This window comes from Acinetobacter pecorum, assembly GCF_014837015.1.
In the GTDB taxonomy this organism is placed as follows: Bacteria; Pseudomonadota; Gammaproteobacteria; order Pseudomonadales; family Moraxellaceae; genus Acinetobacter; species Acinetobacter pecorum.
Genome location: NZ_JACSPT010000008.1, coordinates 1 through 57671, shown reverse-complemented (window position 1 = coordinate 57671; position 57671 = coordinate 1). Strand labels below are relative to the sequence as shown.

The 57671-nt window shown below is 42.9% G+C and carries 50 protein-coding genes and 1 rRNA gene (1 of these 51 running past the window's edge); 20 read left to right on the top strand and 31 right to left on the bottom strand.

Annotated features, from left to right (window positions below):
* From H9629_RS07735 to rfbB, 11 genes are all read right to left on the bottom strand, one after another.
* Positions 1-502, bottom strand: the 5' portion of a protein-coding gene (locus tag H9629_RS07735; protein ID WP_225215746.1) for a GNAT family N-acetyltransferase. Its footprint begins 455 nt before the window's first position; 502 of the gene's 957 nt are visible here — the first part of the coding sequence; its start codon is at positions 500-502; the stop codon falls past the left edge of the window.
* Between the two features lie 93 nt (positions 503-595).
* Positions 596-1744 (bottom strand): glycosyltransferase family 4 protein, encoded by a 1149-nt coding sequence (locus H9629_RS07730; RefSeq protein ID WP_191730842.1) that lies wholly within the window; start codon positions 1742-1744, stop codon positions 596-598.
* Positions 1744-2610, bottom strand: coding sequence for a glycosyltransferase family 2 protein (locus H9629_RS07725; protein ID WP_064096892.1), 867 nt, complete (start codon positions 2608-2610; stop codon positions 1744-1746). Before H9629_RS07725 ends, H9629_RS07730 begins: the two co-directional genes overlap by 1 nt.
* 2 nt (positions 2611-2612) lie before the next feature.
* On the bottom strand, positions 2613-3755 hold the full coding sequence (locus H9629_RS07720; RefSeq protein ID WP_064096891.1) for an O-antigen ligase family protein: 1143 nt from the start codon (positions 3753-3755) through the stop codon (positions 2613-2615).
* Between the two features lie 150 nt (positions 3756-3905).
* Positions 3906-4793 (bottom strand): glycosyltransferase family 2 protein, encoded by an 888-nt coding sequence (locus H9629_RS07715; RefSeq protein WP_191730841.1) that lies wholly within the window; start codon positions 4791-4793, stop codon positions 3906-3908.
* A 13-nt stretch (positions 4794-4806) separates the two neighbouring features.
* Entirely contained in the window at positions 4807-6051 is a 1245-nt protein-coding gene (locus H9629_RS07710; protein WP_191730840.1) for an O-antigen translocase, read from the bottom strand.
* Positions 6052-7167: a DegT/DnrJ/EryC1/StrS family aminotransferase gene (locus tag H9629_RS07705; protein WP_191730839.1), complete on the bottom strand. Its 1116-nt coding sequence runs from the start codon at positions 7165-7167 to the stop codon at positions 6052-6054.
* A 62-nt stretch (positions 7168-7229) separates the two neighbouring features.
* On the bottom strand, positions 7230-8321 hold the full coding sequence (locus tag H9629_RS07700) for an acyltransferase family protein (protein ID WP_144723892.1): 1092 nt from the start codon (positions 8319-8321) through the stop codon (positions 7230-7232).
* Positions 8322-8390: 69 nt separating this feature from the next.
* Positions 8391-8804, bottom strand: a complete 414-nt coding sequence (locus H9629_RS07695) for a sugar 3,4-ketoisomerase (protein WP_064101665.1) — start codon at positions 8802-8804, stop codon at positions 8391-8393.
* A 5-nt stretch (positions 8805-8809) separates the two neighbouring features.
* On the bottom strand, positions 8810-9685 hold the full coding sequence (rfbA, locus tag H9629_RS07690) for a glucose-1-phosphate thymidylyltransferase RfbA (RefSeq protein ID WP_064096885.1): 876 nt from the start codon (positions 9683-9685) through the stop codon (positions 8810-8812).
* Complete coding sequence (gene rfbB / locus H9629_RS07685) at positions 9685-10743, bottom strand: dTDP-glucose 4,6-dehydratase (RefSeq protein WP_191730838.1); 1059 nt, start codon at positions 10741-10743, stop codon at positions 9685-9687. The genes rfbA and rfbB overlap by 1 nt, the downstream gene beginning before the upstream one ends.
* 742 nt (positions 10744-11485) lie before the next feature.
* On the opposite strand from rfbB, the gene H9629_RS07680 reads away from it, so the two are divergent.
* The 11 genes from H9629_RS07680 to ahr all read left to right on the top strand — a co-directional run bounded on the left by H9629_RS07680 (position 11486) and on the right by ahr (position 21663).
* Complete coding sequence (locus H9629_RS07680) at positions 11486-12562, top strand: polysaccharide biosynthesis/export family protein (protein ID WP_064096884.1); 1077 nt, start codon at positions 11486-11488, stop codon at positions 12560-12562.
* 253 nt (positions 12563-12815) lie between these two features.
* Positions 12816-14999 (top strand): polysaccharide biosynthesis tyrosine autokinase, encoded by a 2184-nt coding sequence (locus tag H9629_RS07675; protein WP_191730837.1) that lies wholly within the window; start codon positions 12816-12818, stop codon positions 14997-14999.
* A gap of 166 nt (positions 15000-15165) precedes the next feature.
* Positions 15166-15870, top strand: a complete 705-nt coding sequence (locus H9629_RS07670) for an FKBP-type peptidyl-prolyl cis-trans isomerase (protein ID WP_064096882.1) — start codon at positions 15166-15168, stop codon at positions 15868-15870.
* A 49-nt stretch (positions 15871-15919) separates the two neighbouring features.
* A complete protein-coding gene (locus H9629_RS07665; RefSeq protein WP_064096881.1) occupies positions 15920-16609 on the top strand; it encodes an FKBP-type peptidyl-prolyl cis-trans isomerase in 690 nt (229 codons plus the stop codon).
* Positions 16610-16773: 164 nt separating this feature from the next.
* Positions 16774-17508, top strand: a complete 735-nt coding sequence (locus tag H9629_RS07660; RefSeq protein ID WP_064096880.1) for a dienelactone hydrolase family protein — start codon at positions 16774-16776, stop codon at positions 17506-17508.
* A gap of 94 nt (positions 17509-17602) precedes the next feature.
* Positions 17603-17962, top strand: a complete 360-nt coding sequence (locus H9629_RS07655; RefSeq protein ID WP_064096966.1) for an HIT family protein — start codon at positions 17603-17605, stop codon at positions 17960-17962.
* 160 nt (positions 17963-18122) lie between these two features.
* The gene (gene mutY / locus H9629_RS07650; protein WP_064096879.1) at positions 18123-19151 is read left to right on the top strand and encodes an A/G-specific adenine glycosylase; all 1029 of its coding nucleotides are present in this window, start codon (positions 18123-18125) and stop codon (positions 19149-19151) included.
* 69 nt (positions 19152-19220) lie between these two features.
* A complete protein-coding gene (locus H9629_RS07645) occupies positions 19221-19763 on the top strand; it encodes a M23 family metallopeptidase (RefSeq protein ID WP_191730836.1) in 543 nt (180 codons plus the stop codon).
* Positions 19764-19778: 15 nt separating this feature from the next.
* Positions 19779-20024, top strand: a complete 246-nt coding sequence (locus H9629_RS07640; RefSeq protein WP_064096877.1) for a hypothetical protein — start codon at positions 19779-19781, stop codon at positions 20022-20024.
* A 24-nt stretch (positions 20025-20048) separates the two neighbouring features.
* Positions 20049-20645, top strand: coding sequence for a DNA-3-methyladenine glycosylase I (locus H9629_RS07635; protein WP_191730835.1), 597 nt, complete (start codon positions 20049-20051; stop codon positions 20643-20645).
* Positions 20635-21663 carry an NADPH-dependent aldehyde reductase Ahr gene (gene ahr / locus H9629_RS07630; RefSeq protein WP_191730834.1) on the top strand — a complete coding sequence of 343 codons (1029 nt, stop codon included), beginning with the start codon at positions 20635-20637 and terminating at the stop codon, positions 21661-21663. The genes H9629_RS07635 and ahr overlap by 11 nt, the downstream gene beginning before the upstream one ends.
* A 48-nt stretch (positions 21664-21711) precedes the next feature.
* Here the strand turns inward: ahr and H9629_RS07625 are convergent, their stop codons facing one another.
* Together H9629_RS07625 and dapB are read right to left on the bottom strand one after the other, a co-directional pair.
* Complete coding sequence (locus H9629_RS07625) at positions 21712-22356, bottom strand: START domain-containing protein (RefSeq protein WP_191730833.1); 645 nt, start codon at positions 22354-22356, stop codon at positions 21712-21714.
* Positions 22357-22412: 56 nt separating this feature from the next.
* A complete protein-coding gene (gene dapB / locus H9629_RS07620; RefSeq protein ID WP_191730832.1) occupies positions 22413-23234 on the bottom strand; it encodes a 4-hydroxy-tetrahydrodipicolinate reductase in 822 nt (273 codons plus the stop codon).
* A 514-nt stretch (positions 23235-23748) separates the two neighbouring features.
* Between dapB and H9629_RS07615 the strand changes: the two genes are divergently transcribed.
* Positions 23749-24972 carry a glycosyltransferase family 32 protein gene (locus H9629_RS07615; RefSeq protein WP_191730831.1) on the top strand — a complete coding sequence of 408 codons (1224 nt, stop codon included), beginning with the start codon at positions 23749-23751 and terminating at the stop codon, positions 24970-24972.
* Positions 24973-25105: 133 nt separating this feature from the next.
* Here H9629_RS07615 and dnaJ read toward each other — a convergent pair whose 3' ends face one another.
* The 4 genes from dnaJ to H9629_RS07595 all read right to left on the bottom strand — a co-directional run bounded on the left by dnaJ (position 25106) and on the right by H9629_RS07595 (position 31077).
* Entirely contained in the window at positions 25106-26218 is a 1113-nt protein-coding gene (gene dnaJ / locus H9629_RS07610; RefSeq protein WP_064096871.1) for a molecular chaperone DnaJ, read from the bottom strand.
* 106 nt (positions 26219-26324) lie between these two features.
* Positions 26325-26702 carry a sodium/proton-translocating pyrophosphatase gene (locus H9629_RS07605; RefSeq protein ID WP_144723900.1) on the bottom strand — a complete coding sequence of 126 codons (378 nt, stop codon included), beginning with the start codon at positions 26700-26702 and terminating at the stop codon, positions 26325-26327.
* A gap of 131 nt (positions 26703-26833) precedes the next feature.
* Positions 26834-29971 (bottom strand): efflux RND transporter permease subunit, encoded by a 3138-nt coding sequence (locus H9629_RS07600; protein WP_191730830.1) that lies wholly within the window; start codon positions 29969-29971, stop codon positions 26834-26836.
* A 2-nt stretch (positions 29972-29973) separates the two neighbouring features.
* Positions 29974-31077, bottom strand: a complete 1104-nt coding sequence (locus H9629_RS07595) for an efflux RND transporter periplasmic adaptor subunit (RefSeq protein ID WP_064101658.1) — start codon at positions 31075-31077, stop codon at positions 29974-29976.
* Positions 31078-31225: 148 nt separating this feature from the next.
* Here H9629_RS07595 and H9629_RS07590 point away from each other — a divergent pair, with 148 nt between their 5' ends.
* From H9629_RS07590 to H9629_RS07575, 4 genes are all read left to right on the top strand, one after another.
* Complete coding sequence (locus tag H9629_RS07590; RefSeq protein ID WP_064101733.1) at positions 31226-31849, top strand: TetR/AcrR family transcriptional regulator; 624 nt, start codon at positions 31226-31228, stop codon at positions 31847-31849.
* A gap of 149 nt (positions 31850-31998) precedes the next feature.
* Positions 31999-34683: a phosphoenolpyruvate carboxylase gene (gene ppc, locus H9629_RS07585; protein WP_191730829.1), complete on the top strand. Its 2685-nt coding sequence runs from the start codon at positions 31999-32001 to the stop codon at positions 34681-34683.
* A gap of 297 nt (positions 34684-34980) precedes the next feature.
* Complete coding sequence (locus H9629_RS07580) at positions 34981-36276, top strand: solute carrier family 23 protein (RefSeq protein ID WP_064096865.1); 1296 nt, start codon at positions 34981-34983, stop codon at positions 36274-36276.
* Between the two features lie 98 nt (positions 36277-36374).
* Entirely contained in the window at positions 36375-37280 is a 906-nt protein-coding gene (locus H9629_RS07575) for a LysR family transcriptional regulator (RefSeq protein ID WP_191730894.1), read from the top strand.
* On the opposite strand, the gene H9629_RS07570 is transcribed toward H9629_RS07575, so the two are convergent.
* From H9629_RS07570 to ilvD (H9629_RS07550), 5 genes are all read right to left on the bottom strand, one after another.
* Positions 37277-38014 carry a sulfite exporter TauE/SafE family protein gene (locus H9629_RS07570; protein WP_191730828.1) on the bottom strand — a complete coding sequence of 246 codons (738 nt, stop codon included), beginning with the start codon at positions 38012-38014 and terminating at the stop codon, positions 37277-37279. The genes H9629_RS07575 and H9629_RS07570 overlap by 4 nt on opposite strands.
* 156 nt (positions 38015-38170) lie before the next feature.
* The gene (locus H9629_RS07565; protein ID WP_064096862.1) at positions 38171-38458 is read right to left on the bottom strand and encodes a chorismate mutase; all 288 of its coding nucleotides are present in this window, start codon (positions 38456-38458) and stop codon (positions 38171-38173) included.
* Positions 38439-39761: a hypothetical protein gene (locus tag H9629_RS07560; RefSeq protein ID WP_064101654.1), complete on the bottom strand. Its 1323-nt coding sequence runs from the start codon at positions 39759-39761 to the stop codon at positions 38439-38441. Before H9629_RS07560 ends, H9629_RS07565 begins: the two co-directional genes overlap by 20 nt.
* 150 nt (positions 39762-39911) lie before the next feature.
* Entirely contained in the window at positions 39912-41597 is a 1686-nt protein-coding gene (gene ilvD / locus H9629_RS07555; RefSeq protein WP_191730827.1) for a dihydroxy-acid dehydratase, read from the bottom strand.
* A 305-nt stretch (positions 41598-41902) separates the two neighbouring features.
* Positions 41903-43732: a dihydroxy-acid dehydratase gene (gene ilvD, locus H9629_RS07550; RefSeq protein ID WP_191730826.1), complete on the bottom strand. Its 1830-nt coding sequence runs from the start codon at positions 43730-43732 to the stop codon at positions 41903-41905.
* 408 nt (positions 43733-44140) lie between these two features.
* Between ilvD (H9629_RS07550) and fmt the strand changes: the two genes are divergently transcribed.
* Entirely contained in the window at positions 44141-45103 is a 963-nt protein-coding gene (gene fmt / locus H9629_RS07545) for a methionyl-tRNA formyltransferase (RefSeq protein ID WP_191730825.1), read from the top strand.
* Positions 45100-46407, top strand: coding sequence for a 16S rRNA (cytosine(967)-C(5))-methyltransferase RsmB (gene rsmB / locus H9629_RS07540; RefSeq protein ID WP_191730824.1), 1308 nt, complete (start codon positions 45100-45102; stop codon positions 46405-46407). The genes fmt and rsmB overlap by 4 nt, the downstream gene beginning before the upstream one ends.
* A 69-nt stretch (positions 46408-46476) precedes the next feature.
* Here the strand turns inward: rsmB and zupT are convergent, their stop codons facing one another.
* From zupT to H9629_RS07520, 4 genes are all read right to left on the bottom strand, one after another.
* Complete coding sequence (gene zupT, locus H9629_RS07535) at positions 46477-47286, bottom strand: zinc transporter ZupT (RefSeq protein ID WP_064096856.1); 810 nt, start codon at positions 47284-47286, stop codon at positions 46477-46479.
* 88 nt (positions 47287-47374) lie between these two features.
* Positions 47375-47485: a methionine/alanine import family NSS transporter small subunit gene (locus H9629_RS07530; RefSeq protein WP_081406379.1), complete on the bottom strand. Its 111-nt coding sequence runs from the start codon at positions 47483-47485 to the stop codon at positions 47375-47377.
* 10 nt (positions 47486-47495) lie between these two features.
* On the bottom strand, positions 47496-48971 hold the full coding sequence (locus H9629_RS07525; RefSeq protein WP_064096855.1) for a sodium-dependent transporter: 1476 nt from the start codon (positions 48969-48971) through the stop codon (positions 47496-47498).
* 591 nt (positions 48972-49562) lie between these two features.
* The gene (locus tag H9629_RS07520; RefSeq protein ID WP_191730823.1) at positions 49563-51011 is read right to left on the bottom strand and encodes an aldehyde dehydrogenase family protein; all 1449 of its coding nucleotides are present in this window, start codon (positions 51009-51011) and stop codon (positions 49563-49565) included.
* 134 nt (positions 51012-51145) lie between these two features.
* On the opposite strand from H9629_RS07520, the gene H9629_RS07515 reads away from it, so the two are divergent.
* Positions 51146-51835, top strand: coding sequence for a TIGR04219 family outer membrane beta-barrel protein (locus H9629_RS07515; protein ID WP_064101649.1), 690 nt, complete (start codon positions 51146-51148; stop codon positions 51833-51835).
* Positions 51836-52218: 383 nt separating this feature from the next.
* Positions 52219-52770 carry a type 1 glutamine amidotransferase domain-containing protein gene (locus H9629_RS07510; protein WP_064096852.1) on the top strand — a complete coding sequence of 184 codons (552 nt, stop codon included), beginning with the start codon at positions 52219-52221 and terminating at the stop codon, positions 52768-52770.
* 48 nt (positions 52771-52818) lie between these two features.
* Here H9629_RS07510 and H9629_RS07505 read toward each other — a convergent pair whose 3' ends face one another.
* The 5 genes from H9629_RS07505 to rrf form a co-directional block, all read right to left on the bottom strand.
* Positions 52819-53142 (bottom strand): ankyrin repeat domain-containing protein, encoded by a 324-nt coding sequence (locus tag H9629_RS07505; protein ID WP_064096851.1) that lies wholly within the window; start codon positions 53140-53142, stop codon positions 52819-52821.
* Between the two features lie 489 nt (positions 53143-53631).
* Complete coding sequence (locus tag H9629_RS07500; protein WP_064096850.1) at positions 53632-53832, bottom strand: hypothetical protein; 201 nt, start codon at positions 53830-53832, stop codon at positions 53632-53634.
* Between the two features lie 94 nt (positions 53833-53926).
* Positions 53927-55276: an aromatic acid/H+ symport family MFS transporter gene (locus H9629_RS07495; RefSeq protein WP_064096849.1), complete on the bottom strand. Its 1350-nt coding sequence runs from the start codon at positions 55274-55276 to the stop codon at positions 53927-53929.
* A gap of 353 nt (positions 55277-55629) precedes the next feature.
* On the bottom strand, positions 55630-56994 hold the full coding sequence (locus tag H9629_RS07490; protein WP_064096848.1) for an MFS transporter: 1365 nt from the start codon (positions 56992-56994) through the stop codon (positions 55630-55632).
* Positions 56995-57323: 329 nt separating this feature from the next.
* A 5S ribosomal RNA gene (rrf, locus tag H9629_RS07485) occupies positions 57324-57438 on the bottom strand.
* Between the last annotated feature and the right edge of the window lie 233 nt (positions 57439-57671).

Below are 57671 nucleotides of genomic sequence, written 5' to 3'. Positions count from 1 at the left end.
TTGATCTTCTTTTGCTTGCGGAATATGAATATTCTTCCTCTAAATAAATAGAAGTACTAATATCTCTACGATAAAGATGTGCATGATTTATAAATAAAGCATATAAGTCTTCTTGTGCCGGATAATTATGATAAATTACCGGGATACATTTATATATAATTTTTTTAATATTTCTGTCTTTTAAAAAAATCTTTAATTGATTGAATAACTCAATCATATCAACAGCATGTATTCCTCTATTAATTAAAAACCCACCAAAGGTTAGACCTTGATGACTATAAAAAATATTATCTTTAATATTGCCAGGCAACAATGCCATGATTTTACCTTTATCATTTTTAAATATTAAAGAGAAATCTTCAAAGCGATCAGAATGATATTCCATAAAATCCCGATTAAATATAAAATGATAATTTTTACATGTTAATAAAAATTCATTCCATCCGTTCTTATCAGAATCTTCATATTTTTTTATTTGAAAGCTTATATCTTCGATCACCATAATCTCCTATATCATATTATAAATCTTTATTATTTTTAAAATTATGTATAGCTAAAATTTAATTTTTATAATTAAAAAAATATTTTTTAAGAGCTAAATCATTTCTAATATTTGTAACAACCGATGATTAATATGATCAGCATTAAAATTCTTTTTGGCATACAAAAATCCTTGATATCCCATTTTATTTACCTGTTCCGGATGCTCTATAAAATAAATCATTTTGTTTACTAATGCCCTTATATCCCATTTTGGAATTAGAAAACCCGTAACTTCATTTACTACAGTCTGATTGCAGCCTGGTACATCAGTAGTAATTACAGGCCTTCCTATTGCCATTGCTTCTTGAGTACTGCGAGGTACGCCTTCTCGATAATAGGAAGGTAATACAAAAACTGCACTCTGACGTATTTGTTGATCTACATCCTGTACAAAGCCAGCGTATTCTATAATTCCTGTTTCTATCAATTGATCTAATTGTGCCTGTTTCAGACCCGTGGGGTTTTCAGGATCTAGCCCCCCTATAATTTTAAATGTTATATCGGGATATTTTTGCTTCACTATTTTAGCAGCTTCTAAATATTCAAATATACCCTTCTCAGCAATGAGCCTGGCAATAAAGATAAAAGATAATTTTTTTTGATCATCCCATTTCGTATAAGCATAATCATGCAAATTAAGACCAATTGGTCCCAGGACTTGAATTGCATTTCTTTTATGGGGAAGGTTATAACGATGGACTAGATCTTTGGGGTCTTCGCGATTAAGAAAAATAATTTTGTCTAGATATGGAAATGCCAGCCGATATAGAGAAATTTGTACAAAGCGTATGAATTGGGCTTTCAGACTGAGCCCATGTTTATGAATGGTAAAAGGCGAACCCAATCCTTCAATCATGCCATAGATATAAGGAACCTTGGTTCTGTAAGCAGCCAAAGTTGCATAAATAACCGGTTTAGTTGAATATGAAAATACAATATCAGGTTGAATTTCTTTTATTTTTTTAATCAGCTGATAGGTTGAACCCAGATCAGCCAATGGGTTTAATCCACCACGACTAAGTTTATAGGTAACCAGCGTAACTCCTAAACTTTGTATTTTTTCCAACCATTCACTGGTGTATTCAGACACAAAAGCATAAACATGATAATTCTGTGCTAAACAGGACAAAATGAAATCTTTGCGGAAGCCATAAAGATTAGAAGCTGTTGTTCCAATGATAATAATTTTTTTAGAGACCATTATTTTATACGCTCTATGAGTTCTAATTGTGATATATAAAAGTTTTTATCCTCATCAGAAACAGCGGTTATCCTACGACTATGTAAAATCTTCATTAACTTCAAAAAATCTAATGTTTTTACAATAATTTTTTTTATCTCAAATTTTAAAAGAATCCTATTTTTCTCGCGATCAGCGATTATATTATTATAATATTTTTTGATTACTTCAATCTGGGTATTATAACCACGGATCATTTTCTCTTTTTTTACATTTTCTACTTCTCGATAAAAATACAAGGGTTCTTGCATCACCACATAATTAAAATCATTTTTTATAGCTGCTGAGAGCCATAATTCATAATCTTCAGCTAGGCAGTTATTTTCCTGATAAGGATTTCTTTGACACCAAGCCTTACGTGCAAGAAGTGAAGGATGTAATAAATTTGTCAAGCCTTGCAAAATTTCTTTTGGCTGCATCTGGTGGGTAGAAAAAATTCTTTTTCCTAGAATTTCATTTTTATTTCCAATGGAATATAAGCTGGTAACAACCAAATCAATCTCTGGATTTTCATTTAGGACTTTAATCTGTTTTTCAAGCCGGTCTACAGCCATTAAATCATCAGCATCCATACGCGCAATAATGTCATATTTTGCTTCACTAATAATCTGATTTAAGCGATAGGGTAATCTTCTATTATAACCATCAGAAATGATACGGATTCGAGGATCGAGAAATGATCGGGCTATTTCTAAAGATCGGTCTGTCGAACCATCATCTACCAGTATGAGTTCCCAGTCTTGAAAAGTTTGGGCAAGGACAGATTTAATCGCATCTTCCAAGAATTTTTCAGCATTAAAAAATGGAATTCCGATAGAAATATACATATTTATTCATCCTTATTATTATTTGAAAATAATAAAAAAGCCGCCAATAAAAACCAAAAAATAATTGTTCTTGCGCTATAAGTGGTGAACCCATATAACATTGGCCCTAATAATATCATCTTGTTGGAAAGCGATAGTTTCTTGAATATTTGATATAAAAATATTAAAAATAAGGATATTCCTATAATCCCATAATAAAATAAGATACCTAACCAAGTTGAGTGAATTTCATTTCCTGTAGGGTTATATAACCAGTGGGCGCCTTGCCCAGCACCAAAAATCAAATATTGAGGATAATCTAAAAAACTAAAAAGACCACGTCCTTCTACCTGACTGTCTCGTTGATCTAACCCTTCCATAAAGCGTAGTGCAATACTATCAAAGACCCCCAAGTTATATAAAAAGTAGCTTAAGCTTCCAAAAAGTACTAATGTTCCAATGAATACAAATATTCTTTTATTCAGGTCCCCTTTTTGACTAAATATAAGTCCCAGAGTTAACATTAAAAAACCAATTGAAGCAGATCGTGACATGGTCAATAAAATCAAGAATAAGGCTAAAAAATAGACAGTTATTTTTTTAAAGCCGTTTCCTGAAATATATAGGTAAATTGCACAGCTACTCAGCACCCAAAATGCCATCTGGTTAGGATCATTAAAAAGACCATTGTATCGAGGTTCAAAATCATAACGACCTAAGTTGCTTGCCCAGATAATAATTTCAACAATATAGGAAAAAGGGATCAGGAATAATAATTTTTCATAGAAAAAATTAATCTGAACTTGATTTAAATTCATCATTAATAGAAAAAACAATAAATTAAATATCCAGTAAACAGTCGACATCATATAACTTGAATCGAGAACAATTAAATACCAAGCAAAATTCACACAAATTGCATAAGCAACAAATAATAAAATTATATTTGAATATTCAATATTTATTTTAGAGCTTTTGCTAAATAGTAATAAAATAGCACCCATAATAAAAATATGGCTGAATTGGGGAACTCCACTTGACCAAAAATAAAACTGAGATAAAAAAAATGAAAATAGTATAAGATATATAATTGATTTATCTCTTATATTAGTATCACTTAAAAAAATAATGTTATTTTTTGAATTAGTTTCATTTAAAATAATCATTATCTATTCCTTTTTTATTGTCCTTTACTTAGCAGAAAAGCAAAAGAACCGATTAATATTTATATTATTAATTTAATTATTTTCTTATTTAAGATATTTTAAAATTATGTTTTCTAACAAAATTAATAATATTTATCAAACTTATTTATATTAAAAATCTTTTTTAATCAATAACCAGTAAAAAAACCTGAAAAAATCATATGTTAAAATTTCAGATGGATATTCTCTCAAAATACTGAGCATTTTTTCTAATGATTGCTTTTTGGAAAACAACCCCAATTCAAATGCATTTATCCATAAAGCTCTTTTTTTTGCTTTATTAAATAGAATATGATTTTGGTAGTCATTTAAAATCATCATTCTCGAATCATGCATAAGTGACGTCTGTTTATGCATATTATTATCATGTAGCCTGTATTTAGCAAAAATAACAGGAAGATAACATAACTCCCCTTCCTGTGCTAAAAGCAGCCACATATACCAATCTTCGATTTTTACCTTAGCATCATAACCGCCAATTTTTTTCAAAGCTTTAGATCGGATCAGTTGGGTCGTAGCTGGCAAATCATGTTCTAATAATAAAATTTTTTCAAAATTATAACTTTGTCTTTTTTTTACCCTGTTTTTAACAAGCTTAGAATCATTATCAATAACTGCCACTCCTCCAAATACTGCGATACAATTTTTGTTCTGGTTTAAAAATTCGGATTGTATTTTTATTTTATCTTTTAAGATTATATCATCTGAAGCCAGAGAAGAAAAATATTCTCCCTGTGTCCATTCTAATGCTTCATTCAAGGTTGCACTCAAGCCCTGATTGGGTCGATATCTAAACTCAAATCGGGTAAATCGTTTTTCACAGAGCGGAATCAGTTCTTGGATTTTTTCTACGGAAGAATCTGTAGATCCATCATCAATGACAATTAACTCAATATTCTGATACGACTGGTCAATGACACTCCGGATACTGTCACACACAAATCTCTCATGATTATAACTTGGTATAATGATAGAAATTAAAGGGTATTCAATTTTCATATTATATCTCTTTTTATTTTAATGGCTTAAATATAAATAAACTGATAACTATCCAATACATCCCGTAATTTACCAGGTAAGCAATCGAAACACCTTCAAATCCAAAAACCTGGGTACATACATAAGTCAAAACCAGAAGGGACACAGTAAATATAATTTCTGTAGAAATATACAGTTTGGTCATGGCTTTGCTTAACATTAAATAAGCAAGTATCCAGCTCCCTATTTTTAATGCATCGCCCATCATTTGCCAAAAGAACAGGCTTTGCATGGGTGCGAAAGATGGACTGAACAATACGTTGATAATCCAATCGCGTAGCACAAAAACGATGATTCCACCTGCCACAGCCAGTGGAAACAGGAACTTGTAGCCTAAATAGATTTCTTTCTTAATTTCATCAAGCATCTTGAGTTCTGATAAACGCGGTAAGTAATAGACTCCTAATATTGTTGTAACCAGCATCAAGTATACGGTACTTAGACGGATCATCGCTTCCCAGTATCCTGCATATGCCAGACCAAACTCCCGGCTTAAATAGGCGCGAATCAGCATTTGTGATAAAGGCACACAGATGGCACTCACCAATGCCATCCAGACAAAAGAACTAAATTTTTTAGTAATTTCGAGGTCTATTTTTCCAAACAGAGATGAAAATTTAAACCACTTCGCTCGATAACACAGAAATAAAGTCACTATAAATGCAATAGACTGATAAATAGATAATGCAATCAAGGCACCATATAGATGTAATTTTATAGCCAAAATACTGGTAATAATAAGCGCGAATAAACTGCCTGCAATATTGGCAATGACCAGTTTTAATATTTCTTTTTTGCCATTTAGTATTGCTAAAAACAATGTATTAAAATTAAAAAACACTAAAAACACTGCGAACCATACGAAAACATTTTGATATTCAAGAGTATGAAATATATATAGTGACAGCTGACTTTGGAAAATTAAAATTAATATTGCAAAAATCAGGCTGAATAGGAAAACAAGACTGCCTGCCGTTTTCCAGATTGCACGTTGTCTGTTTTGGTCTTCATGATACTCGGCCGTATATTTAATGACGGCAGTATTAATTGCGCTACCCGCAAAAGTGGTCACCATTTGAATAAAATTTTGAAATTGTCCTAAAGCGGCATATCCAGTCGGTCCCAGATATACAGCCAGAATTTTATTCAGTACAAACAGGGTTAGGGTCTTAATCAACACCGCCACACCATTGAGTACGCTGGTCGTAAGTAAATTCATCTATATTTGAAAACCATTACATAACTGAACAATCTGCTTTGCTTCATCTACAGATAAAGTAGGCCCGATCGGCAAGCTCAAGACCTCGGCATGAATTTGTTCTGAAATTGGTAAACTTAAGTCATTCCACTCTTTATAAGCTTGTTGTTTATGCGGTGGAATCGGATAATGAATCAGTGTCTGTACCCCATGGTCTGCCAGATATTTTTGTAATTCTTCCCGATGTCTGGTTCGAATGACAAACAAATGCCAAACATGCTGGGTATAAGTTTCCGTGTCTATAATTATGAGTGGAAGCTCAATGGCCGGATTTTGAATTCCTTTTAAATAGAGATCTGCAATCTGGCGGCGATGCTGGTTCTCCCGGTCCAAAAATTTCAGTTTTATATTTAGAATTGCAGCCTGGATTTCATCAAGGCGACTATTTACTCCAGGTACCAGATTTTTATATTTTTCATGTGAACCATAATTACGTATAGCCTTTAGCATATCGGCTAACTCGGCATCGTTGGTGGTAATCGCGCCTCCGTCTCCTAATGCACCCAAGTTTTTACCCGGATAAAAACTAAAGCCTGAGGCATCTCCCCAATTTCCTGCTTTTTTACCCCCTATTTCAGCACCGTGAGCTTGGGCTGAATCCTCTAAAACCAGTAAATGGTATTTCTTGGCAATACTCATAATTTCTGGCATTGCAGCAAGCTGTCCATATAAATGAACTGGTAAAATTGCCTTGGTTCGGTCTGTAATGGCTGCTTCAATTTTTTTAGTATCAATATTAAAAGTATGAATATCCGGTTCGACCAGCACCGGTTTTAAATTATTTTGTGAAATCGCGAGAATACTTGCGATATAGGTATTTGAAGGCACAATGACTTCATCTGCCTCATGAAGTTTTCCCAATTCCTTCCATGCACGTAGGGTCAGAATAAGTGCATCCAGTCCATTTGCCACTCCGACGGCATACTGTGTACCACAATAGTTTGCAAAATTTCGTTCAAATTCTTCTAATTCTTTGCCACATATATACCAGCCTGAATCAATGACCTGCGTACAAGCAGTGATAAGTTTTTCACGGTATTGCGCGTTTATTGCTTTTAGATCAAGAAAAGGAATCATTCTTATCAATCTCACATCATTTTTTATTTATTTTTTAATTTCAATTCTATTAAAATTAAAGTTTATTTATTTAGTTCATAACTCTTAGATTTAAAACCTGGTTCTAATAAAAATTGTTTCATTTTCCTATTGAGAGGTTTTTCGATATATTTATACATTAAAAAACTAGCGATCAAGGTGATTATAAAAATAATTCCTGAAAACAGCATTAAATCTATATCGAATGACAGTAGCTTTTTTATATAATTTAAAACTTGAATTTCTAAAACATGAAGCAGATAAAAAGAAAAACTAATTTCACCCGCTAGTACCATATATTTACTTGATAAAAATCTAGTAATAATGCTCTTTTCCTTTGCAACATGAGATAATGCAAAAACAAGGATAATAGCTGCCATCGGTAGCCAGTAGTAAATAGAATACCTGTAACTTATATTGATATCATCATGAAATACAAAGAATAGAACAAAAAGCAAAATTGCTGCAATTTCAATAACGAAAACAGATCGGTTTATTTTAGAGTAACTTAATTTTATTTTTTCAAAAATATCAAACAGGACCATGCCCAGTAAAAAATCAGAAAAACGCACAAATGGTGAGATATATAGCCAATAGTGATTCTGATTTTTATCCAGCTGAAAATTTAATAGTAAAATACCTATAAAATACAAAATAAAAATATAGCCTCTTAATTTTTCAGACATTAAAAGTGCAAAGGGAAAAAGTAAGTAAAAGAACATTTCATCAGAAATACTCCAGGAAGGAGAATTTAATGAAAAATGAATATTTTCTTCCAGAAAAAAGCTTTGCATCAGAAAAATATGCTGAAACAGGTATTCCCACCCTTGTCCATACTGGATAAAGGTTAATAGAAGCACAATCACCGTAGTTGCAATATGTACCGGATATACCCGTGCTAAGCGAGAAATATAAAACTCTTTTTTTGAAATACTTCCAGTGAGAAATTTTTCTCTATAGTTATAGGCTAAAATAAATCCGCTTAATATAAAGAAGAAACTGACACCTAAAAATCCTTCATTAAAAATATTATTAAAAACATCTGCATAATATGTGTCATTTTTAAGAAAAGCCAAATGACTCAGAAAAACAAATAGTGCAAAAAACATACGCAACGATGTAAGCGGCTTAATCATCTCATACATCTCCTTAATATTTATTATTATTTAAAACCCTGTTTTTTATTATGCTATTATTTTAATTCACTATTGCGTACAGGTCTTATGCAGTTCTTTTAAAAACTGGTCATAATTGCGGATATAATCGCTTTCATCATAATAATCGCTTGCCAATACCAGCAATATGCAATCTTTGGAAAAATCATGCATCTCATGCCAAACCATTGGCGGGATAAATAATCCTTTATTAGACTGACCTATTAAGACCTCTAGCTTTTCTTTGCCATTATCCATCAGCATTTTGCAACTGCCTTGAATGCAAAAAGCAATTTGTTGAAGGTCTTTATGTGCATGAAATCCACGAGGAACATCAGGCTGAGCACCGAAAATATAATAGAGCCTCTGTATACTAAAAGGAACATTCCGATTAGCTTCGGCGACCACCAAGCTGCCACGATGATCTCCCAGATTAGGTAATTCTATCCATTCGATAAGATTCATCGTTATTACCCCACTAAAGAAATCAGATATTGTCCATAGCCATTTTTATTCATTGTTTGACCAATCGCTAAAACTTCCTCTCTGCTCAGCCAGCCATTATTCAATGCAATTTCTTCCAGGCAGGCCACTTTATAACCCTGACGTTTTTCAATAGTTTCTACAAATTGAGCTGCCTCAAGCAGACTGCCCTGTGTTCCTGTATCCAACCAGGCAAACCCACGCCCCAACAATTCAACATTTAAATCACCTCGTTCCAGATATGCCTGATTAATCGAGGTAATTTCCAGCTCACCCCGTTCGGAGGGTTGTACCTGTTTGGCAATTTGAATCACATCATTGTCATAAAAATACAGGCCAGTTACGGCGAAGTTAGATTTAGGATGTTTCGGTTTTTCTTCAATTGAAATCACACGGTGCTGTTCATCAAATTCCACCACGCCAAAGCGCTCAGGATCTTTCACCTGATAACCAAATACCGTTGCTCCTTTTTGCCGTGCTGCAGCTTGACGTAGCATAGGGGTAAAACCTTGCCCGTAGAAAATATTATCGCCCAGCACCAGACATACATTGCTTTGGCCAATAAATTTTTCGCCCAGGATAAAGGCTTGTGCCAAACCATCAGGGCGAGGCTGAATTGCATAACTCAGCTCCATGCCAAACTGTGAACCATCTCCTAATAAACGCTTAAACCCCTCAATATCCTCTGGCGTACTAATAACCAGAACGTCACTGATACCGGCTAACATCAGGACAGATAATGGATAATAAACCATCGGTTTGTCATAAATCGGAAGTAGCTGTTTCGAGATGCCTTTGGTAATAGGATGCAAACGTGTGCCCGAACCACCGGCTAAAATAATCCCCTTGGTTGTGCTAGCCATTAGACTGCCTCCCCTAAACGTTCACGCTGATAAGAACCATCCTGAACGCGATGACACCATGTCAGATTATCCAGATACCACTTCACAGTTTTACGGATACCGGTCTCGAATGATTCCTGTGGCTTCCACCCCAGTTCCCGTTCAATTTTTGATGCATCAATGGCATAGCGCAGATCATGTCCAGGCCGATCATTAACAAAAGTGATGAGGCTTTCATAACGTTCCCCATTCAGTTGAGGTTTTAATTCATCTAAAATCTGACAGATGGTTTTTACCACGTCTATATTTTGTTTTTCATTCCATCCACCAATATTATAGGTCTCACCTACAATGCCTTGAGTCGCAACCTGATATAAAGCGCGGGCATGGTCTTCTACGAAAAGCCAGTCTCGAACCTGCTGACCATTACCATACACTGGTAAGGACTTCCCTTCCAAAGCATTGAGGATCATCAAAGGAATCAGTTTTTCAGGAAAATGATAAGGTCCATAGTTATTGGAACAGTTTGTGATCACGACTGGCAAACCATAAGTTCTATGCCAGGCACGCACCAGATGATCCGAGCTGGCCTTACTGGCCGAATAAGGTGAACTTGGCAAATAAGGTGTGGTTTCTGCAAACAGATCGGTTGTGCCTTCCAAATCTCCATAGACCTCATCTGTTGAAATATGGTGGAATTTGAATCTGGATTTTTTAATTTCAGGCAGCTTTTGCCAATACTTTCGTGCAGCTTCTAATAAGGTATAGGTACCGACAATATTTGTTTTAATAAATTCGGCTGGGCCATCGATGGATCGGTCCACATGAGACTCTGCCGCTAGATGCATGACCACATCGGGTTCAAAGCTTGCAAATAGTCGTGTTAAAGCTGCATGATCACAAATATCAGTTTGAGAGAAATGGTAACGTGGGTGATCCGATATAGAAATTAAAGATTCTAGATTACCCGCATAAGTTAACTTATCAACATTTAAGACTTGATGTTCAGTCTCCTTGACCAGATGCCGGATGACAGCAGATCCAATAAAACCGGCTCCACCAGTCACTAATATTTTCATCACCATTTTAAATACCCTTTAATATTTTTATTCTACTTTTCACTAATTATTTTTAATATATTGATGCCTTTTAAGCGTCTCTTTTTTTATTGATTTGTTCATAAGATATATTAATTCTATTACACAAACCACTTACAAAAAAAGCCGATACTTAAATGTAGTTACATTTTATGAATCTATTTTCGTTTTTAAAAATATTTTTACCCTATATTGATCTTAATCCTGCACCCACTTTCCAGCCAATATTGTTCTAATATTCATCATTTTTTTTATTCCAATACTTTAATTAACAATGTTTTATTTTAATTCCATAAGGCATAATTATTCTATAAATTATTAAACTAATGCTTAAATTAAATAAAAATCAACAATCTAAGAAACCTTTAGATCAGATAAAAATTATATAAAAATACTTTCCTCGATTAATTTCTATCGTTATTGCTTCTTTCATTGGATTCAACTCATCTATTAAAAAATAACAATTAGAAACAATTAATCTTCTTTATAATCTTAAAAAATTTTCTATATCTCTACCGCTTGTTCAATCAAGCTTTCACGTCCATTTTCGTCCATCTTTTTGCAAAATCTTAGCCTGGCGTTATTTAATTGGGTCAAAAATAGCTATAGACAAGGTATGTGATATATTATATTTTTTAGACGTTAATCACATAAATCGAATTAAAAAAATTAATAATTATTAATAAATACCAATTCTGAACATATAAAAATAAAGGGGTTTCAAGTGAACCATAGACACCTTTTAGGTATTTTTACCTTAAGCCTATCTTTAGTTGGATGTGCAGCAATATCCGGCTTTCAAACCTATAATTTACCGAAAGAAGGCATCTATCAAACTGAGCTAGGAACACCTGTCAATCTGGTGCAATTAAATCAGCAAACCCTGCCTGTCGTACAGTCGGCCCAAACAAATAATCTCAGTCATTATGCTGCTTTATTTCAGACCGAGGTGCAGGATTACCGCTTGAATCCGGGTGATATCTTATCTTTTCAATTATGGGCTTATCCTGAAATCAGTGCCGCCCCTACGGCCAGCGATAATAACAACGGCTATCAAATTGACCGGAATGGTTATATTCACTTTCCATTCATTGGACGCTATAAAGCAGCAGGAAAAACTCTTCCGCAAGTGAATCAGGAAGTACGACGCCTATTAACACCTTATTTAAACCGCCCGGATGTAGTGGTACGCGTGATTTCATATCAAGGACAACGCTATTCTGTGGTTGGCAATGTGAAATCGGCAGGACAGTTTTACCTGTCTGACCAACCGATTAGTGTTTATACAGCATTAGGTCTGGCTGGCGGTATCAATGAGCAGGGTGACTCGACTTCAATTCAACTGGTACGTCAGGGGGTGACCTATGACCTGAATACTATTGCACTGGAAAAGGCTGGATATTCTTTACATAAACTCTTGATTCAACCAAATGACACTCTTTATATCAGCCCTCGTGAAAACCAGAAAATCTATGTGATGGGGGAAGCAGGTGCCAATAAACCGTTGCCAATACGTGATCAGGGAATGACGCTTGCGGATGTGCTGGGTGAAAGTGAAGGCATCAACCCCTATTCAGCGAGTGCTAGCCGGATTTATGTCTTACGTGGCAATTCCGATAACAAGATGACCGACATATATCACTTAAGTTTAAACAACCTTGGAGATTTTGGCCTGGCCAAACAGTTCAAGATGCGTAGTAACGATATTGTCTATGTAGATGCCACAGGTCTGACTCGTTGGGAACGCGTTGTGAGCCAGATTCTTCCATTTTCATATGTCGCTGACTCGGCTATACGATAGGTAATTTAGCTATATATAGTACCAGGTGCTTAATACTGAATAGGAAACAGACATAATAAGAACTGTCTTCTTCTGATCATTATTAAAATATCTGGCCTTATGCGGGTTAGATATTTCAGGAAAGGACCATATAACCAGAATTTTAGAGTCCTTTTTCGCAAAGGCAGCAAGTCTTTGATTATTTTATATAATTTTATTAAAAAATAACTCACTGACTGGAAAAATCACTTTTAAACTTTTAGATAGTAAAATTATGAACAAAAATAACAATACCGAAAATATGATTGACCTAAAAGGGGTGTTCTTTTCCCTGCTCGCGCAATGGAAACTCATCCTGTTATGTGGCTTGCTCAGCCTGATTGTCGTGCTGCTGTATATACGTACCGCAGCCCCTAGCTATAAGGTAGATGCAATTGTCCAGGTCGAGGAAAGTAGAGGGGCATCAGCTGCTTTATTAGGCAGCCTGTCAAGTATTATTAGTCAGATGTCTTCGTCGAATGCTGAGATTGAGGTGTTAAAATCACGCACTATTCTTGAGTCCGTGATTGATCGTTTAAATCTGGATCTGCATATCGCCAGTACTGAAGAATCTTTTATCAACCGTCTTATTCAGGGAAGAAACTCGCAAACCGAATATCAGCCTGAAACAGTACGCTTTAAAGAAGGTCTTAAAAGCTTTGATATCCGTCAGTTTGAAGTTCCTGCAGCGTATCTGGATAAAAGTCTCCTGCTAAAATTTCAACCACAGAGCTTTAGCCTGATCAATCCAGCTACAGAAGAAATTGTCTTTCAAGGGCCACTTAACCAGGCCGTTCAAGGCAAAGCTGCACAGGGAGACTGGAAAGTTGCCATCTTCACTCAGGATAAGCTAGATAACAGCTATCGAGTTCAAAAACTCTCGCTGCCTACAGCGATTGATTCCATTCTCGCCAATTACTCCGTTACAGAAAAAGGCGAACTGAGTGGTGTTCTGCAGCTTCGTTATCAGGGGCAAGATAAACAGCACATCACCAAAGTACTGAACACGATTTTAGCCCTTTATAGCCAGCATAATATTACACGCCGTTCCACAGAAACAGCCCAGACACTGGCATTTCTGGATGAACAATTACCGGATTTAAGAAAACAGCTGGATAATGCAGAATTTGCCTTTAATAAATTCCGCCAACAGCATAATACTGTTGATATTGCTAAAGAATCTGAATTGTACTTAAACCAGAGCGTCACCCTCGAAACACAAAAAGTCTTACTCGAACAGAGACAGGCTGAAATAGGTGCCAAATATGCAGCACTACATCCGGCCATGCGGGAAATTACCGCTCAACTTCGGGTCATCAATGGCAAGATTGGCGAGCTGAATACCGCACTTAAAAATGTTCCAGAGATCCAACGCCAGTTCTTGCAACTGTCACGTGATGTAGAAGTCAAACAGCAACTGTATACCAACCTGGTAAATTCCTATCAGCAACTGCGTATTGCCAAAGCGGGTGAAATTGGCAATGTCCATATCATTGATACCGCACTTGAACCGATTGACCAGATGCAACAGAAAACACCCCTGATTCTGTTCCTCGCCTTCTGGTTCGGTATTTTCCTGGGAATCCTGGTGGCATTATTCCGCAATATGCTGCGTTCCGGGGTGAAAGAGAGCAGTCAGATAGAATATCAACTGGGGCTTCCGGTCTATGCGAATATCGCACACTCCCCGAGTCAGAAACCTGGGCTAAAACTCCTGAAAAAGAAAAATATTCCTTTTGTATTGGCCCTTAAACATAGCGATGATATTGCGATCGAAAGTTTGCGCAGCATCCGCACTGCGAGCCATTTTGCCCTTGGCCAGGCCAAGAACAACATCATTATGATTTCAGGTCCCGCACCCAAAGTTGGAAAATCATTTGTTTGTAGCAACCTGGCGGTCATCATGGCAGAAAAAAACAAACGCGTACTGGTGATTGATGCAGACTTGCGTCGTGGTCATATCCACAAATATTTTGATCTGGATCATCAAAATGGATTAACTGAATACCTGAATGAGCAAATTACATTAGAACAGACGATACAAAACACCAATCTTCCGAACTTAAATGTCATCACCTGCGGTAAAAGCTCAACCCATCCATCTGAGCTTCTTAATTCGGTATGCTTTCAGGAGCTACTGCAATCTGTGATTCCACACTATGACCATATCATTATTGACACACCACCTGTATTGGCGGTCACGGATGCGACTATCGTAGCCCGATATGTCGGACTCAATTTGGTCGTGGCACGCTATGCAAAAACTCAAATGAAGGAGCTTGAGCTGACATTGAACCGTTTTAAACAAGCCGGTTGTATCGTAAATGGCTTTATCCTGAATGATATTCAGCCTTCGGCCGCAGGAAGCTATAGTTACGATTACATTTACAGTTATAAGTCTAGAGTACAAAATAGCTGACCCCATTCATAAAAAAAACCAGCAATTGCTGGTTTTTTTTATGTCTTCCAGCTTCAACAGAATTGCGGTATTCGCTTGCTAAAAAACCACCCATTCTGCAAGATTTCTCAAAATTTTCTGCTAAGATGGAATGAACCTCCACGATAACATTAGATTGGAATAATACATGAGTAAGGCCTTACCGATTGCTGTCGCTGTTCTTTTAGGCGGTGCCGCGCTAGTACCTGTTTACTATGCAACTCAAAACCCAGCTGCTCAAACAACAAAAGCATCTAAAAATGCCTCAGCTGTTTCTAAAATCAGCTATGCACTTGGTTATGAAGTTGCTCACCAAACTCCACCTGAGCTGGATATTGACAGCTTTGTGACAGGTGTTCGTGAAGGTCATGCCCGTACTGCACCTGCTTATACTGAAGAAGAATTACAGGCCGCTTATGAGCAGTTCCAGAAAGAAATGCAGCAAAAGCAAGTCGACAGTGCCAAGCAGGCTCAAGCATCCAGCGATACTTTCCTAACTGAGAATGCCAAAAAAGCAGGGGTAAAAACCACAGCATCTGGTTTGCAATATCTAGTCACTAAAGAAGGCACCGGCAAACAGCCTGCGGCATCGTCAATCGTGAAAGTCCATTACACCGGAAAACTGGTTGATGGTACCGTATTTGACAGCTCGGTCGAACGTGGTGAGCCGATTGAGTTCCCACTCAACCAGGTGATTCCAGGCTGGACCGAAGGGTTGCAACTGATGAAAGAAGGCGGCAAAGCCACGCTATATATTCCGGCAAAACTGGCTTATGGCGAACAGGGCGTACCAGGAACTATTCCTCCTAACAGCACTTTGATTTTTGATGTGGAACTGATCGAAGTCAAATAATCCACGAATAAGGAGAGCACTGTGCTCTCCTTTATTTTGAGAAATGATAATGAAAATACAAATAAGCTTGCTGGTTTTACTGCTAAGTTCTGGCAGTCTTTTTGCCAAAGACATCACCACTAAAAGTTCTGAAGCAGAACAGGTGGGTTACAGCTTTGGTTATCTGATGGGAAAAAGTAATGCAGACTCTTTACAAGGTATTGATCTGGATGCCTTCAGTGCCGGTTTAAAAGCTGCTGCTGCCGGAAAACAGGCGACTTTAAGTGAAGAAGAGATGGCGCGGGTATTGACCCAGTTCAAGCGTCAGGCTGAAGCCAAAGAGCTGATTACCCTGAAAAAACAGGCTGATGAAAATGCCAGAATTGGTCAGGCGTTTCTGGCAGAGAATGCCAAAAAACCTGGGATTAAAACCACCAAATCAGGCCTGCAATATCAGATTCTTCAGGAAGGCAAAGGCAAATCGCCGAATGCAAACAGTAATGTCCGCGTACATTATGAAGGCCGTTTGATTGATGGTACAGTTTTTGACAGTTCGATTGCCCGTAATCAGCCCGTGGTATTCCGTACCACCCAGGTCATTACTGGCTGGACCGAAGGCTTGCAGCTGATGAAAGAAGGTGCCAAATATCGTTTCTTCATTCCGGCTGAACTGGCCTACGGACAAATTGGTTCAGGGGATGTAATTGAGCCGAACAGTACCTTGATTTTTGATGTGGAATTACTGGAAATTATTAAATAATAAATCCTATTTTTCCTGATAAAAAAGCAGAGAGGTTCTAGATTTACCTCTCTTTTTTTATGCCTTTCAACCTCCCTAAATTGCAAGTTTTCATGTCACATCCCGACCAGTTTTGCTATGTTATGTTTTAATCAAGCGATTCAACAACAATAGAGGACGTCAGCATGGCAGCAATCAAGACCCGCGAAATTCATTACACTGCACAGGATGGCAGCCCATTAATCGGTTATTTTGCCGCACCAGAAACTGATACTCCTGTTGCCGGTATACTGGTTGCACCAGAATGGTGGGGTCGTAACGAATATACCGAACAGCGTGCCCGTGAACTTGCAGAACATGGCTATGCGGCCTTGGCCATGGACATGTATGGGGACAAAAAAGTCACGACCAATTCTGATCAGGCATATCAGTGGATGATGCAGACTTTTGCAGATCCTGACACCATCGTTAACCGTGCCACAGCGGCTTTGAATGCTCTGGCAGCGCAGGATGAAGTTAATCCCGAAAAACTCGCAGCGATTGGTTTCTGCTACGGAGGCAAAGTCGTACTGGATCTGGCCCGTTCCAATGCCCCATTAAAAGCAGTCGTCACTTTTCATGCCAATCTGACGCCAAAAGCACCGGCTCAGGAAGGTCAGGTACAGGCAGAAATCCTAGTACTGCATGGAGAACTGGACAGTATGGTAACGCTGGATGATGTTGCCAGTTTCCGCGAGGAAATGCAGGCTGCCAAGGTCAAACATGAAGTGACTGTTTTTGAAAATGCCAAACATGGCTTTAGCAACCCGCTTGCCGATGAACGGGCCAAAGCCAATGGCGTGGATCTTGGCTACAATCCAGAAGCGGAACAAAAAGGCCTGGCAGCAATGTACGCCTTACTGGATCGCCGTTTGGCATAAATAGAAACAACTATTCGGCTTGTTTACAGGCTGAATATTTCAGATACTTCATGAAGAAAAGAAAGATAAATCCTACCAGAGGAGAATGTATATGATGGCTGAAACCAACTGCCCCTACTGCAATTTTGACGAATATGATGTCATTGCCAAAAATGATTATGGTGTGGTGTTGCCTGAACCGAATTCATTGTCCGAAGGTCACTGTGTCGTGATTCCATTACGGCATGTGGCCTCATTTTTTGAAGTGACCGACAAAGAACGTAAAAGTTTGATGTCTTTACTGGAACAGGCACGTAATGAACTACAATTACGCTACCAGCCTGCCGGGTTTCATGTCGGTTTTATTGATGGTGAAGTATTTCAGGAAAAGGTAGAACATCTGCATATTCATATTATTCCGCGTTATGCAGGCAAAACCTTGAAGCTGGATGAGCGCTGGGGAATTAATGATTAACCAGGTTCTATATCAAAAATAAATGCTCTACGGAGCGTTTATTTTTTTGAAATCACTCTTCTGCCCAAATAAATGAGCAGCCATTTTTATCCTACTTTTCACATTCCCACCCTGCTGATTCCGCTATACTAGCTGCTGTTTATTCGGTTGCTAGGTGTTCATGTTCGTATTTTCAGATGCCCTGTTGGAATGGTTTGATGTGCATGGTCGTCATGACTTGCCCTGGCAGGTGACAGATGATCCATATAAAGTCTGGGTCTCTGAAATCATGTTGCAGCAAACCCAGGTCAAAACTGTACTGCAATATTTCGAACGATTTATCCAGCGTTTTCCGACTGTTCAGGACTTAGGTCAAGCCTCATGGGATGAGGTTGCACCTTACTGGGCAGGTCTCGGCTATTATGCCCGCGCCCGCAATCTGCATAAAGCGGCCGGCATCGTGACGGCACAGCAGCAGTTCCCTCAAACTCTGGAAGAATGGATGGCTTTGCCCGGCATTGGCCGTTCTACCGCGGGCGCCCTGATGTCACTGGGTTTACGTCAATATGGCGTAATCATGGATGGTAATGTTAAACGGGTATTGTCACGTTTCTTTGCCATTGAAGATGATCTGTCCAGACCGGTGCATGAACGTGCCCTATGGCAACTGGCGGAACAGCTCTGTCCTGTTGAACGCAATCATGACTATACTCAGGCGATTATGGATCTGGGAGCAACCGTATGTACGCCAAAAAAGCCTTTGTGTCTGTATTGTCCCATGCAGCAGCATTGCAAGGCACATCAGCAAGGACTGGAAAATGAATTGCCTTTCAAGAAGGCCAAAAAACCGGTTCCAGTACGCTCTGCTCAGGTCTTGCTGATCCAGTCCGGTACAGACTGGCTCTGGCAGCAACGTCCCAATAGTGGTCTTTGGGGCGGTCTCTGGTGTCTGCCGATTATTGAAAATGCACATGAATTGGAACAGCGATGCCAGCAGCTGGGCCTGAAAAATATCGTCAAAAAGACCCAGATTAGCCACAGTTTTACCCATTTTACCTGGCACCTTGAAGCGATTGTTTTTGCTGTAGATCAGGATCAGCAGGAGCATCTGGCGATTGAACTGCAAGGCTGCTGGATGAGTCCACAAACAGCAACCGATGCCGGTATTCCGACTGCCATGAAAAAATTGATCACTAGCGTCAATCTGTGACATAGTCTGGACAAAGCAAAATATCGATCAGCTCGACATGAGCATTGCCAATATTTAAGGATGAATAAAGTGCGCCAATACCTTGCTTTGACATGGATTGTTTTCATCACTGTGCTGCTGGCAGCCTGTAACAGTACACCGAAAAAATCCCCCGCTGTACAACTGAACCCTATCCTGGTGAAGAGACTCAACAGCCTGCAGATGCCTAATTCATTGGCAATCCCGGTGGCACGCGTACAGGCACGTGAATTAACAGATACCTGGGGCGCTTCGCGCAGTCGCGGACGTCTGCATGAAGGCATTGATATCATGGCTCCACGTGGAACCAAAGTTTTTAGCGCGACTGAGGGCCTGATTGCGGATTTACGTAATAACAATTTGGGTGGTAAAGTAGTCTGGATTCTGGGTCCAAGCGGCTCCTGGCATTATTATGCGCATCTGGATGGTCATAAACGTGGCTTAAAAGTAGGCGACCATGTCAAAAAAGGCCAGCTGATCGGTTATGTTGGCAATAGCGGTAATGCCCGGCATACTGCTCATCATCTGCATTATGGAATCTATTTACAGGGCAAGGGCCGCGGTGTGGTCAACCCTTATCCCTATTTACGTTAATTTTAGGATATTTACATGTCAGAAGCGTTGATCAATCGTCTGGTGGAATTTGCTGAATCAGGCAATCAACAAAAAATTGTATTGAATGGTCAAACTTACCAGGGCTGGGTGATGGAAATTACCGAGGATGCGCTTCTGATCAGTACCGGCTATGCTGACAAGGCCGGTAAAGATATGTGGATTCAATTTAGCGATCTGGATCAGGCTGAACTGTGGTACTGGGACAATCAGCAGGATCAATGGACTGTGTTTAAATTATAAAAGCACCAAAACAAGGAGCATCACATGACTGTGCAACGCTGTGGCTGGTGCTCCGATGATCCGCTGTATATCACCTACCATGACCAGGAATGGGGACAGGCCCTGCTGGATGAAAATCGCCTGTTTGAAATGCTGTGTCTGGAAGGACAGCAGGCCGGTCTGGCCTGGATTACCGTTCTTAAAAAACGTGAAGCTTATCGTGAACATTTTTTTCAATATTCGATCGAATCTATCGCCTCACTTACAGATCAACAACTCCAAATAAAACTCGAAGATGCTAGCCTGATACGGCATCCCGGCAAACTCAATGCCATTCGGGAAAATGCCCAAGCATGGCTGAAACTGCGACAGCAAGGGATTAATCTGGTGGATTGGCTCTGGTCTTTTGCACAGCAACCGCGACTGAATAATGATGTTGTGGATTATCGGCAAGCACCCGCTCAAACCATTGAGAGTCAGCAGATGTCTAAAGCCCTTAAACAGGCCGGTTTTAAATTTGTCGGACCCACCATTTGCTATGCCTTTATGCAGGCCGTTGGTATGGTCGATGACCATGAAAATCATTGTGACTTTAAAACAATATCCTCCCATTTAAATAAGAGTCGAAATCATGTCGAATAATATTATTCAAGCTTATGCAGCCATGTCTGCAGGTGCGGAACTTGAACCTTATCAGTTTGATGCCGGAGAACTGCAGCCGCATCAGGTCGAAGTCAAAGTAGAATACTGCGGTCTCTGTCATTCCGACATTTCAGTGATCAATAATGACTGGGGTTCTTCAGTGTATCCGGTCGTAGCAGGACATGAGATTATCGGTACCATTACCCATCTGGGTGCAGAAGCCAAAGGCCTGAAAGTTGGTCAACGAGTGGGTATCGGCTGGACGGCAGAAAGTTGCCAATATTGCGATCCTTGTATTTCAGGCCAGCAGGTGCTGTGTACTGGCGGTCAGGTAGCTACCATTGTCGGACATGCCGGTGGTTTTGCCGACAAAGTGCGTGCCGGATGGCAATGGGTCATTCCCCTACCCGAAGATCTTGATCCTGAAAGTGCTGGCCCCCTACTCTGTGGCGGGATTACCGTATTTGATCCGATCCTGAAACATCAGATTCAGGCCATTCACCATGTTGGCGTAATTGGTATTGGCGGTTTAGGGCATATGGCCATCAAGCTGCTAAAAGCCTGGGGCTGTGAGATTACCGCTTTCACCTCAAATCTGGATAAAAGTGATGAGCTGAAAGGCATGGGCGCTGACCATGTGGTCAATAGCCGTGATTCGGCTGCCTTAAAAGCCCAGCGTGGCAAGTTTGATTTATTGCTGAGTACGGTCAATGTGACTCTGGATTGGCAGGCTTATCTGGCAACTCTGGCACCCAATGGTACTGTACATATGCTCGGTGTACCTCTGGAACCGATGCAGATTCCGGCTGGCATGCTGATTGGTGGGGCCAAGTCAGTAAGCGGCTCACCGACAGGTTCGCCAGCTGCACTGCGCCAGCTGCTGAAATTTGCTGCACGTAAAAATATTGCTCCGCAAATTGAAGTATTCCCGATGTCACAGCTGAACCAGGCGATTGAACATCTGCATTCAGGCAAAGCCCGTTACCGGATTGTGCTTAAAGCAGATTTTACAGCTTAAATCCTGCTTATTTTCAGCTGTTAAAAAGACCCAGAAATTGGGTCTTTTTTATTGCAGGGCTTCAGGCAAGACCGCAATACTGGCAGGTTTGGCCAGTTCAGTCTTCATCTTTTGCAGCATTTGATAAGGCTGCTGTTGCACAAACATATTCACAAAAGTCAAAGGAATGGAACCTTCCGGATTGGCATAACCATAGGTTGAAACCTTGACCTGGTTATTGGCCAGTTTCTGAAAAGTCCAGTCCCCCTGATAATCGGTTAAACGCACATAATCCGGGTTTAAAGGATAACCACTTTGGATGGCTTTATTCTTGATGGTGATCTGGCCATTGGCTTCCTTGATCATCTTGCCCTGTACAATCAGGTCACGGTCTTTTAAGGGAAATGGAAAATCCAGCACCATATACAGGGTAAAGTCGCCTTTTTTATCATCACGGGACAGGATCTTGATGCTACCCATATAGGGAACCCACTGTACGGCATGCTCGACATTCAAAATGAGGGAGACGGCATTTTCAATGGGTGCGGTATAGGTAGTTTCAGCTTTATAGAGAAAGACCGGGTTTTGTTCATTCTGGTAGGTCCAGACCTTGATATTATTTTTATGAATACTGAGTTTAGGCGTCCCGACAGGCTTGGCCTGCGCAATGACACCAAGCGCCACTGCACAGAGCAGGAAAATCATTTTTTGCATTTTTTATTCGTCTTATTTTAGTTTTAGATTTTTTTATAAATGATTTTAACTCGGTTTTAAACCTGAATATCGTTAAAACCAAGCACGTCCTTCATATCATATTTACGCGCTTCACGGCCCACTACCCAGGCAGCAGCACGTACCGCACCAGAAGCAAAGTTCATGCGATTGGTGGCTTTATGGGTAATTTCCACACGCTCCCCGTCGGCAATAAACATTGCGGTATGTTCACCGACAATATCGCCACCACGAATGGTCTGGAAGCCAATGCTCTTACGCTCACGCGGACCGGTATGACCTTCACGGCAATACACTGCATCTTCTTTTAAGTCACGACCCAAAGTTTCCGCAATCGCCTCACCCCACATCAAAGCTGTACCCGATGGCGCATCTACTTTATGACGGTGATGTGCTTCAATCACTTCGATATCAACCGTATCGCCAAACACCTTAGAGGCCAGTTCAAGCAGTTTGATCGAGACGTTTACGCCCACTGAATAATTCGCTGCATAGACTACAGGGGTTTCCGTCGCAGATTGTTCCAGATAGGCTTTTTGCTCGTCATTCATACCCGTCGTACCAATCACGATGGCGACACCCGCTTCACGGCAGATTTTAAGATGATTGACGGTGGCTGCGGGTGCAGTGAAATCGATCACGACATCACAGTCTTTGACTACATCTGTAAGGCTACCCACGACCTTCACACCTGTTGCGCCAATTCCGGCAAGTTCGCCCGCATCAGCACCCAATAAGGTACTTTCAGGGCGTTCTACTGCAGCCGCCAATTGATAACCTGCTTCATGCACAGCCTGAATAAGGATACGCCCCATACGACCGCCTGCACCCAAAATCCCAATGCGTGGTGTAGCTGACATAACATAGTCCTGATGTTGATCCAAAATTGTTCTTACTATAACAAAACTCTGGAATAACACTAAGATGCATTGCATAAATTCAATAAAAATACTTTTTTACGAAACTCCCTGACAGTGGGCATGTCACAAAGCCGTTCTTATAGACACTTGCTACAGTTCCTGTTTCAATTGTGGCTGACCATGAAGCTCCCTGACAAAGGACTGAAAACAAGCGAATAGGAGGAAAATATAAAAAATTATGGTTCTCCATCATATTGATTATATTTATAAAAATTAATATATTGTATATAAAATAGTAAGTTGATTTTAGAAAAATTGATTACTTAGAACGTAATAATGAAGCTTTTTCCTCATATTTTTTATCTGCGTTTGGGGTTTTATAAGAGGAATAATTTATAATATAGTTTTTCTATTTCCAATAAAATTACTTATTTATCTATCCAACAAGACTCATTAATTATATTTGCAAGCTGAATATAATTTTATATAAATAAATGATATCCAGGGTTTAATTTTGAATAATATAAATTTAGTAGGTTTCCATGGTGGTATATTGGGCTATGACCTAGAGACCAGTTCATTAAAATGCTATAGGGATGGTATCCCGATTGGTATATATGAGGTACTGTTTGATGGAAAAAACATTTTTATTCAGCTAAATGATTCCAAGAAATATATATTCTTTCTAGAAAATAAATTTTCTTTAACTGATAATTTACAAGAAGTAAATCTAATCGTTCATCATCATGGATATCACCTTAATATAAAAATAGAAAATAAATATTTATCCTGCAGATCAGATCTCAATATTGTGAATGGCTCAGATAAACCTTTAGGATGGGAAGAATTCTATTTAAAATTTAATGATTATGTTGATACAACAGAAAAATTTCATTATTCAGATTTGTTTGAATACAATAAACTCACTCAACCCAAATCTATTGAAAAAAATATATGGTTATATTGGGATTCAAATCCTCCCCCGCTCATTAACAAAATAGTTAAAAAACTTGAAAATTTAAACCCGGGTTATAAGATTACCTTAATTAATAAAGACAATATAAGAGACTATACAGAATATGATTTATTTAAGGATGATATGAATCCTACTTTTCGTAGTGATTTATTAAGGCTTATTCTACTATACAATTATGGCGGTTTTTGGATTGATGCCTCCACTCTGACCAATACATCGATCAATAACATTACTGGCTTAAATCAATATAATCAAACTCATTATGAACTTATTGGCTTTTATAGAAAATGTCATTTTATTCATGATCTGCCGTGTGTCGAATCCTGGTTCTTAGGTTCTCCAAAAGGTAGTTTTATCATTGGAAAGTGGTTAGAAGTTTTGCTAGAAGCCTTATATTCTTCACCCGAGGCACTTTTAGAAAAATTAAAACAAGATATTAACTTTGAAAAAATTAAAAACACCTATTCAGAAGGATCATTCCTCTATTTTCTAGCTTATTTATGTCAGCAGAAAGTCTTTATAGATTATAAAAAATATATGAGTATTCAGGCATTCTGTGCTGATTATTCAGCTTTCTATTTTAAAGATAGACATGGCTGGTCTAATCCAGATCGATATATCAACCTGTTGTTTAATAGAGAAAATGAAATCATTTTCTTGCCTAAAATCATTAAATTTACTAAAGGCGACCGGGATCTTTTTGAGAAAATCAGGGCAGAGAAAAGATTTAAAACCTATTCATATTTAGGAAACTATATCTAAAAATGGGGTTTGCCGGGATTTATAAGACTTGAGAATATGCTGGTCCTTCTAATTGAGAAACCTACAGCAGAATAAAATTTGCTATAAGCCATAAAAAAGGACGCCAAAGCGCCCTTTTTCTAGTTTCATTCAATTAATCGAATAAACGGTCAAAGAATGATTTTTTCTTTGGTGATGACTTGCTGTCGTCACCATCCATAGTTTCCTGCAGTTCTTTTAACAGTTCGCGCTGACGTGAACTTAAATTGACTGGTGTTTCAACCACAATCCTGCACAGCAAATCGCCTTGCATACTGCTACGTACCGGCTTAACACCCTTACCGCGTAAACGGAACAGTTTACCAGTTTGCGTTCCTTCAGGAATTTTCAGGCTGACACGACCGTCGAGGGTCGGAATCTGAATTTCCTTGCCTAAGGCAGCATCCACGATCGATACCGGAACATCCATATACAGATCGGCCCCATCACGCTGGAAGATTTCGTGCTCACGCACCACCACTTCTACGTACAAGTCACCAGGCTGGCCATCACGGATCGCTTCACCTTTACCAGTCAAGCGTACACGGTCGCCATTGTCTACCCCAGCAGGAATAGTCACTTCCAGGGTTTGCTGACGGTCTACTACACCAGAACCATGACATTTATTACATGGGTTCTTGATGATTTTACCTTGACCACGACAGGTGCTGCAGGTCTGTTGTACCGAGAAGAAACCTTGCTGCATACGCACCTGACCTGCACCATGACAGGTCGGACAGGTTTCTACATCGTTTGGATTTTTTGATCCCTTACCATCACAGGCATCACACGGTGCCGGAGCCGTAAAGGTAATGGTTTTCTTGACACCCTTAACTGCTTCTTCCAGGGTCAATTCCATCACATAGCGTAAGTCTGAACCACGGCGGGCACGTTGCTGGCTACGACCACCACCCCCAAAAGCACCCCCGAAAATATCACCAAACTGACTGAAAATGTCTTCTGCGCTAAAACCGCCGCCGAAGCCACCACCGCCCATACCACCTTCAAAGGCCTGATGGCCCATACGGTCGTACATGCTACGTTTTTCACTATCAGACAGGACTTCATAAGCTTCTGAAGCTTCTTTGAATTTCTCTTCTGCTTCAGGATTTTCCGGGTTACGGTCTGGGTGATATTTCATCGCCAACTTACGGTAGGCTTTTTTGATTTCATCATCACTAGCGGTTTTAGCGACACCCAAAACCTCATAATAATCACGTTTAGCCATGTCTGGCGATGCTCCTCACGGAATTTTGTTTAATATTCAATTGAGGTTTAAAATTGGGGGTTAAACCTAGTTTTACAAGGGGAAATTTTAAAAAAATTATATGTTTTTAGAAGACTGCTTTGTTTTGCGAAAACTTGTAGATACCTTTAAACCAGGCATTGATTAGAAAAATAAAAGCAATGAAGCTGAAAATCACCCCGGTCACTACACAGGCTTTGACCCAGAGCTGACTATCCCAGGCAAAGAAAAACAGTGGAATAAACCACAGTGCAGCAAAGATCGCCAAAATGGTATAAATCACGATATTACGCATGATCCATAGTGCCTGTGCCTGTAACCAGACTTCTGCATAATCGACCTGGGTGACTTTACGGGCAAACCAGTAGGCGAATAATCCACTAACCAGCGTAAATAAGGCCAAAAACATGAAGACATAAGCCATCGCTACGGAGCGTCGCATTTTGGTTAATGGAACTTGAGTCATGTTTGGATCAACCTCGTTACCATATTGGCAGTTCGGCCAATGCAGCAAATACTTATTTTTTTAAATTATAAAAATCTCAGGTGCTACTATATTGAAAATTTCAAAATTTCGCACCTGAAATTATGACAAATTTAAACAGAATTTAAACTTTTTTTCACTTTAAACCACTGTGCATATAAGGCAGGCAGGAAAAACAGGGTTAATAGTGTGGCTACAATCAAACCGCCCATAATCGCCACTGCCATCGGCCCGAAGAAAATACTGCGGGACAAGGGAATCATGGCCAGCACCGCAGCCAGTGCGGTCAATACGATCGGACGACAACGGCGTACCGTGGCATTGATGATGGCATCCCACTGCGACTCTCCGGCCTGAATATCCTGCTCAATCTGGTCAATCAGAATGAGTGAGTTGCGCATGATCATTCCGGATAAAGCAATCGTCCCGAGCATCGCCACAAAACCAAAAGGTTTATTGAAAATTAACAGGAATAACACCACTCCGATAATGCCCAAAGGTGCAGTCAGGAACACAATAAAAGCCCGTGAGAAGCTCTTGAGCTGAATCATCAATAAAGTCATGACGACTGCGAGGAACAAGGGCATACCAGCATTCACCGAGTTCTGTCCACGAGCCGATTCTTCAACTGTACCGCCCACTTGCAGCAGATAGCCATTCGGCAGCTCTGACCGGATTTTTTCCAGTGGCTCTTTGAGTTCATTGACCACAGTAGCGGGCTGCAACTTGCTACGAATATCGGCACGCACGGTAATGGTCGGCAAGCGGTTACGATGCCAGATCAGGCCTTCTTCAAAGCCGTATTCAATTTTGGCAAGCTGCGCCAAAGGTACCGATCTACCGGTTGCGGTCGGAACAGCCAGACTGGCTAAAGATGCTACCTCCACCCGTTCAGCCTGAGCACCACGCAAACGGATTTCAATCAGTTCACGTTTTTCACGGTACTGGTCAATGCCGGCCCCCAAAATCGAGCTGTTGAGTACATTGGCCAGTTCACTGCTGCTCACCCCAAGCTGACGGGCACGATCCTGATCAATCTGCAATTTGATGACTTTGCTCGGCTCTCCCCAGTCCAGATGCACATTGGTGGTATTCGGATTCTCACTCACGGTGGCAGCGACTTTCTGCGCCCATTCACGCACCAGCCCCAAGTCTTCCCCCGATACCCGGAACTGCAGTGGATAGCCCACAGGTGGACCATTTTCCAGCAAGGACACCCGGGTACGCACTTCCGGCAATAACCTGCGAATCTGGTCACTTAAGGATTTGCGGATTTCATTACGGTCTTCCAGCGATGAAGCCAATACCACAAACTGGGCAAAGCTGCTTTGCGGCAACTGCTGATCGAGCGGTAAATAGAAACGTGGAGACCCAATCCCGACATAAGCCACATAGTTATCAATGCCCTCTTGTTTCGATAAAAAGGCTTCGACTTTTTTTACTGCAGCTTCAGTGGCCTTCAGTGATGCACCTTCTTCAAGTTTCAGATCTATCAGAATTTCCGCCCGGTTCGAAGGCGGGAAAAACTGCTGCGGCACCAGCTTAAACATTAAAATAGACAGGATAAAAATTCCGACGGTGGCAGCAATGACAGTTTTACGATAGGTCACACAGGCATCGACCCAACGGCGAAAACCCTGATAAAACCGGGTTTCATAAGGGTCATAATGTTCACCGGCATGATGCACAATCGGCGCCGGTTCCGGCTGTTTGCGCAGACGTGCCCAGAGCCGCTGATACCACGGTGCTTTTTGAATTAAATCTTTGTTGAAATCCGGTAGAAGTTTATCGCCTAAATATGGCACAAACAGTACCGCGGCCAGCCAGGATACCAGCAATGCGATGGTCACTACCTGGAAAATCGAACGGGTATATTCCCCGGTACTCGAGGCTGCAGTGGCGATCGGCAGAAAACCGGCAGCGGTAATCAGGGTCCCGGTCAGCATCGGAAAAGCCGTGGTGCGCCAGGCATGCCCGGCCGCTTGTAAACGGCTATAACCCTGCTCCATTTTAATCGCCATCATTTCAATCGCGATAATGGCATCATCGACCAAAAGACCCAGGGCCAGAATCAGAGCCCCTAAGGAAATTTTATGCAGTCCGACATCAAACAGCTGCATACCGGCAAAGGTCATGGCCAGCACCAGCGGAATCGAGAAAGCCACCACCAGACCGGTCCGGAAACCGAGCGAGAAAAAACTGACCAGCAATACGATAATCACCGCTTCTGCCAGCACTTTCATAAATTCGTTAATACTGCGTTTAACTGCCACCGGCTGATCGGAGACTTTTTGCAGTTCCATGCCGAGTGGCAAGGTTTTTTGCAGGTGGGCAAACTCCTGTTCCAGATGTTTACCCAGTGCCAGAATATCCCCCCCCTTACGCATCGATACAGCAATACCAATGCCGTTTTCGCCCATAAAGCGCATCCGGGGCTGTGCCGGATCACTAAAGCCTCGATAGACTTCCGCGACATCCCCCAGCTGAATGGTTTTGCCATTGACCAGCAGCGGCATCTGTCTTAATTCTTCAACACTGTTTAATGCACCACTAACCCGCACCTGAATCCGGTCTGAACCGGTTTCAAAAAAACCGGACTGGGTGGTGGCATTTTGCTGCTGCAGGGCTTGCTGAATCGCCATGACTGGAACGCCCAGCTGGATGGCCTTGGTATTGGAAATTTCAATCCAGATTTTCTGGTCTTGCAGGCCAATTAGCTCAACTTTGGCAACATCTTTGACCCGTTGCAGTTGCAGCTGTAAGCGGTCGGCGTATTCCTTGAGGGTCGCATAGTCAAAATCTTTACCCTTGAGCACATAAATATTGCCAAAGGTATCGCCGAATTCATCATTAAAGAACGGACCTTGTACCCCTTGTGGCAATTCATGCCGGATATCGCCCACCTTCTTGCGCACGTTATACCAGACATCAGCGACATCTTTCGAAGCCAGGGAATCCTTGGCAACAAAAGTCACCATGGATTCACCCGGACGCGAATAGGCCATGATACGGTCATACTGTCCCGTGGTCATCAGTTCCTTTTCAATCCGGTCAGTGACCTGCAGGGATACTTCTTTGGCACTGGCACCCGGCCAATAGGTCTGGATCACCATGACTTTAAAAGTAAAAGGCGGATCTTCACTTTGTGACAGTTTGGAATAAGAGACGATGCCGATCAGACCCAGCAGGATCATAAAATACAGCACCAGACCTTTATTTTTTAAGGCCCATTCCGACAGGTTAAAGTTCATGCTTAACTCCCTGCCTGAATGGTCACACGACGGTTTTCACGATCAATCGGATTGATTTTTTGCTGGTTACGCAGCAGATGTACGCCGCCAATCACCACATAGTCTTCCGGCTTGAGGCCACTGAGTACAGGAACACTGTCCCGGCCATAGGCACCGAGCTGGACCGGGACTTTACGTAAGGTATGATCCGGCTGGACCACCATGACATAAGCCTGCTGATCCGTTGCCGAGACACTGGATAGCGGCACACTAAGCATATTATCGCGGCTGTGCTGAAAAAATACCCGGGCACTTTGTCCCAGCTGGATCTGGCCATTGCCTTCACGTAAGGAAACTTTAACCCGGAAGGTACGCGACTGGTCCGCTGCTGGTGAAATCTCACGAACAAAAGCGGCAAATTTTTCTTCAGGTTTGGACCATAATGTCACTGTAGCTGCCTGTCTAACCTTGATCTCCGAAATAGCCTGTTCCGGTACGCCAATTACCACTTCACGCTCACCGGCAATCGCCAGTTCATACGCCGCCTGCCCGGCAGCGACCACCTGACCTGTTTCAATATTGCGTGCAGTGATTACGCCGTTTCTGGTGGCAATCAGCTGATTATAAGCAGTCTGGTTTTTAGCGGTATCATAGTTGGATTGTGCCTGCTTCAGATTTGACAGGGCGGTCTTGTACTGGTTTCCGATCGCGTCATATTGTGAGCGGCTCACGGCATTGGATGGCAATAACTGCTTGAAACGTTGTAATTCATCCTGAGCAATCTTAGTGGCAGACTGCGCGCTTTCCAGCTGGGCACGTGCTGCATCCAGCTGCAGCTGGGCATCTTTGACATCCAGAGTTGCCAGCACCTGTCCGACTTTGACCTGGTCACCCACATCGGCGAAGCGCTGGGTCACCTGTCCAGCGACCCGAAATGCCAGCGCCGTTTGCTGACGTGCCTGCACATCACCGGCATAACTTTTTAATTCATGCTGTGAAGTAATGGGTGTGGCCACCATGACAAAGGGAACTTCCTGTTCTGCTGCAGCAGTATCTTTGCTGCACCCGCTTAAGGTCACGCTGCAAAGCACCACCATGCCAGCCAATACGCTGTAAATCCTGCTCATCTTATTCGCTCTTATCTGATCGTCTTTTTTAGGGCAAACTATGCTGATATATTGAATTGCTTGTTTTTTAATTAATATACCACCCGGTACACTAATTACAACTCAAGCTTCAAAGCAATGACCGTGTTGACTTTTTTTGGAAGAAATTGTGCAAATACCTGTAGGACGACCCAAGGATCTGGAAAAGCGTCAGCGCATCCTGAGTGTGGCCAAAGCGCTGTTTTTAGCGCATGGCTATCATGCCTCCAGCATGAACCAGATTGCACGTGAGGCAGGTGTGACCAAGCTGACGGTGTATAATCATTTTCAGGACAAGGCGACCCTGTTTAGCTGTGCGATTGAGGATACCTGTGAAGCCATTCTGCATGAACATCCTCAGCTCTTGCAGCCGAGCAGTGACTTTGTGCAGGAATTTTATCAGGCCTGTCAACGCGCTTTAAATATTATTCATTTACCAGAAGCGATCAAGCTGGACCTGCTACTGATGGAACTGGCCTCGCAGCAAAGTCCTCTGGCAGAACAGTTTTATCAGGCCTCGCATAGCAAACTGGATGCAGTCTGGAATGATTTTTTTACCCTGGCCCAGCAATACCGCTTTATTCAGATCGATCTTCCAGAAAAACAGACCGAGCTGATCGTATCCTTGCTGACCGGAACCCGTCATCAGAAAATCCTGCTGGGTCTCAGCCCTCCCCCTTCAAGCGCAGAACAGCAACAGATTATTAGCGAGGCCATTGAACTGTTTATGCTGAAATATGCCCTGCCGGATTAACTCCTTTCCTTCGGACTGATCATCGATCACCGTATATGGCCTAAAAGTTGCTAAAAAAGTAGCCAATGCTCTGCAACTTTTGTCTCTAGGGGACTTGGATTGTCATGCAGTCGCGGTATAGTCAAAGCATGCATGTGAGGGAATAAAAAATGATTCAACAGATTGATGCACCACTACGCGAAGACGTACGCTTACTGGGTAATTTGCTTGGGGAAACCTTAAAATTACATGCCGGGCAGGATTTGTTTAATCAGATCGAGCAGATCCGTGCCCTGTCCAAAGGCGCTCGCGATGGACAGGTCGAAGCAGAAAAACAACTGGAACAGCTGTTTTTGAGTCTGGAAGATGCCGAAATCCTGCCGCTGACCCGTGCCTTTACCCACTTTTTAAACTTTGCCAATATTGCCGAACAATATCATGTGGTACGTCGTCGCCGTCAGAGCGAGTTTGATGACACTGCAGAATCGCCCAATCCTCTGGTGCCTTTATTTGAAAAATTTAAACAGCAGGAAATTTCTGCCGATACGCTGTATCAGCAAATCTGTGAACTGAAAATTGAACTGGTCCTGACCGCGCATCCCACAGAAGTCAGCCGCCGTACTCTGATTCAAAAATATGATGGCATCAACACTGCCCTGTCCAAATTCGACCAGCAGAAACTGACTCCACGTGAACGTCAGGCAGTTCTGGCCGATCTGAAACAGCTGATCAGCTCTGCCTGGCAAACCGATGAAATCCGTCAGCATCGCCCGACTCCGATCGATGAAGCCAAATGGGGTTTTACCACCATTGAACAGACCCTGTGGAATGCAGTCCCGAAATTTATCCGCGAACTAAATGGCATGGTGCAAGCGCAATGTGGCCAGAACCTGCCCTTAGATGTCGCACCAGTACGTTTTGCCTCCTGGATGGGTGGTGACCGCGACGGCAATCCAAATGTCACTCACACCGTCACTCAGGAAGTACTGTGGCTGTCACGCTGGAAAGCAGCCGACCTTTATGTACGCGATATTGAAAACCTGCGCTGGGAACTGTCCATTCAGCAATGCAGTCCGGAAATTTCCGAAGCCTTGGGCCAGCCCCATCCAGAACCCTATCGTGAATATTTACGTGACACCCGTACCCGCCTGAAAGCGACGCGGCACTGGCTGGCAGAAAAATTAAAAGGCAATGATGCTGATGACAGTCTGGTGATTAAAAGTAAAGACGAACTTTTACAACCGCTCCTGACCTGCTACCGTTCACTGATGAACTGCAATCTGGCCGAAATTGCCAATGGCAGCCTGCTGGACTTTATTTACCGGGTCAACAGTTTTGGGATCGAACTGCTAAAACTGGATATCCGCCAGGAATCCGGGCGTCACCGTCAGGCGATTTCAGCCATTACCGAATATTTGGGATTGGGGAATTTTGAAACCTGGACCGAACAGGCCCGTCAAAACTTTTTACTGCAGGAATTGCAAAGCAAGCGTCCGTTACTGCCGAAACATCTGAATGAACCGGCCGGCAGCCTGATTGAACATCCGGATGTACAGGAAGTCTTTGCCACCATGCGCACACTGGCCGAACAGCCGAGCGAGTCTCTGGGTGCCTATATTATTTCAATGGCGGAATATCCAAGTGATGTCTTGGCGGTACTGCTTTTACAAAAAGAAGCCGGTATCGAGCAGGCGTTACGAGTAGTTCCTCTGTTTGAAACCTTAAAAGATCTGGATGGTGCAGCCGCAACCATGTCGACCCTGTTCAATATGCACTGGTACAAACAGCATATTCAGGGCAAACATGAGGTCATGATTGGCTATTCGGATTCTGCCAAAGATGCCGGCTTTATGTCGGCCAACTGGGCACAGTATCGTGCACAGGAAGAACTGACCGCAGTTGCCCAGCAACATGGCGTGCAATTGACCCTGTTTCATGGTCGTGGCGGTTCGATCAGCCGTGGTGGTGCGCCCACCCAACAAGCCTTGTTCTCTCAGCCACCAGGTTCTATTTCCGGTGCGATCCGGGTGACTGAACAGGGTGAAATGATCCGCTTTAAATTCGGGCTGGAAGAAATCGCGCTGCAAAATCTGGAAATTTATACCGCTGCAACCCTGGAAGCGACCCTGCTCCCGCCACCTGAGCCAAAACAGGAATGGCGCGACCTGATGCATCAAATGACCGAACTGTCTGTTCAGGTCTATCGCCAGACGGTACGGGAAAATCCGCATTTTGTAAAATATCTGCGTACCGTTACCCCTGAGCTTGAACTACAGATGCTGCCCCTGGGTTCACGCCCCGCCAAACGTAAAGTCAGCGGCGGAATTGAATCCTTGCGTGCCATCCCTTGGGTATTTGCCTGGACCCAGATTCGCCTGATGTTACCTGCCTGGCTCGGGACCGGTGCCGCACTGAATGAGGTCCTGGATCAGGGACAGCGTACTGTACTCGATGAAATGCTGGCCGAGTGGCCATATTTCCAGACCCTGATTGATATGCTGGAAATGGTACTGTCTAAAGCCGATGCCCATGTAGCGCTGTATTATGAATCGCATCTGACCCAGGATGAAGATCTGAAAATTCTGGGAACAGCGTTACGCCAGCGTTTGCAGGATGCCGTACAAACCCTGTTAAGCTTGAAAGGTGAATCGAAACTTCTGAGCAGCAACGGCGTACTGGATCAGTCCATGAAAGTGCGTAAACCGTATCTGTTACCCTTGCACTTGCTGCAAGCCGAACTGATGAAACGTCGCCGTTTATATCTTGAACAGCAACAGGCCGAAAACACCCCGGTGGATCATGCGCTGATGGTCAGTATTGCCGGAATTGCGGCTGGTTTACGCAATACCGGTTGATTTTCTGACTTCAATTTAAAGCACATCTATACGATGTGCTTTTTTATTGACCAGTCAATAGCTACAAAAAGCTTTATTTATATATCAAATTAAAATTAGTTATAGAAGTTGAATATGAATTGTTCGGGAATTAATCTACTGATTTAACTTTAGTTTTAATTTTAAAAACTTTTACCGCACGGTAAAATATTAAATAAAGTCATAGAATTAATTTGAACAAAATTTTTGTTCTGGTAATTAAATCTTGAAAAAAACAAGAGTATGATGTGCACAATTTATCTTTCGAGTGCTCATTTTATGTCCAATTGGTTTCCCAAATGGCGCCCTTACGAGGGTAGTATCGATGCACGACCAGTAGGTACCGCAGAGTATTTACCGCCTGCCCAGACCCTGATCCTAGGGGTACAACATGCTTTTGCCATGTTTGGTGCAACGGTACTGGCACCATTTTTGATGGGCTTTGACCCAAATCTGGCAATTTTAATGTCAGGGATCTGTACCATTCTGTTCTTTCTGATAACAGGTGGCCGGGTTCCAAGTTATCTAGGTTCAAGCTTTGCTTTTATTGGGGTAGTGATCGCAGCAACCGGTTATGCAGGTGGTGGCGGACTCAATCCGAATATTGGTGCTGCAGCCGGCGGTATCATTGCCTGTGGTATCTTCTATGCGCTGATGGGCTTTCTGGTCATGGCGACGGGCACCCGCTGGATTGAAAAGCTGATGCCCCCGGTGGTGACCGGTGCCGTGGTGATGATCATTGGCCTGAATCTTGCCCCCGTCACGGTGAAAAGCGTGATGGGCAATACCTTTAATATGTGGATGTCCCTGGTCACCGTTCTGTGCATGGGTTCAATTGCCGTATTTACCCGTGGCTTGTTACAGCGTCTGCTCCTGTTGATTGGCCTGCTCCTGGCCTATCTGATCTACTTTGTACTCAGCAATGTCATGGGCTATGGCACGCCCATCAATTTCCTTCCCGTTCAACAAGCTGCCTGGTTCGGTTTACCGACTTTCCACGCACCGACCTTTGAATTAAACGCCATGCTGATCATTGCACCGATTGCACTGATTCTGGTGGCTGAAAATCTGGGACATATTAAAGCTGTAAGTGCAATGACCGGTGAAAATCTGGATCCGTATATTGGTAAAGCCTTTGTTGCAGATGGCGTTGCCACGACGCTGGCCGGTAGTGTGGGTGCGCCGGGTATGACCACCTATGGTGAAAACATCGGTGTAATGGCCGTCACCCGGGTCTACTCGACCATCATCTTTGCCGTCGCGGGTGTCTTTGCCGTGTTTCTGGGTTTATCGCCAAAGTTTGGTGCGATTATTCACACGATTCCAACAGCGATCCTGACGGGTGCTTCGATCGTGGTGTTTGGTTTGATTACCATTGCCGGTGCCAAAATCTGGATTGAAAACAAGGTTGATTTCTCGCAGAACAAAAACCTGATGGTAGCCGCGGTGACCATTATTCTGGGTACAGGTGATTTTGCCCTGACCTTTGGCAGCTTCAATCTGGGTGGGATTGGTACCGCAACTTTTGCTGCCCTTCTATTGAACTGGTTCTTTGGTCTGGCCGATAAAAAATAATTCTCGGACTTAATTTTTCAAGCAGCCACATGGCTGCTTTTTTTATAGCACAAGAATTGTTTAAGATAAGGCTGATCTTTTGTGTGAGCATCCTGCTGATGCGTCTGGATTTTTTTGATTTAGATCTTTTTCTCAATATTGTCGAAACAGGTAGTCTGACCAAAGGTGCTGAACGCTCTGCCATTTCCCTGCAAGCGGTCAGTGAGCGGATTAAAAAGCTGGAACAACACTATCAGGTCAGTCTGTTTACCCGTCATTCAGGCGGGGTGAAACTGACTTATGCAGGACAGGTCTTTGCTGACCATGCTCAAGTGCTCTTGCAACAGGGACACCAACTGTCTCAGGCCATGGCCATCTTTGGTGAGGAACTGAACACCAATATCAGTTTATGGTGTAATTCCTCAGCACAGAGCGAATACCTGCCTTTACTGCTGCCACAATATCTGGTTAAAAATTCCCATATCCAGATTGATTTAAAAGAAGCAGAAAGCAATGACATCATTACAGCTTTAAACAACGGTACTGCCAAACTCGGACTAATCTCGAGCTTTTTCCCTGCATTTGAATTACACACACTGGAATTTGCAGATGATCCTTTGGTCCTGATCTGTCCGGAACAGCATGATTTAAGTCATATTCAGACATTAAAATTAGCAGACTGTTTAAATTACCCCTTTGTCGGTTTGATGCAATATCACTCATTACAGCAGTCGATTGAAACCCAGGCCAGTTTGCTGAACTGTGAGATTCAATACCGCCTGCGTTTACCGAATTTTGCAGCGGTTGCCCAAGTCGTGGCCAATAGTGTTGGCATTGCCATCATGCCAAAACGCGCCGCGCAACGTCTGGCAAAATTATATGCATTTAGGCAAATCAAGCTGGATGGGGATTGGGCTAACCGCAAACTGTTATTGGCCGCAAAAAATTTTGATGAACTCAATACGACTTATCGGCACTTCAGCCAGTTTTTAGTTTCTGCAGATCTACAAAAAATTCTGGATTAAATCCAGCCGAATTGATGCAGCATCATATAACTGCCCAGGACCATCAGGCCAATAAAAAATACCGTCCGGAATTTCTGTTCAGAAATACGATAGCGGATTTTCTTGCCGAACCACATCCCGATCAGCGCAGGAAGGAGTGCAATCGCTGACATCGTATAATCGGTCGGGATATCTTCAACAGGATTTTGATGCAAAAAGATGGCCAGACATACAGTCGAGGTGGTAAATACCAAGCCTAAAGCCTGGACCAGATCGTCACGTTTTAAATGTAAAGTCTGTAAATAAGGCATGACCGGAATTACGATGACACCGGTCGCCACGGTCAAGGCACCGCCCAGATAACCCATCATCGGAGAGAGCCATGTTTCATGCCGGCTCAAATCTGGCATTGTTCTGGCGTATAGACCGTAGAGACCATACAGGGCCAGCATTCCTCCCAAGAGGGCTTCACTATGAAATTCAGCATGACCTAAAGTCGGAAAAATACTCCACACTGAACCTATGATAATACCGGTCAGCAGTAGCCAGAAACGGCGGATTAATTGCAGGACATGACCTTCGGCAAATAACTGCCAGAAATTGGTTAGCAGTGAAGGTACGATCAGTAAGGTCGCGGCCTGAAAAGGACTCATAAATATGGTCAGCAAACCCATAGATACTGCAGGCAGACCTAAACCAATCGTGCCTTTAATCAGGCCAGCCAGAGCAAAAACAGCAATAACAAAAGCAATCATCCGATAGCCCTAAATTTATTTAGAACCATGTTATAGCTATTGCTGATAGAGAAAAATCAGGTTTTTAAGGAGATAGCCTCAAGCAAATCTTGAGGCACGAGTTTGATATGCCAGAAACCATCATATTCATCAGCAGAAAATGAATCTGAACATCACTTAAGGACGAAACTCTTTCAGTTCACGTTGAATAAAGTAATGGAACATTTCACGGTACAGATGTTCTATAAATTCCTGATCAACGCCCTGCTTTTGCGCCAGAGCTCTCACATTTTCTACAATCTGCTCCATACGTTCGGGTGACTGCAAATCAGTCTCGGTTTTCTTGAAACGGGTAGTTTGATCAACATAAAATTGACGCGCAGCGATCAGCTCAACTAAAGCTGTATCAATGGCATCGATCTGGTGACGTGCATGTTGTAATGATTCAGCTTTGATCTTTTCCATGTTTTTTCAGTTCACTTTCAGTTTGATTATTACTCTTATACTTTTCTTCTAACACATTACTGAAAATACTTTCAATCATCCAGACCCGATATAAGCTATTAAATGTATAACTTTGATCATCTATGCGTAATTCCAGCACTGGAAAGTTTGGTTGCGACTTCATTTCACACAGCATGTCGTTATCCTGCAACTTGGCCAGAATGTCGTCCTGGGTCAGCTCCACAATATTTAACTGCTGTTGCAAACGCCTGAAATGTGGCGCATAAGACAGGTCTGCCCCTTGGGTCCACACGGCTTGCAAAATCTCATACATAGCCTCGATCCGCTGTTCTTCAGGACAGCTATAAAATAACTGGGCCATAGGTACGATTGCCTGCTCGGTCGGCCGGCAGAACGGGGTGAATTTAACATCAGTCCGTTTGGATAAACGAGTAGCCAGACTCCAGTCAAACTTGTCCCGGCCACGATAGGACAAGGGATAGACATTCAGCTGGATATTATAAAAATCCGCCAGCTCTTCCTTGATGTAGGCAAGCAATAGCCAGGAAATCGGATCTTCCAGCGCGATATACAAGTCCAGTTCCGGATCCATCGACTGGATCTCGTTCAGTTCTTCGGCATCACTGATCAGATGCTCACGCCATTCAATGTGATCGATCATAAAAATCGGATTACCGGTCAGCAGTTTTTGCTGCTCCAGACGCCGGGTGAGACGCAACAGGTCATCGACTGCCTGATACTGGCGTCCGCCTAAATTAAAATAGCTGGCCAGTATGGGCGTCTGGTCAAAAATACGTTCGGGAAAATCCTGTGGCTGATGATGGCGACTGGCCATGACATACAGGGTGCGCAACTTTCCGGTCTGCTTCTGCCAGAGCATATGGAATACATCTTCCAGCAAGTACAGAAAATCCTGTCCCCGCAGCGGTGTATAGCGCAAAATCAGTTCGGCCTGTTTTAAGGCCTCAGCACTCGGTAATTCCGGTGTGTCGTGAAAACTGAAGCGATGCTGTTTCGACAAGATCTTGGCATCATTAATCGTGTAGTGCTGCCATTCATCAAAAGACATCTGGTTCGGCGGTTCGGCATGCTCACTAGAAATGATCACTTTTAGCGGTTTTAATGCCGGACTTAAAATTTCTTCGAGCTGGGGCAACTGCTGTACCGCCAGATAACTGTAGACATCGTCCAGTCTTAAATGGATACTCAGCCCATCTTCAATAGATAACACCGTTTGACGGGTCGGTTTTTGGTAAAACCAACTCGATCGGATTGGATCAAACCAACGGCGTAACAGGGACATGAGATCGGCCTCGACAAGAGTGACTGTGCACAGCGCCATACAGTAGCAGCTACACAGAATAATCTATTTTTAAAATTGCAGAACCAAAGCTCTGCATGGTGTAAAAACTTATATCAAGTCATAAGCAAATGTTCAATGTTTAACAATAGATTAGAGATCAATATTCAGGTCAGTGACTGCTCCCGTTTCTGCACCTGAGGTCAGTTTGGCAAATTTGGCCAGCGCACCATGAGTATAGTTTGGCTGAGGTTTGGTCCAGATCGCTTGACGTGCTGCAATCTCCTGTTCATCCACATGCCAGGTCATTTCCCGGGTTTCGGCATTAATCGAAATTTCATCGCCATTTTGCACCAGCCCAATCGGGCCACCTTCATAGGCTTCTGGCGTCACATGACCAATCACAAAACCGTGACTGCCGCCAGAGAAACGTCCGTCGGTAATTAATGCCACTGAATCGCCCAGACCTTTACCAATAATCGCAGAAGTCGGTTTCAGCATTTCTGGCATACCTGGCCCGCCTTTAGGGCCGACGCCACGAATCACCACTACTTCACCCGGCTGGACTTCGCCATCCAGAATGCCACGCATCGCACCCTGCTCACCTTCAAAGACGCGTGCCGGTCCTTTGAAGTGCAAGCCTTCCTTCCCGGTAATTTTCGCCACGGCGCCTTTTGGTGACAGGTTACCTTTGAGAATCACCAGATGTGAGTCTTTTTTTACCGGCTTGTCAAAAGGTAAAATGATCTGCTGACCTTCCGGATAATCTTTTACATCGGCCAAGTTTTCTGCCAGCGTCTTACCTGTGACCGTTAAACAGGACCCATCCAGCATGCCGGCATCCAGCATGCGCTTCATCAGTGGTTGAATCCCGCCTATAGCGATCAGTTCTGACATTAAATATTTACCTGATGGACGTACATCGGCCACCACCGGAATATCTTTGCCAATCCGCACGAAATCATCCAGGCTCAGTTCCACCCCTGCGGTATGCGCCATGGCCAAAAGATGTAGTACCCCGTTGGTCGAACCACCCAGTGCAATCAAGACCTTGATTGAATTTTCGAAAGCAGCCTTGGTCATGATGTCACGTGGCTTGATATCCAGGCGCAACAGATTCATGACTGCTTCACCGGCACGGGCACAGTCGATTTGCTTGTCTTCCGAAACTGCTTCCTGCGCGGAGGAACCCGGCAGGCTCATGCCAAGTGCTTCAATTGCAGAGGCCATCGAGTTGGCCGTATACATGCCGCCACAGGAGCCCGGACCCGGCAAGGATACTTCTTCAATATGCTTGACCTGAATCGCGTTAATTTCACCTTTGGCATACTGACCTACCGCTTCAAATACCGAAATCATGTCAGTATGACCTTCACCTGGTTTGATGGTACCGCCATAAATAAACAGACCGGGGCGGTTTAGACGAGCCAGTCCCATAATGCAGCCCGGCATGTTTTTATCACAGCCGCCAATCGCAATAACCCCATCATAGGCCTGACAGCCAACCACAGTTTCAATCGAATCGGCAATAATTTCACGCGATACCAATGAATATTTCATCCCTTCCGTACCGTTGGAAATCCCGTCAGAAATGGTAATGGTATTGAAGATAATACCCTTGCCGCCCGCAGCACTCACGCCCTGCTCGACAGTTCTGGCCAAACCATCAATATGCATATTACATGGTGTGACATTGGCCCAGGTTGAGGCAATCCCAATGAATGGCCGATCAAAATCAGCATCTTTAAAACCGGTAGCACGCATCATGGATCGCGCCGGTGCATTTTCAATGCCTTCATAAACGGGGGCTGAATGCTCGCGGATATTATCTTTACTCATTATTTTCTTCCTGGGCGATGACCAATTTTAAGCGTCGGTCTTGGACAATTTATTTTAAGGTCATTGTATAGAAAGCATTCAGTATGTAAAAGAAATTCGCCTACAGAAAAACATTTTGATGAATCCTTAAAAATTTGAATCACATGACCAAGCGACATGGATGTCGCTGTTCCGCTACCATACGGGCAAACGTGCGACTTCCTGTCGCACTCCACTGGGCAAAATTTGGCAAGTCTAAACATAGTTTCTTGTATAAAAAAAGCACCCCGTCTGGAGTGCTTTCTTGCGCTATAAAAATTTACAGCTTAGATTTCACGTACCGCACCTTTTGCCGCACTGGTGGTATGCATGGCATATGCTTTCAGGGCTTTCGAAATTTTGCGTGGGCGCTCCTCTACCGGGTGCCAGCCCTTAGCGTCCTGCGCTACACGGCGCTCTGCCATGAGAGCGTCATCAACAGCCAGGTGAATAGTACGGTTTGGAATATCGATTTCAATACGGTCACCATCTTCAACCAGACCAATCGCACCGCCTTCAGCTGCTTCTGGCGATACATGTCCAATCGACAGACCTGACGAGCCGCCAGAGAAACGGCCATCAGTTAACAGTGCGCATTCCTTACCTAAACCTTTCGATTTCAGGTAGCTGGTTGGATATAGCATTTCCTGCATGCCCGGCCCACCGCGTGGACCTTCATAGCGAATCACCACCACATCACCTGCAGTAATCTTGCCACCCAGAATCGCGTCTACCGCAGCATCCTGACTTTCAAAAACACGTGCAGTACCGTTGAATTTCAGGATCGAATCATCTACACCCGCAGTTTTTACAATACAGCCATCGAGCGCGATGTTACCGTAGAGTACAGCCAGACCACCGTCCTGAGAGAAGGCATGTTCTGCATTACGGATCACCCCATTTTCACGGTCACCATCTAGACGTGAATAATAACGGTCTTGTGAGAATGCAGTTTGTGTTGGGACACCGCCTGGAGCTGATTTGAAGAATTGATACACTTCTTCATCATCAGTACGAATGATGTCCCATTTATCCAAGGCATCTTTCAACGTTGCTTCATGAACGGTGGGTACAGACGTATCCAGCAGACCTGCACGGTCCAGCTCACCCAGAATTGACATGATCCCGCCAGCACGGTGTACGTCTTCCATATGCACGTCATTCTTCGCAGGTGCCACTTTACACAATACAGGCACTTTACGAGATAGACGATCGATATCATCCATAGTGAAGTCCACACCAGCTTCATTCGCTGCAGCCAGCAGATGCAATACAGTATTGGTTGAACCACCCATGGCAATATCCAGGGTCATGGCATTTTCATAGGATGCTTTGGTGGCAATTGAACGTGGCAGTAAGCTGTAATCGTCCTGTTCATAATGACGTTTGGTAATTTCAACAATCAGTTGACCCGCACGTTCGAACAGTTTTTTACGGTTGGCATGCGTCGCCAGAGTTGAACCGTTACCTGGAAGTGACAGACCCAATGCTTCAGTCAGGCAGTTCATGGAATTGGCAGTAAACATGCCTGAACATGAACCGCAAGTTGGGCATGCAGAACGTTCATACTCTGCGACTTCTTCATCGGTATAGCTGTCGTCTGCAGCTACAATCATCGCATCAATCAGGTCAATCGCTTTATCATTACCACGGATTTTGACTTTACCCGCTTCCATCGGACCGCCAGAGACAAATACCACTGGAATGTTCAGGCGCATCGCGGCCATCAACATTCCCGGGGTGATCTTGTCACAGTTCGAAATACACACCATGGCATCGGCACAATGTGCATTGACCATGTACTCAACCGAGTCTGCAATCAGATCCCGTGAAGGCAGTGAATACAGCATGCCGTCATGCCCCATTGCGATTCCATCATCTACCGCAATGGTATTGAATTCTTTTGCTACACCGCCTGATGCTTCAATTTGACGTGCCACCAGCTGACCCAGGTCTTTGAGATGTACATGACCCGGTACAAACTGGGTAAAGGAGTTCACTACCGCAATAATCGGTTTACCGAAATCTTCATCCTTCATACCGGTGGCACGCCATAAACCGCGTGCGCCAGCCATATTTCTTCCGTGTGTCGATGTTTTTGAACGATAGTCAGGCATTTTATACTTCCAACAAAGTTTGAGCTTGCAATGAATCGGACAGATCCACTCTGGCTAAATCATACTGACAAGGAGCTTAAATCAGTTGAATTTTAAACCTATCATACTACAAGCCCTTGTTTTACCAGATGGCCTTTTGGATGTAGATGCAGGCAAAAATGTCTATAGAGAGGTTTTGGCGATCTGACGATAAAAATTTCTGGATGAAATCTACTATAACGCCATCACCCTTGCGACAATACAAAACTTTCATGAATAATTTTTACAATTTGCATGAGTTTTTTTTATATAAAAATTCCACTGAAATTCAAGCACTCACAGGCCCTATCCGATAAGTTTTGGTAAGGATTAGGCTGAAATTTGGCTTTTGGCTTATAATACGCTTTAAGTTTATTTGGAATTTCATGTGTGAAGATCATATTTGCAGGCACACCAGAATTTGCAGCGACTGCATTGGCTGCGCTGCTCAAAACCAATCATGAAATTGTGGCGGTTTATACCCAACCTGACCGCAAGGCTGGACGTGGACAAAAACTTACGGCCTCTGCAGTGAAGCAGTTGGCGCTTGAACACCATATTCCGGTCTATCAGCCTTTACATTTCAAGTCATCGACTGAAGAAGGTCTGGCGGCACAAGCGGAACTCAAAGCTTTAAATGCAGATGTGATGGTGGTGGCGGCTTATGGCCTGATCCTGCCACAAGTGGTTCTGGATACGCCAAAATATGGTTGCCTGAATATACACGGTTCGCTGTTGCCACGCTGGCGCGGTGCAGCCCCGATTCAGCGCGCGATTGCTACCGGCGATACCGAAACGGGTGTGACCATTATGAAAATGGCGGCCGGTCTGGATACCGGGGATATGATGTATAAAACACGATGTCCGATTACTGCCGAGGATACTTCTGCCAGCCTGCATGACAAACTGGCGCTGCAAGGTGCTGAGGCGATTGTGGCGGTGCTTGAATCGGAACAGACCTTACAGCACTATCTTGAGACTCGCGAAGTCCAGGATGAAAGCCTGACGGTTTACGCGCATAAACTGTCAAAAGCCGAAGCACAAATTGACTGGACTCAGCCTGCAGCAGCCATTGATCGTAATATTCGTGCCTTTAATCCCTGGCCGGTGGCATTTACCCCACTGGATGACGGCAACAATTTACGCATCTGGAATTCATCACTTTCCACGCAAAATGCAAGCAATGCCCTGCCTGGTGAAGTGATTGCCCTGGATAAAGACGGCGTACATGTGATGTGTGGCGATCAAAATGCCATTTGCATCACCAATCTGCAATGGCCAGGCGGCAAAGCCCTGAATGCTGTTCAAATTAATCAAACTCAAAAACTATCGGTAGGATATAAATTCGCATGAGCCAAATTCAATCATCAGCTAAAAACTTGAATTTGCGCGCGCAAGTTGTAAAAACGCTATTGGCTGTACAAAATGGTCAATCACTTGCTTCTGTACTTAATCAACATATCAACATCGTGTCTGAGCGTGACCGTGGTCTTTATCACGAGTTAACTCTAGGCTGTTTACGTCAGTGGCATGGCCTTAAAGCCATCACCCTGCCGCTGTTAACCAAACCTCTCGATAACCAGGCTCTAGAGAGCTGCTTATATTTGGGTTTGTACCAGATTCTATGTACCCGTATTCCGGCACATGCTGCGATTTCAGAAACCGTAACTGCTGCCAAACAACTGGGCTTTGAACCTTTAAGCGGTCTGGTCAATGCGGTACTGCGTCGTGTTTCACGTGAAACAGAAGAATTTGACCTGGCTTTAAATCAGGCGCATGGCCTGCCAAGCTGGCTCTACAAGCGTTTAAAGAAAGACTGGCCGGAACAGCTTGCCGAGCTGTCACATGACTTGAAACAGATTGCACCGCTCACTTTGCGTGTCAATGTCAATCAGGTCAGCCGTGATGAATATCTGGAAATTCTGGAAGAAGAAGGCTATGAGGCACGTGCCTGCACTCTTTCTGAAGTTGGCATCGTTCTGGAACAGAATGTGCATATTCCGAACCTGCCAGGCTATGAAGCCGGCGGTTTCTCGGTTCAGGATGAACATGCCCAGCTTTGCGCAACCTTGCTTCCTGACCTTGCAGGCAAAGTCGTGGTCGATGCCTGTGCCGCTCCGGGTGGTAAAACCGCGCATATATTGGAAAAATATAGCCCGAAAAAACTGTATGCCATTGATCAGGACGCCAAACGTTTAGTCCGTGTGGCAGAAAATCTGGAACGTCTATTGTTAACTGAATATGCCGACGTTGAAATTATTGCGGCTGATGCGATCACCTGGACAGCTCCGGAGCCTGTCGACTGTATCGTTCTCGATGCACCGTGTTCTGCAATTGGTGTGATCCGTCGTCATCCGGATATCCGTTTACTGCGTCAGTCTACCGATATTCCGAAAACGGTTGAGCTGCAAAAGCAGATTCTGGAAAATATGTGGCAGCAACTGAAAGTCGGTGGTACTTTGCTGTACATCACCTGTTCAATTCTGAAAGCCGAAAACGAACAGCAGATGGTCGAGTTTTTTAATACCCATGCCGATGCCAAAGAAATCAAGATCGAAGCCGATTGGGGTATCGAACAGATTCATGGTCGTCAGTTGTTGCCGAAAGCAGATCAAGGCGACGGCTTCTTCTATTGCCGTATAGAAAAAACGGCATAAGTCATGTGTTTAAAATGAAAGGCAGCCTAAGCTGCCTTTTTTATGGCGCGTGATTCAGGAATATGAGGCTTATTGAATAAATTTAAAAATTACCAGACTAGTAGCCAGAGCAGCCATGCCGCTCACCAAGCCATAGACTGTTTCATGCCCTTCAGAATAGCGTTTTGCCGTCGGCAATAATTCATCTAGCGCCAGATAGACCATCACACCGCCAATCACGCCAAAGATCAGGCCATAGACCGTTTCATTCATATAAGGCGCCAGAATAAAATACCCCAAGGCTGCACCCAGAGGCTCGGCCATTCCCGAAACCAAACTGGCCCAGAGGGCATAATCTTTACGGCCGGTGGCCATATAGACCGGCAAGGCAATCGCCACGCCTTCTGGTATGTTATGAATCGCAATCGCGACCGCCAGAGGTGCACCCAGAGCAGGACTTTCCAGGGTGGCAAAAAATGTTGCCAGTCCTTCCGGCAAGTTATGGGCACTAATCGCAAACAGGGTCAGCATGCCAGTACGCAGTAACTGTTGTGAACTGACTCCCTTGGCAGACTGGGTTTCAATAGTGTCATGCGGATTCGGGACAAAGCGGTCCAGCAATAACACCAGCACCACGCCCAGTAAAAAAGCAAAAGTGCCAAAGGCGAAACCGGTTTTTTCACCAAAATCCACAGTGAAGGACGCAATCGACTTATTCAGAATTTCGGTTAAAGAAACATAGACCATGGCACCGGCAGCAAAGGCCAGACCAAAAGCAAGCAGGCGGAAATTGGGTTTTTTTAAGAACAGTACCAGTCCACCCCCCACTACGGTAGCCAGACCGGCCAAAAAAGTCACGGCAAAAGCTGTATAGACTTGTCCATCTGAAACGGAAATCATGTCAAAGCATCAGCCATTAAAAAAGTCATTATCATCAAAGATGATAATGACTTCCGTTGCTTGTAAATGTAGGTTTATGTCAAGATTTTTAGTCTTCTGGTTCTTCCGGATTTTTTGCCAGATGAATAACCGCCAGTACCAGCCCTCCCCATAATAGAACGATGGAGAAAATCATCATGATCAGTGCAGATGTATTCATATTTATTCTCCTAACTACGACGGTCTTTGACTAGACTTAACAGAATGGCACCCAGGATAAAGAATGCCATGACGCCTCCGCCAACCAGCCACAAGGTACTGGCAGGATAATCACCATAACCTTCGGTCATAATCGATTTCAGAGTCAGGCCGAGTGCCAGTAATAACGACAAAGGGGTGACGAAGGTCAGCATGAAATTCCAGCTGCGTCCCAGCTTCACGCTGGCAAACTGGTTAACATGGTCTTCCAGCTGTTTCATCAATGGACGGCGGAACCACGACAACAGAATAATCGATACCAGTCCACCACCGACAATACCAATATTATTGGCAAAATAATCAATGATATCGACAAAGGTAACGGCACTATGCGTCGAGAACATCAGGGTAGAAATGACCGCCGAACCACCCGCAATGATTGTGACTGACTTGTTCTTCGACCAGCCCAGTTTGTCCTGAAACGCAGCAATCGGAACTTGCAGGATACTCACCATCGAGGTAATACCGGCAACCGTCAATGACGCGAAGAACAGGAAGCCAAACAGGTCACCACCTGTCCCTAAACTGGAAATAATTTTCGGGAATGCAATAAAGGCCAGACCAATACCGCCAGACACTACATCTTCAACTTTAGCACCTGAACTGAACGCCATAAAACCAAGCGCTGCAAATACCCCAATACCCGCCAGAATTTCAAAAGACGAATTGGCCAGTGCCACCACGATTCCCGAACCGGTCAGGTTGGTTTTGCGTTTCAAATAAGAGGCATAGGTCAACATAATCCCGAAACCCACCGACAGTGAGAAGAAGATATGACCAAAAGCGGCCAGCCAGACTTTATAGTTAGTCATGGCCTCCCAGTTCGGGGTAAAGAAAGCATTTAAGCCATCAACTGCACCCGGTAAGCGCACTGCCTGAATCACCAGAATGGAAAATAAAACCACCAGCAATGGCATAAAGATTTTATTGGCCAGCTCTACTCCACGGCGTACCCCGCCGTAAAGAATCAACATAACCGCAGCCCAGACCACCACCAGACCAAAGAACAGTGTAGGCACAAAACCTAAGGTCAGGCCTTCACCATTTTGCAGGTAGGAGTTGAAGAAAAAGGCCTGGGTATCTGTACCCCATTGCTGTCCAAAGGAATAGAACATATAACTGCCGGCCCAGGACAATACGCTGGCATAGTAAATCCCGATCACTAGCGTCACCATGACCTGCCACCACCCCAAGGATTCAGCATTCATGAGTTTCTTGTAAGCCATAGGCGGCGCTTTGCGGAACTTGTGTCCGACTGCATAATCTAAAAATAGTAAAGGTAAACCTGCTGCGAAAATCGCAATCAGATAAGGGATCAGGAATGCCCCGCCACCATTTTCATAGGCCACATAAGGGAAACGCCAGATATTCCCCAAGCCAACGGCGGAACCAATCGCTGCAATAATGAATCCTGAGCGGGCGGACCAATTCTCACGAGTTTCTGTCATAGAACACCTAAACTTTTAACTCCTTCAGATGCTGCTTGTTATGGTTATAGCGCAAGCAAAAAAAGAAGCATTTCAATAATTTTGGGTGTTTGAATTAGAGGGCACCTTGTGGGTGTCGAATTCTAATATACAAACAGGTTAGCAGGTCTTACAGCTTGCTTAAAGTCTGATCGAAAAACTGACCTTGTAGATGATTTAACAATACTGACTTTTGTAAATTTTTTCTGTAAATTCTGCTCAAAATATTCGTTATTTATAATCTGTTTGAATTAATTGCTCAATAATTCTACGGAAAAGACTTTATTTTTAAGGTTATATATTGACAAACTTTTTGGAATATATTTTTTATTAAGTTTTACTACAGACTTATGGTTCTTAAAGCTTTTCCTGTCATCAGGATAAATCGCTGTTTAATATCCTGGGTCTAAGCGCTACAAATCTCTACGGATGAAGCCTTTTCTGGTAGAAGTATACGGAGCAGAGTCTTTCCCCTGCCCGGGCCTGAAATTTAAGATTATGCAATAGACCCAGATCCCATCACCCGAGTGAAAAACCACCCGGCTTGCGATCTGGGCAAAGAACATGCTGAACTTAAGCTTTAATGACCAGCATGCGCTCTTCCTGCATGTCGCGAATGGCGGACTGAATCCCTTCACGGCCCAGACCCGAATCTTTTACCCCGCCATAGGGCATGTTATCCACCCGGAAAGACGGTATATCATTGATGATGACACCACCGACATGCAGATGATCCCAGGCATATAGCATCTTGTTCAGATTCTGGGTATAGACCCCGGCCTGCAGGCCAAAACGGCTGCAGTTGATACAGGCAATACCGGATTCAAAATCGGTATAAGGTTCAATCATGGCCACTGGACCAAAGACTTCATCCCGATAGATTTCCAGATTCTGATCCACATTCTCCAGCAAGGTCGGTGCGAACAGTACCTCGTCCAGTTTGCCACCAGCCAGAATTTTTGCATCTTTTTTCACGGCTTTATCTAGCCATGCTTCTAACCGTTTGGCTTCGGCTTTCTTGATCATCGGCCCCACCAAAGTCGTGCTCAGATTCGGATCATCTGCTTTAAGCGTTTTCAGCTTGGCTACCATTTTCTGTTTCACGTCATCATAGATATCCTGATGTACCAGAATCCGCTGCACACTGATACATACCTGTCCGGCATGACCATAAGCACCACCGATCAGGCGGCTAATCAGTGCATCATTAATCTCTGTATCTGGCTCGATCATCACTGCAGCATTGCCGCCCAGCTCCAGGGTAACTTTTTTACGGCCGGCACGGGCTTTCATGTCCCAGCCCACTGCATCAGAGCCGGTAAAGCTGAGTAATTTAAAGCGGTCATCGGTGACCAGCACATCGGCCAGTTCTCGTGGACAGGGTAAAACTGAAAATGCCCCATGAGGCAACTCAGTTTCTGCCAGAATCTCGGCAATTTTAAGCGCAGAAATTGGAGTCAAACTTGCCGGTTTCAGTACAAAAGGACATCCGGCTGCAATCGCAGGTGCAATTTTATGCGCAGTAAGGTTCAAGGGAAAATTAAAGGGACTAATCAGAGACACCGCACCAATCGGCACCTGTTTGACCATTCCCTGATACCCTGAAGCTGCCGCAGTGACGGCCAAAGGCAGGATGCGTCCCTGATCCATCTGGGTCACGGCATCTGCTGCGATCTGAAAGGTATTGATCAGGCGTTCTACTTCAGCTTCTGCAGCTTTACGTGGTTTACCTCCCTCTGCAATCAGGATTTCAGTCAGTTCTTCATGAATTTCGCGGAAACGTCGCACACAGTGCAGCAGAATTTTCTGTTTCTGGAACGGCTCTAATGCGGCCATCTCGGTTTCAGCATCTGTCGCAGACTGAATTGCCTGTTCCAGCGTGCTGGCATCTGCCAGGGCGACACGTGCATACAGCTTCTGGCTATATTTATGTTTAACCTCCAGCCATTCCCCTGTCTGAACAGCCTGACCGGCGACATATAATGCATAATCTTTATGCTGTTTTGCTTCTACAGATACCATCTTCTCGTCCTTCAACATCCAAGGATATACATTTTTGAAATTCTCTATATCATGCACTTGCTCAGACATATAAAGAAGATGTTTTTAAGTAACAGACCGGCCCGATTTGAAGCAAGCTATAAGGAAATAGAGCCATGCGCGCAAACATACTCACCTCACTATTATTAGGTTTTGGACTCAGCACATTCAGTCATGCAGATGTGATTGGCGTAAAAGCTGATCTTAGTTACTGGAATTTTGATGGCTATAGTCAAGACAACAATTTCAAGCATGAACTGGATCGGCAAGGTACCGCACAGCTATCTGTTGCTGTGGAGCATCCGCTACCACTTTTACCCAATGCGAAAATCAGATATGTCAATCTTGACAGTAACAGCGAACAAAGCTCGCCTGCCAATGCCGCAGATATCGAGCTGAATAACATTGACTATATTCTGTATTACGAACTACTCGATACCGTAGTACATGCCGATATTGGTGCTGGTCTTAACAATCTGGACGGTACGGTGAGAAACCTGAATGCAGGTGCTCTAAACCAGTATGATCTGGATGAATACAGTCCGCTACTCTATGCAACAGTTGGCGTAAAACTGCCATTTACCGGTATGAGTGCCAAAGCCGAAGCCATTTACACGCATGGCAGCGATAGCAAAAAAACCGATGTACAGGCCGAACTGCAATATGACTTTATTGATAATCTGTTGGTCGATGTCGGTGCCAAAGTCGGTTATCGCATGATGCAGGTGGATTTTGAACAGGATCAACGACCAGATTTACGGCTGGAATTTAAAGGTCCTTATATCGGTCTGGATGTACACTTTTAATGACATGCCACTGCTTCAGTCTACACAGCTCAATTTCTCTGCGCTGTTGTAAGCCAAAGCGTACATTGATAAGCGTAATCTGCTGCTAGTAGCCTGTCGGGATGTATATTATCTTATAAACATAGAGAGCAGGATGCTCCAAGAAGACCTAAAAACAAGAATAACATCGCAACACCAGGACGTGAGGTACGACAGGAGTTATACCTAAATCACGAGATACGGAAAAGCCCCGACAGGATGTCGGGGCTTTTTTTCTGCATATTCCTTTTCATATACATTGCTTTATTTATCATTGCTTAACAGTTCCGAGTTAAAACTCCAACATTGTAAAAATCTGCTTGTTGTTAAGCTAAAAATCCTCACATTTTTTGGGAACAGCAATCATGGTAAAAAAGGTCCTCTTTATTACATCCAATCAAGGCGTTGAACATGATGAACTGACTGAGCCTTTAAATTTTTTAAAGTCCAAAGGTTTTGAAGTGATTCATGCCGCAGAAAAAAATGAAGATGTAGCCACTGTCAAAGGTGATACCAAAGCTGCTACCCAATATACGCCGGATACCAGTTTCGACCATGTCGATCTGAATGATTATGATTTGTTGGTGATTCCAGGCGGTACAGTCAACGCGGATACTCTAAGAATCAATCAGGATGCGCAGAAAATCATTCAGCATTTTGCCGACAATCACAAACCGATTGCCGCGATCTGTCATGGGCCATGGGCCTTAATTGATGCAGATCGAATTAAAGATAAGAATCTGACTTCATATAAGAGTATCAAGCTGGATCTGGAAAATGCTGGTGCGAAATGGGTCGATGAAGAAGTTCATCGTTGCAATACCGGCGACTGGGTACTGATTACTTCACGTAATCCGGATGATATTCCGGCCTTTAATGAAGCCATTTTAAAAGAACTTGAAGATGAAGCTGCTTAAGCTCCTACCAATAAAAAAGAACCTCAGCATTGAGGTTCTTTTTTATATTCAGACACCACCAGCCAGACTTTTCAGATAAGCCACAACTTCTTTGTTGCCTGCCATTTCGGCCAGTTCTAAAGCAGTATTTGGACTACGATGGGCAATATCTGCGCCTTTGCTAACCAAGAGTTTGACCACTTCCAGATGATCATTTTCAGCAGCCGCCTGTAAGGCGCTATAGCCTTCTTCATCGGCGGAGTTGACGTCCAGACCTTCCTGTAGTGCCTGTTCGACCTGTTCAACGTCGCCTAAAGAAGCCCAGTACACCAGTTCAGGAAGATGTAATTCGTCATCATCTTCAGGGATTGGGGAGAATGAGTCGAATTGCATAGAATCTACCTCAAGATTTATTTTAAGTCTGAGGGTATAAAAGCATATCCATTATAACTAATCCAATCCAAATGTAAGAGATTTGCTAAAGACCTAATAGACTCATACTCATCTGTAGGTCTTATCAAAAAATCAGAAATTGCATATTTACTTTTGTTATTCTGATATTCGTGTATATACCACACTGCGTGGATATTTTTTCTTTCAAAATCTCCCTCAGGATTTTTTTTATGTAGTAAACGACTTATTTCTTGATATATAAAATTTTGGTCATGGAAGTCATTTCTTTCATTTAGTACAACTAAGATTCCAATGCACAAAGGATTTTTTAAAGCATTTTTTGTTTCAGCTATCTGTTTATCTGCCTTGGAACAAATAGCCTTTAAATTACGCGCAGCATAATTAAATAATTGATTTCTTATAAAATCTGGATTTTTATGTTTTTGGATTAACTCCTCAATATGTACAGTTCCATAAAATTTAGGAAAATCAGGATCTATCTACTTGTTTATTTATATAATCATTAATATTGGGGCTCCTATCTGTTTCTAAAAACTTTACTTCTAGAATCCATGAGCGATCAAAAGTGAAATAATCAGCTTTTTGTCCTTTAAATTGAATATCATAGGCATCATCAATAGATTCGTATTCCAGATCAGCAAATTTTTTAAATCTTTCGTTTAAGTTCATTTATTTATCACTTTTTTAATATTTTTAAAATTTATCATTTAATGATAATAATAAAAAAGCCCCCTTTCGGAGGCTTCTTATTTAATACTTAGCTTTAAGCTTTAGACACTGCTGGTTCAATTGAACCAATCTTTTCAGACTCATCGTCATGCATGATCAATGCAACCGCAATTGCAGTAATCAATACCGGTAAACCAACTGCCATAAAGTTAAAGTAAGCAGGCAGGTTCATCCCCAGTAAGCCACCAATCAGGATCGGCCCTACAATCGCACCCATACGACCAATCGCAGAAGACCAGCCAATACCTGTCGAACGTACCGCAAGTGGGTAGAACTGCGCAACATAGCTATATAGCAACATTTGTGAACCAATTGACGCTGCACCGGCCAAGAACACCAGGATGTAAAGTAAGAATTGGTTAGATGCAAAGCCCATTGAGCTCATCACAATCGCACCCATCATACCGAGGAACATCAGTACCGGTTTCAGGTGGAAACGATCCGCAAGAATACCGCCACCGACAATACCCACAACCGCACCCACATTCATGACCATCATGAACATCAGACTGTTGTCCATCGAGTAACCTGCTGCCATCATCAACTTCGGTAACCAGCTGCTCAGCGCATACATGGTTAACAGACAGGTGAAGAACGCGACCCAGAACAGTAAGGTATTCACCGCACGACCACGACGGAACAAGCTCACCACGTTAGCGGCTTCAGGCACATTTTCCTGCGGCAAAGTAAAAGTCGTGTTCTCGGTGACTTTCAGGTTTGGTTCCAGGCGACGTACGATGCGACGCGCTTCCGTCTGCTTGTTCTGTTTCACAATGAAGGCAAGTGATTCAGGCAGGAATTTCCAGATCACTGGCAATAAAAACAGTGGAATACCCGCGATAAAGAACATGATTTGCCAACCAAAACTTGGCGTGAACCATGAACCCAATAACGCAGCCATTACGCCACCGACTGCATAACCGCTAAACATGGTGGTCACCAGCGTACTACGCATTTTTTGTGGGGCATATTCAGACGTCAATGCCACCAGGTTTGGCATGACACCACCAATACCTAAGCCGGCAAGAAAACGTAAAATACCGAATTCGGTTGGGTTTGAAGCAAAGCCACCGGCAAAAGTTAAACCACTAAATAATACAATACAGATCATGATCACTTTCTTACGACCAATCTTGTCCGCTAGGGAACCAAAGATCATCGCACCAAACATCATGCCAGCCAGTGCAGTACTTGCAAGCATTCCTGCCTGCACTGCACTTAAGCCCCAGTCTTGCATCAATAATGGTAAAACTACACCATTAATTGCTAAATCGTAGCCATCAAATAGGATAATGAGTAAACACCAAGCAACTACATTGAAGTGGAAAGGCGTGAATTTCGCATTATCGACTACAGAATTTATATCTACTGTTTCCGTTGTCATCGTTCTCATCTCCCATGAGTACTTGTCCGTAAAATCCTTTTGAATATACGAGTGAATATTCAAGTTTTAGCAATATACGCAAGTGGAATTTGAGGCACAATAAGACTAATTGATATTCTGCTATGCATATTTCAATATCATTTTTTTGCGTGATATATCACGTTTTCATTAAGATAAACTACTGAATATTCGAATCATTGTAATTTTAATTAAACTGAACTTATAACAGGTGTTTGAATTATTTATTTTTTGATTTATTCAATTCTTTATGAACTGTATGCAAAAGCCCCTTTTATCGAAGGGGCTTTTGTCATCCAATAGAAGTTTAAGTCATTGTGATTGGCAAAAAGTGACTAGGTTTTAACCGAATTCAGTTTCTGTTTGGAGAGTAAGGTTTCCGCATTTCTTTCCGCGTTCAGATCTTTGCGTACAATCAGAGCGACTGAAATTGCCCCAATAATGGCTGGAATAGCAACTGCCAGGAAGTTCATCTTGTGTGGCAACTCCATACCCAACAGGAATCCAATAATAATCGGCCCCACAATGGCGCCTACCCGACCGACTGCTGAAGCACAGCCAATACCTGTAGAACGGATTGACAGTGGATAGTACTGGGCTACAAAGCTGTAGAGCAGAATACTACTTCCGATCGCTGAAGCACCGGCAGCGGCAACCAGTAGATAGATCACGGCTTGTGGAGAGTTAAAGCCTAATCCGACCAGTGAAACTGCACCTAGCAGGAACATACCAATAATGACCGGTTTCAGATGGAAACGGTCAGCCAGAATACCGCCACCAATAGTTCCAATCACTGCGCCAATATTCATGGCCATCAGGAACATCAGACTGTTACCCAGAGAATAACCCGCTGCCATCATCAGTTTTGGTAACCAGCTACCCAATGCATAAACCATCAGCAGACACATAAAGAAGCAGCACCAGAATAATAAAGTACTCATACTCCTCCCCTGTCTGAACAGGGCAGCAATTGAAGCATCAGGTGCGTGTACTTCATTCAGTACAAACTGGGTACGAGCAGTAGCATTTTGCTCAGGACTGATCTGCTGAACAATTTTACTGGCCTTGTCATTTTGCTGTTTTTTCACCAGAAAAGTTAAAGATTCTGGTAAAAAGAACCATAAAACCGGAATAATTAATAATGGAATTCCGGCAATGTAGAACATGATTTCCCAGCCAAAACTTGGGGTTAACCAGGCGCCGAGCAAGGCCGCCATAATACCACCCACCGCATAACCGCTAAACATGGTGGTGACTAGAGTACTACGCATTTTTTGTGGCGCATATTCAGAAGTGAGCGCAACCAGATTGGGTAATACACCGCCAATACCTAAACCCGCAATGAAACGCAGGATGCCGAATTCAGTTGGATTAGAGGCAAAACCACCCCAGAACGTAAATCCGCTGAACAAGGTTACACAAATCAGAATGACATTTTTTCGTCCAATTTTATCTGCCAGCATACCGAAAAACATGGCACCAAACATCATGCCTGCCAGAGCAGTACTGGCCAGCATTCCGGCTTGAACTGCCGTCATATTCCATTCTTGCATCAGTAGCGGTAAAGCAACACCGTTAATTGCCAAATCATAACCGTCAAAAATCACGACAAATACGCACCAGAGTACGATCTTTAAATGAAAAGGTTTAAACTTTGCCTCATCCACTACAGCATTCACATTTACCGTTGTTGCTGTCATTTTTCCTCACCTCCAATTGTGAGCTTTTTTATTCTATGAAAAAATGAATGGTCATTCACTTTTGTATACAAAATGGATGATTATTTTTACTTTGTCTACTGCAAAACATACCAAGTTAAGTAATTTTAAAAAATTTGGACTAAAGTTTTAGCAGGAAGGGTTTTAAATAAAGCGCCAGTAAAATAAAGCTAGCTTAAATTAATTATACTTTTCACGTTATTTTTATTTTTATTAATCACATTTAATAAGAGTTTCTACTTATCTTCCAATAAATTTCCCACCATAAAAAAACACCCCTGGCCTTTAGACCGGGGGTGTTTTGAATAATGAGCTGGCGATGACTTACTCTCACATGGGTAATCCCACACTACCATCAGCGCTAAGAGGTTTCACTTCTGAGTTCGGGAAGGGATCAGGTGGTTCACTCTTGCTATGGTCGCCAGCACAACTGTTTATGACTTTGCGTTTGGTCTTATTTAGATGCCAAGGCTTGGTCAAATGAGTTATTAACAGAGATACTTGAGTTAAATTAGGTTGTCCATTTTATCTAGCTTTTCAACTAAATCAAGTTTGATCGTTTGATTTCGAATCAATTGAGCGTTATACAACAACTGTTTGGGTGTTGTATAGTCAAGCCTCACGAGCAATTAGTATTGGTCAGCTTCATGCATCACTGC

What these genes read in the sequence shown, in the direction of transcription:
- H9629_RS07730 (WP_191730842.1), bottom strand. Translation starts at nt 1,744, where the DNA reads ATGGTCTCTAAAAAAATTATTATCATTGGAACAACAGCTTCTAATCTT.
- H9629_RS07725 (WP_064096892.1), bottom strand. Translation starts at nt 2,610, where the DNA reads ATGTATATTTCTATCGGAATTCCATTTTTTAATGCTGAAAAATTCTTG.
- H9629_RS07720 (WP_064096891.1), bottom strand. Translation starts at nt 3,755, where the DNA reads ATGATTATTTTAAATGAAACTAATTCAAAAAATAACATTATTTTTTTA.
- H9629_RS07715 (WP_191730841.1), bottom strand. Translation starts at nt 4,793, where the DNA reads ATGAAAATTGAATACCCTTTAATTTCTATCATTATACCAAGTTATAAT.
- H9629_RS07710 (WP_191730840.1), bottom strand. Translation starts at nt 6,051, where the DNA reads ATGAATTTACTTACGACCAGCGTACTCAATGGTGTGGCGGTGTTGATT.
- H9629_RS07705 (WP_191730839.1), bottom strand. Translation starts at nt 7,167, where the DNA reads ATGATTCCTTTTCTTGATCTAAAAGCAATAAACGCGCAATACCGTGAA.
- H9629_RS07700 (WP_144723892.1), bottom strand. Translation starts at nt 8,321, where the DNA reads ATGATTAAGCCGCTTACATCGTTGCGTATGTTTTTTGCACTATTTGTT.
- H9629_RS07695 (WP_064101665.1), bottom strand. Translation starts at nt 8,804, where the DNA reads ATGAATCTTATCGAATGGATAGAATTACCTAATCTGGGAGATCATCGT.
- rfbA (WP_064096885.1), bottom strand. Translation starts at nt 9,685, where the DNA reads ATGGCTAGCACAACCAAGGGGATTATTTTAGCCGGTGGTTCGGGCACA.
- rfbB (WP_191730838.1), bottom strand. Translation starts at nt 10,743, where the DNA reads ATGAAAATATTAGTGACTGGTGGAGCCGGTTTTATTGGATCTGCTGTC.
- H9629_RS07675 (WP_191730837.1), top strand. Translation starts at nt 12,816, where the DNA reads ATGAACAAAAATAACAATACCGAAAATATGATTGACCTAAAAGGGGTG.
- H9629_RS07670 (WP_064096882.1), top strand. Translation starts at nt 15,166, where the DNA reads ATGAGTAAGGCCTTACCGATTGCTGTCGCTGTTCTTTTAGGCGGTGCC.
- H9629_RS07665 (WP_064096881.1), top strand. Translation starts at nt 15,920, where the DNA reads ATGAAAATACAAATAAGCTTGCTGGTTTTACTGCTAAGTTCTGGCAGT.
- H9629_RS07660 (WP_064096880.1), top strand. Translation starts at nt 16,774, where the DNA reads ATGGCAGCAATCAAGACCCGCGAAATTCATTACACTGCACAGGATGGC.
- H9629_RS07655 (WP_064096966.1), top strand. Translation starts at nt 17,603, where the DNA reads ATGGCTGAAACCAACTGCCCCTACTGCAATTTTGACGAATATGATGTC.
- mutY (WP_064096879.1), top strand. Translation starts at nt 18,123, where the DNA reads ATGTTCGTATTTTCAGATGCCCTGTTGGAATGGTTTGATGTGCATGGT.
- H9629_RS07640 (WP_064096877.1), top strand. Translation starts at nt 19,779, where the DNA reads ATGTCAGAAGCGTTGATCAATCGTCTGGTGGAATTTGCTGAATCAGGC.
- H9629_RS07635 (WP_191730835.1), top strand. Translation starts at nt 20,049, where the DNA reads ATGACTGTGCAACGCTGTGGCTGGTGCTCCGATGATCCGCTGTATATC.
- ahr (WP_191730834.1), top strand. Translation starts at nt 20,635, where the DNA reads ATGTCGAATAATATTATTCAAGCTTATGCAGCCATGTCTGCAGGTGCG.
- H9629_RS07625 (WP_191730833.1), bottom strand. Translation starts at nt 22,356, where the DNA reads ATGCAAAAAATGATTTTCCTGCTCTGTGCAGTGGCGCTTGGTGTCATT.
- dapB (WP_191730832.1), bottom strand. Translation starts at nt 23,234, where the DNA reads ATGTCAGCTACACCACGCATTGGGATTTTGGGTGCAGGCGGTCGTATG.
- dnaJ (WP_064096871.1), bottom strand. Translation starts at nt 26,218, where the DNA reads ATGGCTAAACGTGATTATTATGAGGTTTTGGGTGTCGCTAAAACCGCT.
- H9629_RS07605 (WP_144723900.1), bottom strand. Translation starts at nt 26,702, where the DNA reads ATGACTCAAGTTCCATTAACCAAAATGCGACGCTCCGTAGCGATGGCT.
- H9629_RS07600 (WP_191730830.1), bottom strand. Translation starts at nt 29,971, where the DNA reads ATGAACTTTAACCTGTCGGAATGGGCCTTAAAAAATAAAGGTCTGGTG.
- H9629_RS07595 (WP_064101658.1), bottom strand. Translation starts at nt 31,077, where the DNA reads ATGAGCAGGATTTACAGCGTATTGGCTGGCATGGTGGTGCTTTGCAGC.
- ppc (WP_191730829.1), top strand. Translation starts at nt 31,999, where the DNA reads ATGATTCAACAGATTGATGCACCACTACGCGAAGACGTACGCTTACTG.
- H9629_RS07580 (WP_064096865.1), top strand. Translation starts at nt 34,981, where the DNA reads ATGTCCAATTGGTTTCCCAAATGGCGCCCTTACGAGGGTAGTATCGAT.
- H9629_RS07575 (WP_191730894.1), top strand. Translation starts at nt 36,375, where the DNA reads ATGCGTCTGGATTTTTTTGATTTAGATCTTTTTCTCAATATTGTCGAA.
- H9629_RS07570 (WP_191730828.1), bottom strand. Translation starts at nt 38,014, where the DNA reads ATGATTGCTTTTGTTATTGCTGTTTTTGCTCTGGCTGGCCTGATTAAA.
- H9629_RS07565 (WP_064096862.1), bottom strand. Translation starts at nt 38,458, where the DNA reads ATGGAAAAGATCAAAGCTGAATCATTACAACATGCACGTCACCAGATC.
- H9629_RS07560 (WP_064101654.1), bottom strand. Translation starts at nt 39,761, where the DNA reads ATGTCCCTGTTACGCCGTTGGTTTGATCCAATCCGATCGAGTTGGTTT.
- ilvD (WP_191730827.1), bottom strand. Translation starts at nt 41,597, where the DNA reads ATGAGTAAAGATAATATCCGCGAGCATTCAGCCCCCGTTTATGAAGGC.
- ilvD (WP_191730826.1), bottom strand. Translation starts at nt 43,732, where the DNA reads ATGCCTGACTATCGTTCAAAAACATCGACACACGGAAGAAATATGGCT.
- rsmB (WP_191730824.1), top strand. Translation starts at nt 45,100, where the DNA reads ATGAGCCAAATTCAATCATCAGCTAAAAACTTGAATTTGCGCGCGCAA.
- zupT (WP_064096856.1), bottom strand. Translation starts at nt 47,286, where the DNA reads ATGATTTCCGTTTCAGATGGACAAGTCTATACAGCTTTTGCCGTGACT.
- H9629_RS07530 (WP_081406379.1), bottom strand. Translation starts at nt 47,485, where the DNA reads ATGAATACATCTGCACTGATCATGATGATTTTCTCCATCGTTCTATTA.
- H9629_RS07525 (WP_064096855.1), bottom strand. Translation starts at nt 48,971, where the DNA reads ATGACAGAAACTCGTGAGAATTGGTCCGCCCGCTCAGGATTCATTATT.
- H9629_RS07520 (WP_191730823.1), bottom strand. Translation starts at nt 51,011, where the DNA reads ATGGTATCTGTAGAAGCAAAACAGCATAAAGATTATGCATTATATGTC.
- H9629_RS07515 (WP_064101649.1), top strand. Translation starts at nt 51,146, where the DNA reads ATGCGCGCAAACATACTCACCTCACTATTATTAGGTTTTGGACTCAGC.
- H9629_RS07510 (WP_064096852.1), top strand. Translation starts at nt 52,219, where the DNA reads ATGGTAAAAAAGGTCCTCTTTATTACATCCAATCAAGGCGTTGAACAT.
- H9629_RS07505 (WP_064096851.1), bottom strand. Translation starts at nt 53,142, where the DNA reads ATGCAATTCGACTCATTCTCCCCAATCCCTGAAGATGATGACGAATTA.
- H9629_RS07500 (WP_064096850.1), bottom strand. Translation starts at nt 53,832, where the DNA reads ATGAACTTAAACGAAAGATTTAAAAAATTTGCTGATCTGGAATACGAA.
- H9629_RS07495 (WP_064096849.1), bottom strand. Translation starts at nt 55,276, where the DNA reads ATGACAACGGAAACAGTAGATATAAATTCTGTAGTCGATAATGCGAAA.
- H9629_RS07490 (WP_064096848.1), bottom strand. Translation starts at nt 56,994, where the DNA reads ATGACAGCAACAACGGTAAATGTGAATGCTGTAGTGGATGAGGCAAAG.